Below are 55,669 nucleotides of genomic sequence, written 5' to 3'. Positions count from 1 at the left end.
GCGGTGGCATCATCCTGCACGGCATCGAGAAATACGGCCCACCCGCGATCGGCCACACGGTCCATGCCATAACCGAGGCTGCCGCACATCTCCTTCCATCCGTTGCCGGCATCGTCGAATGGTCGGTCGAGGCAGCCATCTCGGGTGCGCTTGGACTGCTCGTCGGCGCAGTCGCCATTCCGGTCGTCCAATACGGACTCGCGCCGGCCTGGAAGCGGTTGAGGCGATCGCGATCGGCCTGAGCACAGCCATTGCGGATGACGCGCGCAGCCTATTCCAGGAACGTCGTCAGTTGCGCGCCCTCATCCGCCACGAACACCGCGATCAGTTCCGCCGGCTCGGTCATGCTGGCATTGGCCGAGACCAGATGCGTCGAGCCCGGCGGTTCGAAGAAGGACTGGCCGACGCCGAACGTCTCGACCGGGCCGCCGCCGAGCTGCGAGCGGATCTCGCCCTTGGTGATGTAGGCGGTGACGGAGCCGGAGTGACGATGCGGCCGCGAAAACCCGCCCGGACCGTAGGACACGCGCACGATGGTAACGCGTTTGCCGGGCACGTTCGGAAGCGCGTAGGAGCCGATCGGCTCAACCTTGTCGAGCGGAGAGCCTTCCGCCGCCGTCGCGCAGAGCGGCGCGAGGGCGCTGGACACGCTGTCGATCGTCACCGGCAGAGCTTTGCCGATTGCCAGCGCGCAGACTAATCCTGCGATGACGGCGAACGCCGTCGAACGTGACGGCAACGGGTACTGCACGGCCGAAAGGCTCATGGCTGTCATCGTGATTTTCCCCTCTCTCCGTCAGGACGAAGCTGCAACGGCGGCCGCCGGCCGCTGTGCAGGCGTCCAGCGAAACGCCGCGCCAAACCGGTTCCAGACGTTGATCGAGGCGACCGCTGAGGTCAGATACGTCAGTTCAGTCTCGGAGAATTCGCGGGACGCCTCGGCGTAAACCTCCTCGCTGACCCCGTCAGGCAGACAGGTCAGCGCCTCGGCCCAGGCGAGCGCGGCCCGCTCGCGCGGCGAAAAGATCGGCGCCTCGCGCCAGACCGCGAGCAGATGAAGCTTGTCGAGGGGAACGCCGATCCGTTCCGACAGCAGGACGTGGTGTTGCACGCAGAACGCGCAGCCGTTGATCTGCGAGGCGCGCAGCTTGACCAGCTCGAGCAGCTGCTTGTCGAGGCCGGCCTTGGCCGCAAGCTGGCCCAGCGCCAGCACCAGATCAAACGCATCGGGCGCGATCCGCTTGAAATCTTCGTATTCGCTGCGGGCGTGTGACATTGCCATTCACCTCGGCATATTATAAGAGCACGGACATCTTATAAGAGCTCTTATATGTCGCGCAAGACGAATGTCACGAAATCGCAATCGGGACCCAAGGCCGTTGCAGCCGGTGCGGTGCACGTTCCAGCACCGGGCGAAGGCAAGCGCGGCGAGCAAGGCTATCTCGGTTACCTGCTGCGCCAGGCCCACGCCGCGGTTCGCCTGACGATGGAGCGCACGCTCGCCGATCTCGGCGTGACCTCGCCGCAATTCGCGGTGCTGACGATGCTGAACGCCTATCCGGGCTTGTCGGGGGCCGATGTCGCCCGCCTCACCTTCCTGACGCCCCAGACCGTCGGCGTCATCATCCGCAATCTCGAACGCGACGGCGCGATTGCGATGACGCCTCATCCCGTTCACGGCCGCATCCAGCAATGGACGCTGACGCCGCGCGGCGCGACGCTTCTGAAGGCGTGCCGGCAGCGTGTGCTCGAATTGGAGAAGCGCCTCGCTCGCAATTTGGATTCAAAGGCGGAAACCACGATCCGGCGTTGGCTTTCCGGAATCGCGGCTGACCTTCAGGAGGACTAGGCGGCCGGCATTCGCGGCTGTAGTGGGCCCTGGTGCTACCCGCCTTTCAAGGCGTTCTTGACTGCGCCGTCCGGCCAGCTCTCGTCGGCCGCGATCACCCGCACGCGGGTCTGGTCGGCGGGATTGACCAGCACGTGCGAATTCACCCGCTCACCGCTCGGCTCCAGACGCAGATCGGTTTCGGGCTTCCAGCTCAGCGTCGTCGCGAGGTCGCCGGGAAAGATCTTCCATTGCGATCCGTCGTCGAGTTCGACGATATGGCTTTCGGCATGCGTGCGTATCTTCATTCCACCCCGACGATTCGATGAACAGGAAGGCCGGCCGTACCAGGACCGACTCTTCTCCTCCTGGCGTGGGAGGAATGCGGGAGTGCGGCACTTGTTCCGGTGGGAACGACCGACGGGGTCGGGCCGAGTTGCCGCACGCGGCCGTTTCGGAACCGACTCACGCGTGCCATGTTTCCGGCTAGAATGTGCCCATGAAGCACACTGATTCCTCGCCCCGTCACACACGCCGCGCCCTGCTCCAGTCGACGCTCGGTGCAGCCGCTTTGCTCGCGCTTCCCACCCGCGCTCTCGCCGCGCCTCCCGGCTTCGACGAATGGCGCGAGAGCTTTCGTGCGCGCGCGATGGCAAAAGGTATTTCCGCCGCGACATGGCAGCGCGCGATGGGACGGGTCGAACCGGACATGAGCGTGTTCGCGCAGATGCGCAACCAGCCCGAATTCCGCGAGCAGGTCTGGCAGTACATCAACCGCCGCGTCTCGGACTGGCGCATCATCAACGGCAAGATCGCGCTGAAGAACAACGAGGCGCTGTTCGCCCGCATCGAGCGCGATTTCGGGGTCGAGCGCGGCACGCTGCTGGCGCTATGGGGCGTCGAGTCCGCCTATGGCGATCCGTTGGTGCAGCAGAACCACATGAGACCGGTGTTTCCCTCGCTCGCCGCGCTCGCCTGGAACGAGCCGCGCCGCAAGGCCTATTGGGAGACCGAGCTGATCAATGCACTGCGCATCGTCGACAAGGGCTGGTCCACGCCTGAGGACATGCGGGGATCATGGGCCGGCGCGATGGGCCATTCGCAATGGATGCCGGAGGTCTGGCTCAATGTCGGCATCGACTATGATGGCAACGGCAAGGTCTCGCCATTCGGCAAGCCCGACGATGCGCTGGGCTCGACCGCGAAATATCTCGTCAATCGCGGTAAGTGGCATCGCGGCGAGCACTGGGGCTACGAGGTGCGCGCGCCCGCCAACATGAGCGGCAGCCGGACCTATGCGGCCTGGCAGGCGGCCGGCGTGACGCGTGCCGACGGCCAACCATTTCCGCAGCCCAACGCATCCGCGCAGATGTGGACGCCGGTTGCGGGCGGGCCGACCTTCCTGCTCGGGCCGAATTTCTACTCGGTGAAGAGCTACAACCCTTCCATGAACTACGCGCTGGCGATCTGCCATCTCGGGGATCGCTGCCTGGGAGCTCCGCCCTTCATCCAGCCCTTCCCGGGCTCCGAGCGTGCGTTGACGCTCGCCGAAGTGCAGGAGATGCAGACGCGCCTGACCAAGGCCGGCTTCGACACGGGCGGCACCGACGGCCGGGTCGGCAACGACACCATGAAGGCAGTCAAGGAGTTTCAGCAGAAAGTCGGGATCGCGCCAGCCGATGGCTACGGCGGGCTGAAGGTGCTGGCCAAGCTGCGGCAAACCAACTAGCACGGCCGGAAGCGCCGGCGCTGGCGCCTCCCCCGCCGCTGCAGCCGACCCTTAAGCCGCGTTTCGCTGTTCTGTCAGCTTCAGCAGCTCGTCGACGAGGTCATCCACGGTACGCTCGGCCGCGGCAATCGACGCCTGCAACCGTTCGTCGGCGAATTCGTCGTACTCGACTGCGATGCTGTGGAAGGCCGTGATCCCGATGAAGGCAAACACGTCCCGGACGGCTCCTTCGACATGATTGACGGCGGCCATGCGCCCGCCCGGATCGTACCCGTAGTCTCCGCGCGAGCCGAGCAGGACAAGACGCTTGTCCATGCCCGCAAGCAGCGCCGAATATGGATTGTCCGGACATGATCGGTCGAAGCCGAATGTGCGTCCGACCCGAACAACGTTGTCTATGTATGCCTTGAACTGCGCTGGCACACCGAAGTTGTACATTGGCACGCCCGCGACGATCAGATCAGCTGTGAGCAACTCGTCGACCAGCGCATCGCTTTCCGCCAAAGCCTCTCTCATCCATGGCTCGCGCCGATCGGGCTTCGCGAAGGCCGCCTTGACCCAGTCGTCCGTCACCGGACTCGGTGCGAAGCGACCGAGGTCGCGGCAGACGACGCGATCCCCCGGCCGCGACTGTAGCCATCGTTGGACGAAACGCTGAGTCAGACGCCTGGTGTGCGAACCGCGCGGATTTGCATCTGAAGGCTCGAACCGCGCGCTTGAATCGATTTGTAGCAGTTGCATTGCAGCACTCCTCTCATCTGTTTGCCCAATAGATCGGTTCAGGCCCCGTCGTTGACAAACGAAAGTTGCTCAGCTTATGGATGAACTGCATTCATCCTTGAGTTCGCGATGAGAAGGCTTCCTCCGCTGGCGGGATTGCGTGCATTTGAAGCGGCGGCACGTCACCTCAGCTTCAAGCGCGCCGCCGATGAGCTTCACGTCACGCCGACCGCGATCAGCCATCAGGTGCGACAGCTGGAGCAGACGGTCGGGGTCAGGCTGTTCGAGCGCCGGACGCGGCAGGTTCTGCTCACCGCGGAAGGTCAGGTCCTGCTTCCGGTCCTGCGCGACGGCTTTGATGCGTTTGCGCGTGTTCTGGAGGGATTGAGCCGGAAGCGACGCCGGGCGGTGGTCACACTTTCGGCGACGCCGGCTTTCACAGCCAAATGGCTGGTGCCGCGTCTTGCTGGGCTCCGAAAGAGCAGAGGCGACATTGATCTCACATTGCTTGCGAGCTTGGAGGTGGCCGATCTCAATTCGACCGCGGATCTCGCACTTCGCTACGGTTCCGGTCCTTATCCCGATCTGATTGCCGAGCCGCTCACGGTCGATCGTTTCGCACCGGTGGTCAGTCCGCGCTTGGGCATCCGAAGACCGAGCGACCTGCGCTCAGCAACGCTGCTACATTTCGACTGGCACCGTCGTGATGCCCGAAATCCGACCTGGCGGCGCTGGTTCAAGACGGCCGGCATTGACGACGTTGATGCGCGCGCCGGCGTGCGTTTCAGCGATGAAACCCATGCCATCCAGGCAACCGTCGCCGGCGCTGGTGTCGCTTTGCACAGTCTTGTGCTCGTCGCCGACGAACTTTCGCAGGGAACGCTGGTCGCACCATTCGGGCCGGAGCTGGAAGGCTCTTCGCTGCACTTGGTCCGCAGCCGCGACCGGCCGCTCACCGAGCCGGTCGAGGCTGTACGACACTGGCTGAAGTCAGAGTTCGACGCGGCCCGCTGATACGCGCAGCTCTAGCGCGCCCGGAATGACATCGTGGTCAGTGCCGATATTGCGGCTCTTCCGCATCGAGCTGCCGCCGGATCGCGGCGAGATGCAGCCGGGCGGATTCGGAATCGCCCTCGCGCATCTGCCTGTAGGTCTCCGCCGCAACGGCGGGATCGACCGGCAGCACCTTCCGCCCCGTCGACATCGCCAGCACCTGCACCTCGGCGGCGCGCTCGAGATAATAGAGATCGTCCCAGGCTTCCGCGACGGTCGGCGCCAGCACCATCACGCCGTGATGCTGCATGAAGACGATGTCGGCATCGCCGACGGCGGACGCGATGCGGGCACCTTCGCGGCTGTCGAGCGCGAGGCCGTTGTAGTCGCGGTCGACCGCGGTGCGGCCGTAGAATTTCAGCGCGGTCTGGCCGGCCCAGATCAGGGGCTCGCCCTCGATCATCGACAGCGCTGTCGCGTAGGGCATGTGGGTGTGAAAGGCGACCTTGGCGCGCGGCAGCAGCCTGTGCATCTCGGCATGGATGTAGAAGGCGGTCGCCTCGGGCACACCCTCGCCGTCGAGCACGTTGCCGTGGAAGTCGCAGATCAACAGCTTCGACGCGGTCAGCTCGCGGAAAGCGTAGCCGTAGGGATTGACGAGGAACAGGTCGTCATGGCCCGGCACGACCGCCGAGAAGTGGTTGCAGATGCCCTCCTCAAAGCCGTTGCGCGCGGCCATGCGGAAGCAGGCGGCGAGATCCTCGCGCGCGGTGCGGATCGCGTCGGTGGCGAGATCCGGCCGGTTGGAACGGAATGGCGCGGGCGCGGGTGAAGAAGCGTGAAGGCTGTGCGCCATGGCGAAGGACACCTCTCTCGGTCGGGAGCTGCCCAGTGTTGTACAGGGACTGCGCCTGCGCGTCAGCCCCTGCGGCCGCCACCCTGCCCTGCGCAGCTCAAGCGCGCCGCGGCACGCCGCCGCCATTCATGCCGCCGTCGATGACGAGCTCGCTGCCGGTGACGTAGCGCGAGGCATCGGAAGCCAAGTATAGCACGCCCGAGGCGATCTCCGCCGCCTGGCCCGCACGACCGAGCGGCGTCACCACCTTGGCACGCTCCTCCGGATCGATCGGGGCGTTCTGGCCGGCGCCGGCCGCCCCCGTCGGGATCTTGCCCCAGATCGGGGTATCGATGATGCCGGGGTGAACCGAGTTGACCCGGATTCCATCCCCCGCGGCCGCGCATTCCATCGCGATGGATTTGGCGAACAGCCGCACGCCACCCTTGGTCGCCGAATAGGCCGACAATCCGGGCGAGCCGCGCAGGCCGGCGAGCGAGGACATCATGACGATCGAGCCGCCGCCGGTTTTGCGCATCAGGGGCAGGCAATGCTTCACCGAAAGAAACACGCCATCGAGATTGATCGCATTCTGCTTGCGCCAGTCCGCGAGCGTCATGTCGACGATCGACGGCACCGAAATGCCGATACCCGCATTGGAGACGAGCACGTCGAGCCGGCCGAAGCGCTTTGCGATCTCGGCGACGATCTCGATCCAGCACTCTTCGCTGGTGACATCCTGCTCCAGAAAGATCGCCTTGCCGCCCTCCCTGGTGATGCGCCTGACCAGCTCGGGGCCCCTCAGCTCATCGATGTCGGTCGCGATGACCGTAGCGCCTTCGCGTGCGAACAGCTCGACGGTAGCCTCGCCAATGCCGGAGGCGCCGCCCGTCACCAATGCGACCTTGCCCTCAACCTGCCCTGCCATCCCTCACTCCCTTTTTTGTTGTTTGGAACCGTTGTCTCTTGATCGTTGTCGGAAAACCGCTTCGCACTTTTCCGGATCATGCATCATCTAATCACGGATGGCCCCTGATCCGGTAGCGCGACGTCGACGACACGGAATTGCACGCGCTCGGCGCCCTGGTAGCGATCGACCGACAACGAGCCCGCGACATGCATCTGCTGGCCGCGATTGGCGAGCAGCGCATTGCCGAGCTTTTGGCCGACTGAACGGAACGCGATGCCGTTGACGATGGCGCCGTCGCCCGCCTTGAAGCGCAGGCGCAGATGCGACTGGCCGACCTCGTCGGCAAACACGAGCTGGTGCGCCGGCAGCGCCAGCACCGGCTCCGGATTGCCGCTGCCGAAGGGACCGGCGCGATTGAGCGTCGCCGCAAGCTCCGGCGTCACCGCACGGGCGGTGACTGCGCCGTCGATATAGAGCTCGTTGACGTGGCGCGCCTCGGCGACGTCGCGCGCCAGCGCGGTCTCGAGATAGGCGCGGAATTCGGCGAGCTTCTCCTTGCGCAGCGTCACGCCCGCGGCCATCGCGTGGCCGCCGCCCTTGAGCAGGATGCCGTCGGCGACCGCCTGCCGCACCGCCTTGCCGAGATCGACGCCGGCGATCGAGCGGCCCGAGCCGGTGCCGATCCCCCCCGGCTCCAGCGCAATGGCAAAGGCCGGCCGCGAGAACTTCTCCTTCAGGCGGGAGGCAACGAGGCCGACCACGCCGGGATGCCAGCCTTCCGAGGCCGTGACGATGACGGCGAGCTTGTCCTCCAGCCCGATCGAGGCCAGCGCCTCGGCTTCGGCCTGGGCTTCCGCCGCCTGCTCGATGACGCGACGTTCGCTGTTGAGACGGTCGAGCTCGGCCGCGATCCGCGCTGCCTCGACGCTGTCGCCTTCGAGCAGCAGCCGCACGCCGAGATCGGCGCGGCCGATACGGCCACCGGCATTGACACGCGGGCCCAGCATGAAGCCGAGATGCCAGGCCTCCGGCGGGCCATTGAGCCGCGCCACGTCCATCAGCGCGGTGTGGCCGACATGGTCGCGCCGCCGCATCGCGATCAGCCCCTTGGCGACGAAGGCGCGGTTGAGACCGATCAGCGGCGCGACGTCGGCGACGGTGCCGAGCGCGACGTGATGCAGCATGCCCAGGAGATCGGGCTCGGGCATCTCGCTGGTCCAGAAGCCGCGCTGGCGCAGCTCGCGATTGACCGCCACCAGCGTCACCAGCACGAGGCCGACGGCGGCGAGATGACCGAGGCCGGAGAGATCGTCGAGCCGGTTCGGATTGACCAGCGCATCCACCACCGGCAGCTCCGTGCCAGCCTGGTGATGGTCGATCACGACCACGGACATGCCGAGGCGCTTGGCCTCGGCGAGCGGCTCTATGCTGGTGGTGCCGCAATCGACTGTGATCAGCAGCGTGGCGCCCTTGGCCGCGAGCGCGCGCACCGCTTCCGTGTTGGGGCCATAGCCCTCGAAAATCCGGTCGGGAATATGGATCAGCGGATCGAGCCCGCAATGGCGCAGATGCCAGGCCAGCAGCGCCGCCGAGGTCGCGCCGTCGACGTCGTAGTCGCCGAAGATCGCAACCTTCTCGCCCTTGGTCGCGGCATCCGCAATGCGTTTGGCAGCGGCCTCCATCTCCGTCACCGTGAACGGGTCCGGCAGCAGCTTTCGGATGGTCGGATCGAGAAAGTCGGACACCGCGTCGATGTCGACACCGCGGCCCGCCAGTACCCGCGCCAGCAGTTCCGGCAATTGGTGCCGCTGCACGATGGCGAGCGCCTGGGCTGCCCCGCGGGCATCAAGCCGGTCGCGCCACAGCTTGTCGGTGAGCGAGCGCGCCACGCCCAGGAAGGCCTGGGGCGCTTCGATAGGCAAGGCGGTGGCTGGCGGCGTCATGACAGAGGCAGATGTTGGGGAACTCGAAGGGCCAGGCGGTCACGCGAACGCAGAGTCACTGGCTTCAGGGGATTGGTCGGCATCCGGGACGGATTTGCAACGGTCCGGCCGCACAAAGCGGTGGATGGCCGCCCCGACGGGCGCACTGACTATCATTTAGGCATCCCGTCAAACAGCAAATTAAGCAGGCGTTAGGCGGAATCCTCGAAAAAGAATCGTATTCGATCTGTAAGTCGTTGTTCCGGGTTCATTGCAGATCAGACCTCATTGCCAAGGGAAGTCCCCGATGTCTGCTGCGCTGGGTCTGAAAGCCAAGCCGATCGCCACCGAGCCCGCGGACGATGATTCCGACATCTCCGCGCTGATCAACCGTCTCACCGCCGAGGTCAACCAGATCGCGGTCGACAAGACCAAGTCGATCCAGCAGATCACCAACCAGATGAAGATGCTGGCGCTCAACGCGCTGATCGAGAGCTCGCGCGCCGGCGCGCAAGGCGCGGGCTTTGCGGTGGTGGCGCAGGAGGTGCGCGGCGTCGGCCAGCAGGTCGAGACCATCGCCCGCGAGCTCGAGACCCAATTGACCAAACGCACCGGCGATCTCGTCGCCTCGATCGACCGCATGAGCCAGCGCTCCCGCGGCGAGCGCATGGTCGACCTGTCGCTCAACGCGATCGAGCTGATCGACCGCAATCTCTACGAACGCACCTGCGATGTGCGCTGGTGGGCGACCGATTCCGCCGTGGTCGATTGCGCGGCCTCGCCCAGTGCTGCGGCCGTCTCCCATGCCTCGCAGCGCCTCGGCGTGATCCTCGGGGCCTACACCGTCTATCTCGATCTCTGGCTCTGCGACCTCGACGGCAACGTCATCGCCAACGGCCGCGCCGACCGCTTCCGCGTCGTCGGCCAGAACGTCGCCCACACCAGATGGTTTCGCGATGCGAAAGGCCTTCGCTCCGGCGACGATTATGTCGCCGGCGACGTCGAGAACCAGCCGCTGCTCGGCAATGCGCAGGTCGCGACCTATTGCGCCAGCGTCCGCGCCGGCGGCCAGGCTCATGGCGCACCGATCGGGGTGCTCGCCATCCATTTCGACTGGGAGCCGCAGGCCCGCGCCATCGTGCAGGGCGTGCGCGTCGGCGACAGCGACAAGGCGCGCGTGCTGCTGGTCGATTCCAATTTTCGCGTGATCGCGGCCTCCGACGGCCAGGGCATCCTCAGCGAACGCATCTCGCTGTCGCTGAACGGCCAGCGCTCCGGCTTCTATCAGGAACGCACGGGCACACTGGTCGCGTTCCATGCCACCCCAGGCTACGAGACCTATCGCGGGCTCGGCTGGTACGGCGTGATCGTCTGCGGCGCGTGAGGCGAGCGGGCCCGCCTCGATCAAAACTCGCGAAAACAACCCCATGCACAGTAGCCAAGGGGTTGTCTTACCTCGCTGTTTTTGCACGCGCGAAGATTCTTTGACACGTCGGGCAAAACAGAAGGAATCCGGCTCGGCGACACCTCATTGGGCGCGGCGATCTAGCACAGCGACATCGCCGCCTCCCTTCACCTTTCCGACATTTGCGTGTTGACCTTCCGAGCTGCCGCGGCAGCCAGCTTGCGGTACTGATCTTCGTACTGGCGCGCCATTCGGTATGCGGTGAAGCGTTCCTCGAAGCGGGCGCGCACTCTCCTTCGATCCAGCTTGCCCAATTCGCCGACCGCCTTGACCGCCTGCTCCTCGTTCTCGACGATGAAACCGGTTAGGCCGTGCTCGATGACCTCAGGGACAGAGCCGGAGCGATAGGCGATCACGGGCGTTCCGCACGCCATCGCCTCGATCATGACCAGCCCGAAAGGCTCCGGCCAAGCGATCGGAAATAGCAGAGCGGCTGCTCCGCCAAGGAATGATTGCTTCTTCACGTCGTCGACTTCGCCGATAAGCTGGATCATCTCGCCGTCGATCCGGGGCGCAAGGTGTTTCCTGAAGTAGGCAGTCTCGGCGCGTGGAATCTTCGCGGCGATGCGAAGAGGCATCCGGGCTGCGTGCGCGATGCGGATGGCGTCCTCCGGACCCTTATCCTCCGTGAGACGGCCAAGAAACGCCAGATAGGATCCCTCCTCATAGGATGGGTCCAACAGCTCCGACGGCAGCCCGTGCTGGATCGTCCCAATCCATTTCGCATCCGGAAGCGGCAGGCGCTGGTGATCCGAGATCGACACGAAGCATGCTTCTGGGAACTGCCGAACCACGTCAGGCAAGCCAGGCAAGTCAAGGCGGCCGTGCATGGTCGTCAGGAACGGTACGCCAACGCGACTGAGCAACGGCAGCGGAAGCCAGTCGAGATGGGCGTGGATCACGTCGAAGTCGTTGGCTCGTCTCGCGATCGCTTCCAGCAGCATCGCGCAGGCTGCGTTCGGATCGGCGCCCTTCCGGCCGAGACGCAGCGCGCGTGGCCATACCGGGTGGAGTTTGCCTCTCGTTCGGGAGTCACCGCTGGCAAACAGCGTGACGTCGTGACCGAGCTCGACAAGCTCATCCACAAGCCAGGCTACCACCCGCTCGGTGCCGCCGTAGAGCTTCGGAGGGACGCTTTCGGCAAGCGGAGCCAGCTGGGCGATACGCATTGGAGCTCGCTATATCGCTGAACGCACGATCAGCACGATGGCCGCAGACAGAAGGTTCGAAATCGCGAGCAAGGTCCAATCCGGCCTTGCGCTCGCGCTAGCCAGCCGACAGATACCGCCCTCGATGAGCCTCAACATTCGTCATCGGAAAGCCGCTCGAGATAGGCAAGCCCGAATGCTGCGAGTTCCTGGGCATCACCGTTACTCTCGCGCGCTTCCCGCCTCCCTTGCAGATGACGCTCGAGCAGGCAACGACGGCCATCCGCTGCATCGACGCTGCGATGCCGGGCAAGGTACACGCACCAAGCGGTGTCCACCGCTGTTCGTAGCGGGCTGTCGTCGACCATGTTCCAGCTCCGACGTGGAAGATGTTCATGGGGCGCCAACTCCTCGCGACGGCGGAAGTTTCCAGTTTTTCCCTAAAGTCTAAGTCTGCGCGCAAGGCGAGCGCAATCAGCGGTCGCTCCCTTCGCGCGTGCAAGTTCAGCCGAGACGACGCGCCGCCATCTCCGCGGCGAGCAGCAACGCCGCGCGGCTGGCGCCAATCGATGCGATACCTTGACCCGCGATGTCGTAGGCGGTGCCGTGCGCGGGCGTGCAGATCGGGAACGGGAAGCCGCCGAGCAAGGTCACGCCGCGAGCGAAACCCATCAGCTTCATCGCGATCTGGCCCTGGTCGTGATACATCGTCAGCACGGCATCGAAGGCGCCGGCCTTGGCGCGCAGGAACACGGTGTCGGCCGGAAACGGTCCCTCCGCGGCAATGCCCTCGCTCTGGCTTGCTGCGACCACCGGCGCAATCACGTCGATCTCCTCGCGGCCGAAATTGCCGCCGTCGCCGGCATGGGGGTTGAGGCCTGCGACCGCGATGCGTGGCCGCGCAAAGCCGGCGTTGCGCATGCAGGAATCGGTTAGTCTGAGCGCGCGATGGATGCGTTCGCCGGATAGCTTCGCAGCGACGTCCCTGAGCGGGATGTGCGAGGTGACCCGTGCGTTCCAGAGCCGGTCCAGCACGTTGAATTCGCTTGCCGGCGTCTTGAGACCGACGACCTCGGCGGAGAACGCGATCTCGTCGTCGTACTCGGCACGGGCAAGGCGCATCGCCTGCTTGTTAAAGGGGGTGAAGCAGACCGCGTCGACATGGCCGTCGCGGCCGCGCTCGAGCGCATGCCTGTAATTGGCCAGCGCAAATTTTCCGCCGGCAAGGGTCGCTTTCTTCGGCTCGACCTCTCTGGGGTCGAGGTGGCGGAGATCGACGAACAGCGCATCTTCCTGCGCTGCGCGAAGATCGGCGCCCTGCTCTAGCATCTTCAGCTCCGGCTTGACGCCGGCAATGCGCGCGCCCTCGTCGAAAATGCGGCGGTCGCCGATGACGACGAGCCGGCAGCGCGCGCGGATGTCGTCCTGCGCCACGAGCTTGGCCGTCAGCTCCGGGCTGATGCCGGCTGGATCTCCCATGGCCAGCGCAATCAGCGGCTTTGCGGTCATATGATCGCCCTTTCCTGGACTGGCGCATCGGTCGCGGGCGACGCAGGTTTGCGCCAGAGCCGCGGCAGCTGCAACAGAAGCGGAAGCAGCAGCAGCGCGATGCCGCCCACGATCAAGCACGTCACCAGCTTGTTCGCAAAGAAAATGCCGAGAGATCCCTTGGAGATCAGCATCGACTGCCGGAAGGCGTCCTCGGCCTTGTCGCCGATGACGATCGCGAGCACGAGCGGCGCCAGCGGATAGAACAGCTTCTTGAAGAGATAGCCGACGACCCCGAAGCCGAGCATCATGACGACGTCGAGATAGGAGTTCGACACCGAATAGGCGCCGACGACGCAGATGATCACGATCAGCGGCGCGATCACCACGAAGGGAATCCGCATCAGGGCGGCGAACACCGGGACCGTCAGCAGCACCAGGGCGACGGCGACGATGTTGCCGACATACATCGAGGCGATCAGGCCCCAGACAAAATCCTTTTGGTCCACGAACAGCATGGGCCCGGGATTGAGGCCCCAGATCATCAACCCGCCCATCATCACGGCCGCGGTTGCCGAGCCCGGAATGCCGAGCGAGAGCATCGGCAGCAGCGCGCTGGTGCCGGCGGCATGATCGGCCGTCTCCGGCGAGACGATGCCTTCGACCTCGCCCGTGCCGAAATGTCGGCCGCGCCGTGAAAAGCGGCGCGCGATGCCGTAGCTCATGAAGGAGGCCGCGGTCGGGCCGCCCGGCGTGATGCCCATCCAGCAGCCGATCGCGGCGCTGCGCAGCAGGGCGACGCCGTGCCGCGGCAGGCGGCCGACGGCGCGAAACACCTCGCGCCAATCGATCTTGGACGAGACGGCGCGCGCGTGAAATTCCTCCTCGACGGCGACAAGCAGTTCGCCAATGCCGAACAGGCCCATCACCGCCACGACGAAGCTGACGCCCTTGACGAGTTCGTCCACGCCCATGGTGAGGCGCACGCTGCCGGAGACTGTGTCGATGCCGATGGCGGCGATGGCAAAGCCGAGCGCCAGCGCCACGACGGTCTTGATCGGCGCCGCACCGCCCATGCCGACGAAGCTGGCAAAGGCGAGAAAATAGACGGCAAAATACTCGGCCGGCCCGAACGCGAGCGCAGCCTGCGCCACCCAGGAGGCGAGGAAGGTGATCAGGATGACGCCGACCAGCGCGCCGAACGCCGCCGAACCGAAGGCGGTCGCGAGCGCGGTGGTCGGCCTGCCGTCGCGCGCCATCGGATAGCCGTCGAAGGTGGTCGCCACCGACGACGGCTCCCCCGGGATATTGAACAGGATGGAGGTCACCGATCCCCCGAATAGCGCGCCCCAATACATGCTGGAGAGCAGGATGATGGCCGAGACCGGCTGCATGCCGAAGGTGAGCGGCAGGAGCAGCGACACGCCGTTCGGCGCGCCCAGACCCGGCAGCACGCCGACGAGAATGCCGAGCAGCACGCCGACCACCATCAGGACCAGATGCGGCACCGTGACCGCGATGGTGAAGCCGTGCAGGAGCTCCTGGAGATTGTCCATCCCGCTGCTCCCTCAGAACCCGAGCGCGGAAGCCAGTGCGCCGCGCGGCAGACTGACCTGGAACATGCGCTCGAACACGAGGTAGAGCGCGAGCGCCGTAGCTCCTGCCATAGCCAGCGCGCGCGGCACGGATTGGTGTCGGGGAATCGCCAGCACCGCGAAGACATAGAGAGCGGAGGCGACGTACATCCCGGCGAGCGGGATCGCAGCGACGAAGATGGCAGCCGGCACGAACAGGCCGACGAGCCGGCGCAGCTCGATCGACGTGATCGCGATGGGAACGTTTGCGAGCGTCGCGGCCGGCACCACGCCTCGCACCAGATTGTAGAGGCTGCCGAGCACGACGATGATCCCGGTCAGGAACGGGAATGTGCCGGCGTCCACGCCTGCGCTGGACCAGCCGATGCCGTTGTCGAGGCTGGAGACGACGACGGCCACGCCGAAGCTGCCGGTGAGCACGGCGGTCGCAAGTTCAAGCGCGCGACGGGAGATCATGGGCAGCTCCGGCGAAACAGTCCTCGTCCTGAGGAGCGCGCTTTTTCGCGCGTGTCGAAGGACGGCTCCAGGAGACATCGCATCCGCGGCCATCCTTCGAGACGCCCGCCTCCGGCGGGCCCTCAGGATGAGGACCAGGGCTACAGTTGGCGGCGCGATCGAAACCCATCCTCGGCCTCACCTCACCAGCCAGCCCTGCTCGCCCGCGACCTGCTTGATGCGCTCGAGGTCCTCCTTGATGAATTTTTCGAGCTCGGCACCGGTGAGGAACGTGTCGACCTGGGAGGTCTTCTCGATGTAGTCCTTCCACTCCGGCGTCGCCTGCACCTTCTTCATGAGGTCGACATAGAACGCGGCCTGCTCCGGCGAGACCTTGCCGGGCAGCCACACGGTACGCGGCTGCTCATATTGCTTGATGTCGAGGCCCTGCTCGACGCAGGTTGGAACGTCGCCCCAGCCTTCCGTTGCGGTGACCTTCGGCCCCTGCGGCAGCCGCTTCGGGCTGAACACGCAGAGCGGGCGCTGCGTGCTGCCGCGCCATTGCCCGAGGCTTTCGCTGGGGTTGTTGACGTGGGAGTCGAGATGTCCGCCGGCGAGCTGCACAGCGGTCTCAGCGCCGCTCTTGAACGGGATATAGGTCAGCTTGACCTTGCCGACCTTCTCGATCATGCGCGTCAGCACCTCGTCGGTGTCCTTGGACTGCGCGCCGCCCATCTTGAATTCGCCCGATGCGGCCGCCTTCAGATAATCGCTCGCAGTCTTGTACGGCGCGTCCTGCTTGACCCAGAGCAGGAACTCGTCCTGCGCCATCGCCGCGATCGGCGTGAGATCGGTGTAGTTGAAGGCGACCTTGGAGACGAGCGGCTGCTGCCAGGCATTCGAGGTGCCGAAGATCACCTTGTAGGGATCACCGGCGGAGGCCTTGCCGTAGACATAGCCTTCAGCGCCACTGCCGCCCCCCTTGTTGACGACGACGATCGGTTGCTCGATCAGCTTGTGCTTGGTGATGATGTTCTGCACCGCGCGCGCGAGATTGTCGGTGCCGCCGCCGGGGCCGGCGGTGGCCACGAACTCGATCGGCTTTTGCGGTTGCCAGGCGCTGAGCGCCGGCATGGTGCCGGCGAGCACGGCTGCGGCTGCGGAGAGCAGAAATGTTGACGTCCGACCCATGATTTCCTCCAGCTGATCTTTATCTTTTGTTTTTGTCGTATCGACGTCCGGTCAGGCGACGCGTTCCTCGCGTCGTTCCCGGGCCGAGACGATTGCGCCTTCTTTTTCGAGCGCTTCGATTCGTGACTGGTCGAACCCATGCTCGGCCAGAACCTCTTTCGTGTGCTCTCCATAGACCGGTGCGCCTGATCGCACTTTGCCCGGGGTCTCCGAAAACTTGATGGGAAGCCCGATCGTCTTGACGGACCCGAGCGTGGAGTGCTCGACCTCGACGACCATCTCGCGCGCCAGCGTCTGCGGATCGCTCAGCGCCTCCAGCATGTCGTGCACGGGGCCGCACGGCACGCCCTTCTCGTCCAGCGCCGCGAGCCAATGCGCCCGCGATTGCTTGCGGAAGCGTTCGCTGAGGACGGCTTCGAGCTCCTTCAGGTTGGCCATGCGATCGGCACCGGTGACGAAGCGCGGATCGTCGGCGAGCTCGCTCGCGCCGAGCGCTTCCAGCATCAACAGCCAATGCTTCTTGTTGGCGCCGCCGACCACGAGCCAGCCGTCCGAGGCTTCAAACGCCTGGTACGGCGCGTTGAGCGGATGCGCCGAGCCCATCGCGCGCGGCGCGGTGCCCGCGGCGAGCGCGATGGTCGACTGCCAATAGGTCTGCACCAAGGCGGCTTCATAAAGCGAGGTCTCGACCCATTGGCCTTCACCGGTCTTGAGGCGATGGGTGTAGGCGGCCAGGATGCCCATGCTCGCGAGCAGGCCGGCGGTGATGTCCGACAGCGGCGGGCCGCACTTGACGGGCGGACCGTCGGGCCGCTCGCCGGTAAAACTCATGATGCCGCTCATGGCTTGCGCGACGAGATCGAACCCCCTGCGATGCTTGTAGGGGCCGGTGCGGCCGAAGCCCGACAGCGAGCAATAGATCAGCGCCGGGAATTCCGCGTGCAGCGCCTCATAGCCGAAGCCGAGGCGCTCCATCGCGCCCGGCGCAAAGTTCTCGACCAGCACGTCGGCATCGGCGATCAGCCGGCGCAGCACCTCTTTGCCGCCGTCGGTCTTCAGGTCCAGCACGATGCCGCGCTTGTTGCGGTTCATCATCAGGAAGGAGGCCGCCTCGTCCCCGATCTTCGGCGGCACCGAATGACGGGTGTCGTCGCCGTTCGGCCATTTCTCGATCTTGATCACGTCGGCGCCCATGTCGGCGAGCATCAAGGTGCAGGTCGGTCCCGCCATGACGTGAGTGAGATCAATGACCTTGAGGCCGGCCAGCGGTCCCGAACGGCGGGAGGTGGATTGCGATGGATCGCTTTGCATCGGCTCGTCCTATTGGCCGCGCCATTGCGGCGCGCGCTTGTTGAGGAAAGCATCGAGCCCTTCGCGAAAATCCTGGCTCGTGTAGCACATCAGGATGAGGTCTTCGCCCTCGTCCTGCGTCAACCGGCGCTGCAGACGGCTGACAGCCTGCTTGGTCGCATTCAGCGTCAACGGCGCATGGCTCGCGACGAGCCGGGCCACCTCGTCTGCACGTCGTTCAAGGGCGGCAAGATCGTCGACGACCTCGCCGAGCAGCCCGACGCTTGCGGCCTCCCCGGCATCGACGAGGCGTGCGGTGAAGATGAGATCCTTGACGCGCGCGGCGCCGATCAGTGCGGTGAGACGGCTGACATTGGACATCGACAGGCAATTGCCGAGCGTCCTGGCGATGGGGAATCCGATCTTCGCAGCTTTTGTGCCGATGCGGAGGTCGCAGGCCGCGGCAATGCCGGCCCCGCCGCCGGTACAGAACCCGTTGATCGCCGCGATCGTGGCGACCCGGCATTGCTCGAGTGTGGTCAGCACGCGGTCGATGCGGTTCTCGTAGTCGACGGCGTCCTGCGGCGTCCTGAATTCGCGAAACTGATTGATGTCGGTGCCCGAGGCGAAGGCCTTGTCGCCGGCCCCCCGCAGCACCAGCACCTTGATGTCATGGTCGCGATTGGCCTCCTCGCAGATCGCGGCGAGCCGCTCGTACATGGCGAACGTGAAGGCATTGCGGGCCTGCGGACGGTTGAAGGTGATCCGCCCGATGCCGCCGTCGCGCTCGAACACGAGGTCTTCTGCCGCCACTTGCAGGTCCATTTCCTCATACCTTTCTGTTTTTTACATTTTTGAATGCAAAACTCTGAATTTTCAAGCTGGAACTTGGCCATATGGGCGTATAAGTTCATTTTTGCATTCAAAACAGAGCTCAGAGCCATGCTTCACGACGAGGTCGTCAACCGCATCCGCGCCATCCTGCTCGACGGCGAAATCCCGCCGGGCGCGCGGATTCCCGAGCGCGAGCTGTGCGAGCGGCTCGAGATCTCGCGGACGCCGCTGCGCGAGGCGCTCAAGGTGCTGGCGGCGGAAGGGCTCGTGCAGCTGCTGCCGCATCGCGGCTCGCGGGCAGCAAAGCTGACCGACAAGGACATGCGCGACCTGTTCGAGGTCTGCCAGGGCTTGGAGGCTCTCGCGGGCGAACTCGCCTGCGAGCGCATCAGCGACGCCGAGATCGATGCGATCGCCGCCGCACATGCGGACATGGTGCAGCATTATCGCGAGCGCGACCTGATCCAGTACTACCGTGGCAATCGCGCCATTCACGAAGCCATCGTGACCGCAGCGGGAAATCCTGTGCTCGCCGGGCTTTACGCCTCGGTGACCGCGCGCATCCGGCGCGCGCGCTATGTCACGCCGATGACGGCGCAGCGCTGGGCGCTCGCCGTGAAGGAGCACGAGGCAATCCTGAACGCGCTTCAGCGCCGCGACGGTGTCGGGCTCGCCCACATCCTGCGTGCGCATCTGCGTCACAAGCGCGAAGAGGTGCTGCAGGCGGGCTTTGCCGAGACGGAAGGCAATGACGTCACGTTGAGAATTGCGTAACGCGCAATTCCGCGCCTTGGCGCAGCCTGCCTTTGGACGTCGCTTTCGCGCTCCGGCTATCGTTCTCGTTCAGCGTGCCGTACCGGGTAATTCCACTTGCTAGCTTGTCGCAACCGGCGCAGCATGCTTTCCGCCGCCCTCCGGCCACGTGGCCGATCGGGCGGCCGCTTACCGCGCCAACGATTGCGCAAAACAAAAGACGAAAGCGGAGGAAAAGAATGACACTCGATGTCTCGCGTCGGTCCCTACTCGCACTTGGGGCCGGTCTCGGCGCCAGCGCCATGCTCGGCAGCAGCGCGATGGCGCGGGCGCCCAAGCTCGGCACTCAGACGCCCTACTGGCACCGCTTCATTCTCGGCGATGCCGAGGTGACCGTCGTATCCGACGGACCGCTTCCGCTCGGCGATCCCTCCGGGACCTTCACCGGCGTTCCCAAGGAAGAGGTCAAGAAGATGCTGGCCGACAATTTCCTGTCGCCGGACAATGTCGTGCTCGAACAGAACTCTCCGATCGTGAACACCGGTGACAAGCTCATCCTGTTCGACACGGGCATGGGCTCATCGAAGATGTTCGGCGCCAGCACCGGACGGCAGCAGAAGAGCATGACGGAGGCCGGCATCAAGCCGGGCGACATCGATGCCGTCGTATGCTCGCATGCCCATATCGATCATATCGGCGGCATCGTCGACGAGGGCGGCAAGCCGCTGTTCCCCAACGCGCAAGTCTACATTGCCCAGAGCGATTTCGACTTCTGGACCGACGAAGGCAAGCTCGGCAGCGCGGCCAAGGATTTCGTCATCCACGCCCGCAAGAACCTGCTGCCGGTCCGGGATCGGATCAAATTCTTCAAGGATGGCGAGGAATTCCTGCCCGGCGTGCAGGCGATCGCGGCCCCCGGCCACACCGTCGGCCACACCATCTTCATGGTGACGTCGGCCGGCAAGTCGTTCGCCTTCCTCGGCGATCTCTCGCACCATTCGGTGCTGCTGCTGGAGAAGCCACGGATGGAGTTCTCCTACGATTCCGACCCGAAGCAGGCGGCGGAGTCGCGCGTCAAGCTGCTGACGATGCTGGCGGCGAACAAGATCCCGGTGATGTCCTATCACTTCGCCTGGCCAGGCTATGGCCATGTCGCCAAAGCCGGAGATGGTTTCCGCTACTATCCGGAGCCGATGAAGATGACGTTGTAGCCGTCAGTTCAGATCCGGGCGGCGCGAGCCGCCCGGATCTGTGCGGTCCCACGCGGCGAACCTTACAGGCACTCCAGGCGGGCCCGCAGCTGGGCGTCGCTCTCACGGCCCAATGCAAGCAATGCGGAATACGGGTCCCCGGCAATGCCGAGCGCGGCGGCAAACGCGGGCTCGGTCTTCATCCCGCGCGCCCTATGGTCGGCCACGGCTTTGCGCAGACGCCCGTCGTCGAGCGCGAGCAATCTCCGCTCGATTTCGAAGTGCAGCCAGCCTTCCTGCTGATCGACCGGCCTGGGATCGCCGAACAGCTCGAACGGCCAGCCGTCCCACTCGAAGCGGGCGACCACCGGCCGCCGGCTGGAGCACCATTGGTAGAGCGCAAACCCGCCACAGGCGCGGTACCGGCGCCAGATCACTTCGGCGAAAGCCACCGCGTCCAGAACATGGCAGACGACATCGATGTCGCTCAATGGCGTCGCAAGCCCCAAAGGCAGCGTCCCGACCACGCGTGGATCGAACTCCCGCAGCTCGTCGAGCAATCCCGAACTGCCGATCGCACTTTCGTAGTCCATTGATCGCCGCTGCGCCGCGAATGTCAGCAGCCGAGCTGATCGGCGATGCCGCCAAAATCCTTCGCGACGATGTCCCACTTGCCGGTTGCTTCGAAATCGACCTTCTGAAGCGGGCCGTATTCGGTCGGTCGCGCCACGAAGGCGGTCTTCAATCCGTTCTTCTGGGCGGCAGCGAGATCGCCATTGTGGGCCGCGACCATCATCACCTCTTCCGGCTTGAGGCAGAGCAGCTTTGCTGCGCCGAGATAGGTTTCCGGATCGGGCTTGTAGTGCTCGAACAGCTCGGCCGACATGATGAGGTCCCACGGCAGGCCGGCGAACTTCGCCATGTTGGTGAGCAGCGCGACGTTGCCGTTCGAGAGCGGCGAGATCACGAACTTTGATTTCAGCCGCATCAAGCCGGCGACGCTGTCGGGCCAGGGATGCAGGCGGTGCCAGCCTTTGGTGAGGTAGTCGAGATCGGCCTCGGTGAGGCCCCTGATCGCGAATTGATCGACCAACTGCTCCAGCGAGCGGCGATGCAGATCGTCGAGCATGACGTAGCCGCGCTCGGGATGTTGGCGCACGTCGTCCATCGAGGCCATGTACATGCCGCGCCAGCCGTCGACCAGCGCGGTCCAATCGGCGGTGATGCCGCGCTGCTTGCTCCACCACATGAAGTCGGTAATCAGGCTGGTGCGCCAGTCCACGACTGTGCCGAACACGTCGAAGACGAGGGCTTTGACGGCGGAGAGATTGGATGGTGTGGTCATGCTTCGCTCCGCTGATTTTGTTTTGGCCCGGCTAGCCGGCCGAGATCGAGGGCTTTAAAGCATGATCCGTTCCATGCAACAATAGCGCTAGTTCGGCGCATCAAGCACGTGAGGGACGAGTTTGGTCGCCTACCTCAACTCGTCGGGGTGAAGCGCACCGGCCATGACAACCGTCTCTGTCGCATACATATTGCTCGAGGATGCCCGCCTCCCGGACGAGGAGGCTTTGATCCAGTTCTTACGCGTTCGTCATGCCGACATACGCTGGAACCGTAGCACCTTCGCACCGAGCGACGGTGCTGACGGTCCCCTGTTCATCCGCGCAGGAGATCATCTCATGACGATCCTCCTGATGCCTGCGCCGATACCTTTCGATCAGCAATTGTGGGAGCGGGCTTCCTGGCTGTGGCCGGAAGCTTTCCACGCCGCTCGACGCCATCGTGCGCACCTCGTGGTCGCGCCGATGGGCTCTGCCGAAGGCAATACGGAAACGAAAGCGCTGGATTTTGCCGAGAATACGTACCTCACGACCGCCTTTGTGGGTGCCGTGGTTGCGGCACTGCCTAATGTTGTCGCCGTCATCTGGGACGGAAAAATCGGCCGTTCCCCCGAGATGTGGCTGGAGCAGTCAAGCCGCGCGTTCGAGGCGTATCCAGATCAGCCGTTCGGATTGTGGATGGACATCGTCCCCTTCCGTTCCGGCAAGACCCTGGGAGCTTATACGCTCGGATTGTCCGCGTTCGCTGGACGAGAGATCGAGTTTGAGGTGGACGGGCTTGACGAACGCACCGTCACCGGCCGGGTTGCCCAGCTCTCGGCATTTCTCATCGCTGCCGACCCCGACGCGAGCTTCAAGAACGGTGAGGTGTTCAAACCGGACTCCGAGATCGACCATCGCGTTGCTGTGCTCCATCGCAAGTCGCGCTTCAACCTTGGGCCGGTCATCTCCTTCTCATCTCTTGATGATCGATCGGGGAGAATCAGGACCTATCCGATCATTCCTCCTTCCATCGCCGGAAATCATCCTCTGCTGATCATGCTGGCAAAGGTTGGGCATTTCGATCCGGCGCATCCAAGAAACAAAATCGGTCTCAAGCCTGATCACTACGTCTCCGAAGTACGCCTGGAGAGCTTCGATGAAGGCCTCGCGCAGGCGCTGTCCCGTATGATTGCAACTGACACCTATGCCGAGGCCGACATAAACGCGCGCAGCGCGCTCGCGCGCGGAGACATGGCGACCGCGAAGTCCATTCTTCAGCCCTGGGCCGATGAGGTTGGGCAGCTCCAGGGGGCCGTCATGCTGGCTCTGATGTTGCGCGACCTGCACATGTTCGCCCCGGCACCGCATCGCAGCCCATAGCAGACAGACGACGGATCCGTCTGCGACCAAAGCGCCGAGCAATCGCGCGCGGATGACCGCGGCCTCAATCCAGATGGAACTTTGCCAGCTCGCGATGCTCGGCCTTGATGTAGCGCACGGTGCCGGTGACGGAGCGCATCACCACCGTCTCGGTCTCGATCACACCGTCCTTGCGGAACTTGACGCCTGAGAGCAGCGAGCCCGTGGTGACGCCGGTGGCGGCGAACAGGCAGTCGCCGCGTGCCATGTCCTCGATGCCGTAGATCATCTTGGGATCGTTGACGCCCATCTTGGCGGCGCGCTCGCGCTTCTCCTCGGAATCGAGGATGAGGCGGCACTGCATCTGGCCGCCGATGCAGCGCAGCGCCACGGCGGCGAGCACGCCTTCCGGTGCACCGCCGGTGCCGAGATACATGTCGACGCCGGTGTTGTCGGGGTCGGCGCAATGGATGACGCCGGCAACGTCGCCGTCGGTGATCAGGCGTACGGCCGCACCGGTCGAGCGCACGCTCGAAATGATGTCGGCATGGCGCGGACGGTCGAGCACGAGAACGGTGATGCCCTCGGGCTTCACGCCCTTGGCCTTGGCGAGGCGGCGGACATTGTCGGCCGGCGAGGCATCGAGATCGACGACGCCCTTGTCGTAGCCGGGGCCGATCGCGAGCTTCTGCATGTAGACGTCGGGGGCGTGCAGCAGCGTGCCGCCGTCAGCCATCGCCATGGTGGCGATCGAGCCCGGCATGTTCTTGGCGCACAGCGTGGTGCCTTCGAGCGGGTCGACCGCGATATCGACCTCGGGACCTGCCTTGAGGCCGACCTGCTCGCCGATATAGAGCATCGGCGCCTCGTCGCGTTCGCCCTCGCCGATCACGATGGTGCCCTGGATCGGCAGCTTGTTGAGCTCGCGCCTCATGGCGTCGACGGCGGCCTGGTCGGCCGCCTTCTCGTTGCCGTGGCCGCGCAACCGCGCCGACGACACCGCCGCCCGCTCCGTCACCCGCACGATCTCCAGCGTGAGAATGCGCTCGAGCAAGGCGTGCGGGGGGACTTCAATATGGGTCGACATCGGCTTACTCCTTCGAAACGTTTGGGACGGAAATCTCCGCCCGCATCAACTCACAACGCCCGGTGTTCGTTCGAACGAACGACCGCCTTATGGCTTGAGCATGACCTTACCGGAAAACCGCTCACACTTTTCCGAGGTCATGCTCTAGTTCTTCTCGATCCGGATCACCTGCGGCCGTCCGCTGATCACCTTGTCCTTCTGCACGGCGGCGAGCGCACGGCGCACGGCATCCTCGTGAGTGGCATAGGTGATCAGGATGACGGGCACCGGGACAGCCTTGCCGTCAGTGGGCGCAGCGCCGCCATTGGGATGACGCTGCACGATCGACTCGATCGAAATCTTCTGCTCGGCAAGCCGCGTCGCGATCGCGGCCGCAGTGCCGGGGAAATCGCGGGCGAGCAGGCGAATGTAATAGCCGCCCTCGTGGCGCTCCATCGGCGCCTTCTTGGTGTCGCGCAGCTGCCCGATCGGCCGGCCGAACGGATTGGCGCGGATGCCGCGCGCGACGTCGGCGATGTCGGCGACGACGGCGGATGCGGTCGCGGCACCGCCCGCGCCGGGGCCGACCAGCGTGATCGGCGGAATGCCTTCGCCATCGATCGTGACCGCATTGGTGACACCCATCACCTGCGCGATCGAGGAGGATTTCGGCACCATGGTCGGATGCACGCGCTGCTCGATGCCCTTGGCGGTGCGAACGGCGACACCGAGCAGTTTGAGCCGATAACCGAGATCGTCGGCGGCGCGAAGATCTTCCGGCGCGATGGAGGAGATGCCTTCGACATACACCGCACTTTGAGCAACTTTCGTGCCGAAAGCGAGGCTGGCGAGAATGGCGAGCTTCTGCGCGGTGTCGTGGCCGTCGACGTCGAAGGACGGATTGGCCTCGGCATAGCCGAGCCGCTGGGCATCCTTGAGGCATTCGGCGAAGGACAGGCCCTCCTGCTCCATCCGGGTCAGGATGTAATTGCAGGTGCCGTTGAGGATGCCGTAGACGCGGTTGACGCCGGTTCCGGCAAGCCCTTCGCGCAACGTCTTGATGACGGGGATCGCGGCGCCGACCGCTGCCTCGAAATTCAGCGCACCGCCGTGCTTTTCAGCCGCCTTGGCCAGCTTGAGGCCGTGCTTGGCGAGCAGCGCTTTGTTGGCTGTGACGACCGACTTGCCGGCACCGAGCGCAGCGTCCACCGCCGACAGCGCGGGATCGCCGGCGCCGCCCATCAGCTCGACGAAGCAATCGACCTCCGGATGCGTGGCGAGCGCGATCGGGTCCTTCGCCCAATCGAAGCCGCGCAGGTCGATGCCGCGCTTCTTCGCCTTCGAACGCGCGGTGACCGCAACCACGCGGATGCCCCGGCCGCTGCGCCCTGCGAGCACGCGCGCCTGTGTTTCGATCAAACGGATAACCTCGGCACCCACGGTGCCGAGCCCCGCTATGCCCACTTTCAGCGGTGCGACCATGATACTTCAGAAAACCTGCAGAAGAGAATTACCGCCGATTGGCGAGAGGAACCACGTTGTGCAACGTTTCGATGCCGCTTTCAAGGAAGCGGCGGACGCCGCGCGCGGCCTGCCTGATCCGTTGCTCGTTTTCCACCATGGCGATGCGGACATATCCTTCACCATGCTCGCCGAAGCCGACGCCGGGCGAGACCGCGACGCCGGATTTCTCCACCAACAGGGTCGCGAACTGCATGCTGCCGACGCTGCGGAAGGCTTCCGGCAGCGGCACCCAGGCGAACATCGAGGCCTCCGGCGCCGGGATTTCCCACCCAGCCCGGCCGAACGATTCCACCAGCGCGTCGCGGCGCTTGCGGTAAGTGTCGCGCATCTCCTTGATGCAATCGTCGGGGCCGTTCAGCGCGGCGGTCGCCGCGACCTGCACCGGCGTGAACGCGCCATAATCGAGATAGGATTTGACGCGGGCGAGCGCGGCGATCACGCGCTCATTGCCGACTGCAAAGCCCATGCGCCAGCCGGCCATCGAATAAGTCTTCGACATCGAGGTGAACTCGACGGTGCAGTCCATCGCGCCCGGCACCTCCAGCACCGAGGGCGGCGGGTTGCTCTCGTCGAAATAGACCTCGGCATAAGCGAGATCGGACAGGATCAGGATCTCGTGCTTCTTCGCGAAGGCGACGAGGTCCTTGTAGAAGTCGAGGCTCGCGACATAGGCGGTCGGGTTCGAGGGATAGCAGACGACGAGCGCGAGCGGCTTGGGGATCGAATGCACGATCGCTCGCTCCGCCGCCTCGAAGAATTGCGGCGTCGGCTCCGACGGCACCGAGCGGATGACGCCGCCCGCCATCAAGAAACCGAAGGCGTGAATCGGGTAGCTCGGGTTCGGACAGAGGATGACGTCGCCCGGCGCGGTGATCGCCTGCGCCACATTGGCGAAACCTTCCTTCGAACCCAGCGTCGCCACGACCTGGGTGTCGGGGTTCAGCTTCACGCCGAAGCGGCGGGCGTAATAGGCGGCCTGGGCCCGGCGCAGCCCGGGGATGCCGCGCGAGGCCGAGTAGCGGTCGGTGCGCGGCTTGCCGAGCGTCTCCTTCAGCTTGTCCAGCACATGCGCCGGCGCCGGCAGGTCCGGATTGCCCATGCCGAGGTCGATGATGTCGGCGCCGGCATTGCGCGCAGCCGCCTTGGCCCGGTTGACCTGCTCGAACACGTAAGGCGGAAGGCGGCGAATGCGGTAAAATTCTTCCATGGCTCTCTGGGCTCCGGGCAACCGGTCAGGACAGAATCGACAGGCCGCGAGGGCCGGCACGAAAGCACTCAGGCTCCATCGCGAAAATTACTCAGAATCAAAGACTTAGAGCAATCGTCGGCAACGAAGATTGAAGTCGTTCGCCCTGACTCCAGGCTGAACCGAGGTCTTTTAGCACGGCAAAGCGGAGGCGCCAGCGATTACCTTGCCGGTCTCGCGGCCACGGGCCTATTTGGCGTCCTTGGCGGCAGCGGCCTGGCGATCGCGCGCGGCGGCGAGCTCGGCCTCGATCTTGGCGCGCTGCTCCAGCGGGATGATCGCCTGATCGCGATCCGGCGGCAGATCGTGCACGGGCAGATAGCTCCCGGGCTCCCTGGTACGCGGCGGCGCATCCGCGGGCGCCAGATCCGCGAGTTGGCTCGAACACCCGCCCAGGGCGAGCGCCGCGATCAGCACCGCGCCGCAGATCGGCAGCGTCTTTTGCAGGTCCCACAACGCCAACACTTGGGAAATCCCCTACTCGTCCCAATGCACGGCCCCGGGGCAAGCTTACCCAAGACCGTGCCCAAGCTCAAACCATTGCTGCCCAAATGGTGCGAGCGAGAAAACAACCGATGCCCAACAAGCCGAGCCGTGCGGCTCCATTGTGACGGAACCAAGAAGATTTGTCGCAGTGCAACACATCTTCGAGAGTGTTTAACGTCAAACATGCGAGCTTCGCGGTGACGAATACGGAATGAATCGTTACTGTTCTGCTCATGAGTATGGCCACGACCGATACGCCGAAACCCGAGACGAAGTTCGACGCCGAAGCCTTTGCGATGAACGTCGCGCGGGCGATGGAGAGCGGCGGCAAGGCGCTCGCCGCCTATCTCAAGCCGCGCGAGAGCGGCGAGGTGCAGGACCGCCCGCCGGCCGAGCTTGCCGAGGTCGTCAAGACGTTCACGTCGGTCGCCGAATATTGGCTGTCGGACACGTCCCGCTCGTCCGATCTCCAGACCAAGCTTGCCAAGGATTATCTCGACCTGTGGGGCTCGGCGGTGCGTCGCATGGCCGGTCAGGACGCCGAGCCCGCGATCGCGCCCTCGCCGCGCGACAAACGCTTTGCCGATCCGGAATGGAAGTCGAACCAGTTCTTCGACTTCGTCATGCAGCTCTATCTGCTCACGACCAAATGGGCGCAGGAGCTGGTGCGCGACGCCGAAGGGCTCGATCCGCACACGCGCCGCAAGGCCGAGTTCTACGTCCAGCAGGTCACCAACGCGCTCTCGCCGTCGAACTTCGTGCTGACCAACCCCGAAGTGCTGCGCGAGACGGTGGCGTCCAGCGGCGAGAACCTCGCGCGCGGCCTGAAGATGCTGGCCGAGGACATCGCCGCCGGCAAGGGCATGCTGAAGATCCGCCAGTCCAACCCGGACAATCTCGCCGTCGGCGTCAACATGGCGACGACGCCGGGCAAGGTGATCTACCAGAACGAGATGATGCAGCTGATCCAGTATTCGCCGACGACGGAGAAGGTGCTGCGCACCCCGCTCCTGATCGTGCCGCCCTGGATCAACAAGTTCTACATCCTCGATCTGAAGCCGGAGAAATCCTACATCAAGTGGTGCGTCGACCAGGGCATCACCGTCTTCGTGATCTCATGGGTCAATCCCGACAAGCGGCTCGGCAACAAGGGCTGGGAAGACTACATGAAGGAAGGCCCGCTCACGGCGATGGACGTGATCGAGAAGATCACCGGCGAGATGAAGGTGCACACCGCCGGCTATTGCGTCGGCGGCACGATGCTCGCGACCACGCTGGCCTGGCTCGCCGAGAAGCGCCGCCAGCGCGTGTCGTCCGCGACGTTCTTCGCGGCCCAGGTCGACTTCACTCATGCCGGTGATCTGCTCGTGTTCGTCGACGAGGAGCAGATCGCGGCGCTCGAGCAGGACATGAAAACGGTCGGCGTGCTCGAAGGCTCGAAGATGGCCATGGCCTTCAACATGCTGCGGTCCAACGACCTGATCTGGTCCTACGTGGTCAGCAACTATCTGAAGGGCCAGCAGCCGAGCGCGTTCGACCTGTTGCACTGGAACTCCGATGCGACACGGATGACCCAGGCCAACCATTCCTATTACCTGCGCAATTGCTACCTGGAGAACCGGCTCTCCACCGGCACGATGGCGCTCGACAACACCCTGCTCGATCTCTCCAAGGTGAAGGTGCCGGTCTACAATCTCGCCACCCGCGAGGACCACATCGCGCCCGCAGAATCGGTGCTCTACGGCTCGCAGTTCTTCGGCGGCCCCGTGAAATACGTGCTGTCCGGCTCGGGCCACATCGCGGGCGTGGTCAATCCGCCTGCCGCGAACAAGTACCAGTATTGGACCAACGACAACATCAAGAACGTCAGCGTCGCGCAGTGGATGAAGGGCGCCACCGAGCACAAGGGCTCGTGGTGGCCGGACTGGCGGGAGTGGCTGGGCGAGCTCGACCCCGAGGAAGTCCCGGCGCGCGCGGTCGGCAGCGACGCATTCCCGCCGATCGAGGACGCGCCCGGCAGCTATGTCAGAGTTCGCGCGTAGCGGAATGCGGCGCGCTTTCGTATAGACTAATTGTTTGAGCATGATCTTTTCGGAAAACCGCTACTCACTTTTCCGGATCATGCTCTAGCCTCAATCCAGCGACGACACAGGGACCGGCACTATGACACGCGAATTGTTCTGGCTGACACTGACGGTGATCCTGACGGGAGTTCTGTGGGTTCCCTACATCATCAACCGCTGCCAGGTTCGCGGGTTGAGCGGCGCCATGGCCAACCCCTCGCGCGGCGACAAGCCGCAGGCGGAGTGGGCCAACCGGCTGATGTTCGCCCATGACAACGCGGTCGAGAACCTCGTCATCTTCGCCCCGCTGGTGCTGATCCTGAACGCGATCGACTATTCCACGAAATGGACGGTGCTCGCCTGCGCCGTCTATTTCTGGTCGCGCATCGCGCACATCATCGTCTATGCGCTCGGAATTCCGGTGTTCCGCACCCTCGCCTTCACCGTCGGCTTCTTCGCCCAGGCCGTGCTGGTGCTGGCGATCTTCAGGGTGGTTTGAAGCACTTTCCACGTCATTGCGAGGAGCCCTCGCGACGAAGCAATCCAGACTATTTCCGCGGTGGAAGCTCTGGATTGCTTCGCTTCGCTCGCAATGACGGAGGATAGAGGCCTGCCTCACTCCTCCGGCAGGCCGAGCATCAGCCGCATGTTCTGCACGGCTGCGCCGGATGCCCCCTTGCCGAGATTGTCGAGCCGGGCGACCAATAGCGCCTGGTGATATTTGTCGCTGGCGAAGACGTAGAGCTCGAGCATGTTGGTCTCGTTGAGCGCCTCCGGCTCGAGCCGGCCGCCCTTGCTCGCCTCGTTTTGCAGCGGCATCACCTTGACGTATTTCGAGCCGGCATAACGTTTTGCCATCGCCGCCTGCAGGTCGGCGCCGCCGGGCTTGCCCGGCAGCGTGTCGAGCTGGAGCGGCACCGAGACCAGCATGCCCTGCCGGTAGTTGCCGACCGAGGGAATGAAGATCGGCCGCCGCGTCAGGTTCGAATAGAGCTGCATCTCCGGCAGATGCTTGTGCTCGAAGCCGAGGCCGTAGAGCTCGAAGGACGGGGCGCTGCCATCCTCGAAGCTTGCGATCATCGACTTGCCACCGCCGGAATAGCCGCTCACCGCGTTGACGGTGACGGGATAATCAGGCGGCAGCAGGCCGGCATCGACGATCGGCCGCAGCAGCGCGATCGCGCCGGTCGGATAGCAGCCGGGATTGGAGACCTTCTTCGCGGCCTTGATCTTGCCGGCCTGGTCCGGCGTCAGCTCCGCAAAGCCGTAAGCCCAGTCCGGCGCGACCCGGTAGGCGGTCGAGGCATCCAGCACCTTCGGCGCGTGAGCCCCCATGCCGTCGATCAAGGCAACGGTTTCCTTGGCGGCATCGTCGGGAAGGCAGAGGATGACGAGATCCACCTCCTCCATCAGCGCCTTCTTGGCCGCGGGATCCTTGCGCTTGTCGTCGGCAATGGTCTTCACCGCGACGTCGCTTTGGAGCTTCAGCCGCTCATTGATGCCGAGCCCGGTGGTGCCGGAGCCGCCGTCGACGAAGACGGTGGCCGGCTTCTTGGCCGCGCTGGTGGCCGGAGCTTTGGTGGTGTCAGCGAGGCTCATGATGCGCTCCCTTCGAGCATGTTCGTGTCGTCTGCGAAAATCTGCGGCCTTGCCTGCCGCATCAATTGTGAGATCCGCTTGGCATCGGCATCGCCGCCGTCAAGCGCATTCGCGATCGCCGCATAATCGGCATCCGACTTGTGCTGGTTCAGCTTGAAGCTGCCTTCGACCTCCTCAACGGTCATGACCAGCCCACCGATCCCTTTCTTCATCGTCTCCAGCCGACCCGCCGTCATCTTGGCCGACGTCCACGGCTTTTTCGGCAACAGCCAGCCCTCAAACTTGGCGCTGAGCGTCTCGAGCTGCACCGCCAGCTCGTCATCCGACAACAGCCGAACCGGCCCGCTCAGATGCACCGACTGGTAGAGCCAGGTCGGAACCTGATCCGGCGAGACGTACCAGTCCGGCGATACATAGGCGTCCGGGCCGTTGACCGCGAGCAGCCACGACGCCTCGCCGCCCGCCAGCTTTAGCAGCGGATTGTGACGGGCGAGATGAAAGGCGGCCTGCGGCGTGCCATCTGCGGCATAGGTCAAATAGAACGGCAACGGCGAGGCGATCGGCCGCTTGCCATCGAAGGCGCACATCGTGCCGAAGCCGCGCTCCTCGGCGAATTTCAGGCTCGCGGCGCGGTCCTGCTTGAAAAAGGGTGGCGTGTACATCGTGGTCTCCTGCTGGGCCTCCTCGGGGGACCGCCGGATCAGATCGCGCTGACAGGAGAGAGGATGCCGCGGATCGGGTCCAGCGGCAAAGACGATGATCTCAAACGCGATCGACCGCCCAAACCGCTAAGCTGCGGCGGCGGCGACGGGCGAACAGAATGGTCGCGGCGTTGATCATGGCGCGCGGCTATAATGCCCGCTGGTTCCATGGTCAAGAGCAAATCGGTTCAGTGGGACGGCAGGATGCCGCACGCGCGACGGCAGGACGCGCACAGATGTCATCGGCCCGCCGTGGAATTTCCACTAGAAGTAGGGGTTTTCGAGAACGACCGGCGGGACACAACCTCTTCGCCGGCCCCGAGCCGTTCGCACCCAGCCTCAGGACATCACCATGACCGAGATTACTCGTCGCGCAACGCTAGCCGGCGCCGCCGCATCGGCGCTCCTGCCTTTCGTGAAGATTTCGCCCGCGGGCGCCGCCGCGCCGCTGGCCGAGAAGCAGAATGCGAGCTTCTATCGCTACAATGTCGGCACCCACCAGGTCACGGTGGTCTGCGATGGCGTTGCGACCGTCAATCTGACCGACAATTACGCCGCCGGCGCCAGCAAGGATGACATCAACAAAGTGTTCGCCGAGCACCACCTGCCGGCCGACAAGGTCACCCACACCTTCAACCCGGTCGTGGTCAACACCGGACCGAAGCTCGTCGTCATCGATACCGGGCTCGGTCCCGACCAGTTCACGCAGTCGAAGGGCAAGGTCGGCCAATTCCAGAATAATCTCGCCGCCGCCGGCATCGACCGCGCGGCGGTCGATACTGTCATCATCTCCCATTTCCATGGCGACCACATCAACGGCCTGCTGGCGGCCGAGAACAAGCCCGCCTTCCCCAATGCCGAGATCCTGGTTCCGGCGGTGGAATGGAAGTTCTGGATGGATGACGGCGAGATGAGCAAAGGGATGGGCAATCCGATCCTCGAGAACAATTTCAAGAACATCCGCCGCGTGTTCGATGCCCTGGGCCGCAAGGTCACACAATATGAGGCCGGCAAGGAGGTCGCGCCCGGTATCACCTCGGTAGCGAGCCCCGGCCACACGCCAGGCCACAATTCCTTCATCGTCGCCTCCGGCGCCGAGAAGGTGCTGGTGCAGGTGGATATCACCGCGGGCGCAGCGTTCCTGTTCGTGAAGCATCCCGAATGGAACATCGCATCCGACGTCGACAAACCGCTGGCCCAGCAGACGCGCCGCAAGCTCTACGACATGGCGATTGCCGAGAAGATGCCGATCCAGGCCTTCCACGCCGCCTTCCCCGGTCTCGTCCGGGTCGAGAAGGACGGCTCCGGATATCGCTGGATCCCCGCGATCTGGAACGCATCGCTGTAGGCTTGCTTAGAAGGCTTGGCCTGACGCCCTGACCGGGCGGCCCCGTTGCCCGGTCAGATCACCCGCCAGATCCACTCCATGATCTTGGCGAGCACGTCGCCGAACAGCAGGAGCACGGCCGACCAGATCAGGGCCGAGACGAAGTTTGCAGCCTGGAAGGTCCAATAGGGCATCTCGAAGATGCCGGCCGCGAGCGGCACCGAGGCGCGCAGGGGTCCGAAGAAGCGCCCGATGAAGATGCTGGGGACGCCCCAGCTGCGCACGAAAGCCTCGCCTCTGGGGAGCAGTCCCGGATAGCGCGAGAGCGGCCACATCTCGGCGACCTTCTCCTTGTAGCGATAGCCGAACCAGTAGGAGACCCAGTCACCCAGCGCCGCGCCGAGGGCGCCGGCAATCCAGACCGGAAAAAAGTTGATGCCGCTGACCCCGATCAGCGCACCGATTGCCACCAGCGCGCCCCAGGCCGGGACCAGCAGCGAGATGAAGGCGAGCGACTCTCCGAAGGCCAGCACGAACACGATTGGCGCTGCCCAAGCCTGGTGAACGCGCACGAAGTCAGTGAGGGCGTGCGCAAACTGCTCCATCCAAAATAGCCTTCCCGCCCCGTCTCAAGGTGCTGCTCGATGAAAAGGACTGGTAAGCCAAGGACTTGTGTGACATCAAGTCACAAAACCCAGACATCACCAAGCCGGCACGTCAAATTGCCGGGAAATGGCGAGGCTGCGGCGTAAAATCGCCCGGATTCGCTCCCAACCCACAGCGCCCAGTCCGCCCTACGGTAACCTTTCCAAGTCAGAAGTGGCATAGTCGGCTTAACCGATTCGCCGCTTCTGCGGCCCTCAAAACCCATCAAGATATATGTCCAAGCAGTTGAAGCCAAAAGCAAAAGACGATTTCTTCGGCGGTGACGAGCCGAAGCCCCGCACAGCCGTCAAGGCGGCGCCGCGCAGTGGCGGGGAAGCCGATTACACGGCAGCCGACATCGAGGTGCTCGAGGGGCTGGAACCGGTGCGGCGCCGGCCCGGCATGTATATCGGCGGCACCGACGAGAAGGCGCTGCATCATCTGTTCGCCGAAGTCATCGACAACTCGATGGACGAGGCGTTGGCCGGGCATGCGACCTTCATCGGAGTCGAGCTGAGTGCGGACGGTTTCCTGACCGTCACCGACAACGGCCGCGGCATCCCGATCGATCCGCATCCGAAATTCCCGAAGAAGTCGGCGCTCGAAGTCATCATGTGCACGCTGCATTCGGGCGGCAAGTTCGACAGCAAGGTCTATGAGACCTCGGGCGGTCTGCATGGCGTCGGCATCTCCGTGGTGAACGCCCTCTCCTCGCGTCTCGAAGTCGAGGTCGCGCGCAGCCAGAAACTCTACCGCATGACCTTCGAGCGCGGCCATCCCAAGGGCAAGCTCGAGGACCTCGGCAAGGTCAACAACCGCCGCGGCACGCGCGTGCGCTTCAAGCCCGACACCGACATCTTCGGGCAGAAGGCCGCGTTCAAGCCGCAGCGCCTGTTCAAGATGACGCGCTCGAAGGCCTACCTGTTCGGCGGCGTCGAGATCCGCTGGAACTGCGCGCCCGAGCTGCTCAAAGGCGTCGAGGACGTGCCGGCGGAAGCGACGTTCCACTTCCCGGGCGGCCTCAAGGACTATCTCGCTGCCGCGATCCACGCCGACACGCTGGTGCATCCGGACATCTTCTCCGGCAAGTCGGGACGCAACGGCGCGCACGGCGCCTGCGAATGGGCGGTGGCCTGGACCGCGGATGCCGACGGCTTCCTTTCCTCCTACACCAACACCGTGCCGACGCCCGACGGCGGCACCCACGAATCCGGCCTGCGCAGCGCGCTGCTGCGCGGCTTGAAGGATCACGCCGAGCGCGTCGGCCAGGGCAAGCGCGCCGCCTCCGTCACCTCGGAAGACGTGATGGTGGGCGCCGCCGTGATGCTTTCGGTGTTCGTGCGCGAGCCCGAATTCCAGGGCCAGACCAAGGATCGCCTCGCCACCGCCGAAGCGCAACGCATCGTCGAGCAGGCGATGAAGGACCCGTTCGACCATTGGCTGTCGGGCAATCCGAACATGGCCAACCGGCTGCTCGACTTCGTCATCGACCGCGCCGAGGAGCGGCTGCGGCGGCGGCAGGAGAAGGAGACCGCACGCAAGACGGCCGGCAAGAAGCTGCGCCTGCCCGGCAAGCTCGCCGACTGCACCGATGCCGGCACCGAGGGCTCGGAGCTGTTCATCGTCGAGGGCGACTCGGCCGGCGGCAGCGCCAAGCAGGCGCGCGACCGCAAGACCCAGGCCGTGCTGCCGCTGCGCGGCAAGATCCTCAACGTCGCCTCCGCCGGCAAGGACAAGCTGACGGCGAATGCGCAGCTCTCCGACCTCGTGCAGGCGATCGGCTGCGGCACGCTCGCGCAATATCGCGAGGAGGATCTGCGCTATCAGCGCATCATCATCATGACCGACGCCGACGTCGACGGCGCCCACATCGCCTCGCTCCTGATCACCTTCTTCTATCGCCAGATGCCGCGGCTGATCGACGAAGGCCATCTCTTCCTCGCGGTGCCGCCGCTCTACAAGCTGACCCACGGCTCCAAGTCGGTCTACGCCCGCGACGACGCGCACAAGGAGGCGCTGCTCAAGAGCGCGTTCAACGCCAACGCCAAGGTCGAGGTGAACCGCTTCAAAGGGCTCGGCGAGATGATGCCGGCGCAGCTCAAGGAGACCACCATGGACCCGGCCAGGCGGACGCTGCTCAAGGTGGTGCTGCTGGCCGACGACCGCGACACCACGGCGGATTCGGTCGAGCGGCTGATGGGCACCAAGGCCGAGGCGCGCTTTGCCTTCATCTCGGACAAGGCCGAGTTTGCCAGCGACGAGCTGCTGGACGTTTGAGGCGGCAACCAAACCGGCTGCACGCCAACACAGCCCCGGCCCAAAGCCGGGGCTGTGTCTTTGGGGCAGCGGCCGCCGTTTCGGACCAGTTTGCCTTGTGTGCTGCCGGGATCTTCGTTGCTTTCCGGATTCGTCTCGCGGCGACTCGGCCAGCGACTCAGCGGATGCAGCGGCCGGGAGCAGGATTGCCTCCGTCTCGGACAAAACCGAATTTGCTAACGAAACCTTACTAAAAATCGAGTCGCCAAAATTCGCTCAAGACATTGAGATGTAATAGTTTTTATAGATCTAGGCGACGCCGCCGCAAAATGCCCTCGCACCGGCGTTTTCCGGCGACTGTGCCTGTCCGGCAACAGCATTTCGGCAAGAACCGTCTATAGTCCAGTCATCAGATGACACGGACTTCAGTGCGCTCGCGCCGACAAGGTTTGGGGATTTAAAATGAAGAAGACATTGCTCGCTCTGACCGCGGTTGCGGCGATGACCGGCACGGCCTCGGCTGCCGACTTGGGCGCCCGTCCCTACGCGAAGGCCCCGATGCCGGCGCCCGTCGCCAACTGGACCGGCTTCTACGTCTTCGGCGGCGGCGGCGGCGGCCTCTCCAATGCTGACCAGCAGATTGTCGACACCGCCACGGGTACCCCGCTGACCATCACCCAGCGTCAGGGCGGTTCCGGTTGGTTTGGTACGGTCGGCGCTGGTTACGACTGGCAGTTCAGCGGCACCTGGGTCGCCGGTGTGTTTGGCGACGCTCAGTTCGGCAGCATCCGCTCCACCATCCAGGATCCGATCTTCGACATCACTGGTAACCAGAAGCTGGAGACCTCTTGGGCCGCGGGCGTGCGCCTCGGCTGGCTGGTCGCTCCGAACGTTCTCTCCTACGTCAACGGCGGTTACTCCGGCGCTCACTTCGGCCGCACCAACTTCACGACGCTCGGCGGTACCCCGGCCGGTGTTCACCTCAATGGCTACGATCGTCACGGCTGGTTCATCGGCGGCGGCGTCGAGAACAGCCTGAACATCTTCGGCATCACCTCGCCCGGCTGGTTCATGAAGACCGAGTACCGTTCGGCCTTCTACAATGCCAAGACTGAGGCTATCCGCACCGATATCGGCGACCTCCCGACCATCAACAGCGTCCGCGCCAACAGCTGGAACCAGACGATCTCGACCTCGCTGGTCTACCGCTTCAACTGGACCGGTCCGGTCGTCGCGAAGTACTGATCTGATCTCACGATCAAGCGTCAAAGCCCCGGCATCGCCGGGGCTTTTTCGTATTGGGCCTAGCTAGCGTCCTTGCGGCCACGGCCCATTGTGTCCGTACCAGAGCTACGGCTAGTCTGTCGGCAAGTTTTCGTGGCTGCGGCAGTCGTTGATGCCGTGGAGCGCGACAGAAGCGGACCGATGGGAGGAAGGCATGCGCAGATTTCTGCTGGTGGCAGGCCTGTTTGCAACCGCTCTCGGGCTGCTCTGGATTGGACAGGGCACGGGCACGGTTCCGTGGCCGCGATCGAGCTTCATGGTCAACCAGCTGCACTGGGCCGGCTATGGCGCAGCCATGGCCGGGTTCGGGCTGGTGCTGATCTGGCAGAGCAACCAATAGAAGAACTCAGGGAATCCAAGCATGACATCCAGCCGGTTCGATCTCCGCGGCAAGGTCGCGATCGTCACGGGAGGCAATGGCGGCATCGGGCTCGGCATGGCGCGCGGCCTCGCCGATGCCGGCGCCGACATCGCCGTGGTCGGACGCAACGAGAGCAAGTCCGCCGCCGCCGTGGCCGATCTCAGGCAGCGCGGCGTGAAGGCGATCGCCGTCGCCACCGACGTGACCGACAAGGCGGCGGTCGCAGCCATGATCGACCGTGTCGTCAAGGAGCTCGGCCGCATCGACATCCTCGTCAACAATGCCGGCATGAGCATCCGCAAGCCGCCGCACGAGCTCGAGCTTGACGAGTGGAACAAGGTGATCGACACCAACCTCACCAGCGCCTTCATGTGCTCGAAGCTGGCCTATCCGGCGCTGAAGGCGTCCGGCAACGGCAAGGTGATCAACATCGGCTCGATGATGTCGATCTTCGGCGCGAGCTTCGCGACCGCCTATGCGGCCAGCAAGGGCGGCATCGTGCAGTATACGCGCGCCTGCGCCAATGCCTGGGCGCCGAACAACATCCAGGTCAACGCCATCCTGCCGGGCTGGATCGACACCGATCTCACCCGCGGCGCGCGACAGCAGGTCTCGGGGCTGCACGAGCGCGTGCTGGCGCGCACGCCTGCGGGGCGCTGGGGCGACATCGACGACTTCGCCGGCATCGCCGTGTTCCTGGCGTCGCCCGCGTCGAATTTCGTCACGGGTACGGCGATCCCGGTCGACGGCGGATTCTCGGTGATGGCCTGAAGCCGGCCTGCCCGCCATCCAAACGCAAAAAAGAAGCCCCGGACGACGCCGGGGCTTTTGAATTGAGACAGTGCTTTTCTTGATCGTTGGTCGCGTTGCGTCGACGTGCTCAGTAGCGGGCGATGGTGGGTGCGTCGAACTTGTAGCTCGCGCGCACCACGGCCCATTGGATGTCGCGCGGCTTGGCATCGAAGGTGTAGTTTCCGGAGGTGCCGCCGAGCTGATAGGTCTGGCTGGTGAAGGCCGCGTAATTGTATTCGAGGCCGACGATCCAGTTGCGGGTGACGCCGTACTCCCAGCCGGCGCCGACGGTCCAGCCATTGGCCCAATGGGTTTGTCCGCCCGAGCCCGTCGCCACACCGACGGTGTCGGTGACCGAGAGGCGGTTGTTCGCGCCGGCATAGCCGCCCTTGATGTAGAAGAGGTTGTTCTGCACGGCGAATCCGGCGCGCCCGACCACGGTCGCGAGCACGTTGGTACGCCAGGAGAACACGTCATCCGCGGCGCCAAACACGGTGTTCGTGAACGAGCCCTTGTTGTCGAGACCCGAAATCGTGCCTTCCACGCCGAACACGTAATTGTTGGCCTGCCAATTGTAGCCGATCTGCGCGCCGCCCATGACGCCCGCGTTGCGCTGGCGATAGCCCTCTCCCGGCAGCAGATCGCCGAACGCCGCGCCGGTGCCGTTGTTGATGAACTGCTGGTTGGTCCATGCGCCACCGATGTGGCCGCCGACATAGAAGCCGGTCCAGTTGAACAGCGGCTCGACATAGGCGGGCGCCTTCGTGTAGCGCGCACCGAGATCGGCGGCGGAGGCCGCGCCGGTCGAAACCAGAGCCGTCGTGCAGGCAAAGGCGGCAATCAACTTATTACGCATGGTACACCCCGTGTCCTTGATGGACGCACGGTCACAGACGGCTCTTACTAAAATTGAAATCAACACGGTTAACGTGGCGGTTGGGCCCGCATCGCGCCGTGAATCCGATGGCGATGTTGCAAGCGTGCAACGCATCGCGCGCGAATTCACGCCGCGTTATCCCTACCGAAGTCCTCCGCTAGGATTGCGGCGCGGCGCGCAAATGCACGTGCTCGGGCCGCACGCCGAGCGCAAGCAGGCGCGCTGGAATGCCCTGGAGCCATGGCAGCGCGGTGATGAGGCGCACGACCAGCGGCACCTTCAGCGGCCGGTCGCCGCCCTGCAAGGCGCCACTGATGATGTTGTTCTGCACGACCACCTGCATAGCTTGCGTCATCTTCACCGGGAACGCGCGACGGCGCCTGATGGCATCGAGCTCGTGCTCGGACGGGCAGCCATGCTGCAGCTTGTCCGCCAGGAGGTTCGCGGTCGCAACCGCATCCTGCACGGCGAGATTGACGCCGACGCCGCCGATTGGCGACATCGCATGTGCGGCATCGCCGATGCACAACAGGCCCGGCTGCGTCCAGCGTGTCAGACGGTTGATCGCGACGGTGAGCAGCTTGACGTCGTCGAAGCTCTTCACCTCGGCGATGCCGGAGCGGAGGATCGGCGCCATGCGCACGACGTCGTCGAGCAGCGCCGAAAGTCCCCTCGCCTTCACCGCATCGTACTGTCCCTTGGCGATGACATAAGCGCACTGCCAATAATCGCCGCGGTCGAAGGTGATCATCATCTTGCCGGGCTCGACCCGCGCGAACACGTTCTCGGTCTCTTCGGGTGTGCGGCCGGCGCGAAACCACAGCACGTCCATCGGCGCGCCGATCTCCTCGACGCTAAGGCCGGCGCGCTCGCGCACCGTCGAATGCCGGCCGTCGCAGGCGATGGTGAGATCGGCCTCGATGTCGATGATGCCCTCAGGCGTCTTCGCCCGCACGCCGGCGATCGTCTCGCCGCGGCGGATCAGATCGATCGCCTCCGTGCTCATCATCACCTCGAGCGAGGCAAAGCGCCTGCCCGCCTCGCGCAGAAAATTCAAGAAGTCCCATTGCGGCATGAAGGCGATGAAGGGGTATTTGGTATGGAGCCGGCTGAGATCGGCAATGCGCACAGGCGTGCCGCCGAACAGGCCGTCCATCTTTTGCAGGCGCTGGTGCGGCAGCTTCAGGAAGCCGTCGATCAGGCCGAGCTCATCCATCACTTCAAGCGTCGACGGATGCACGGTATCGCCGCGGAAGTCGCGGAAGAAATCCGCATGCTTCTCCAGCACCACGACGTCGATGCCGGCGCGTCCCAGAAGGTAGCCGAGCATCATGCCGGCAGGTCCCCCGCCGACGATGCAGCAGCGGACTTTCATGGTCCTGTCAGATTGTGGGTTGGGTGTCACTGCAGACGCGAACCGCGAGGTGAGTATCGATGAAGAGATGTCCGCCGATACTAGCGCGATTCAGGTCAAAGAGAGTCCTAATTATGCAGGGCGCAGTTGGATCAATGCCGGTTGGGAGCAGCAGACCGGCGCCAAATGAAAGGCCCGCTTCGTGCGGGCCTTCCGTGACGGTCGCGTTCGACTATTTCTGATCCTCGCTGCTGGTCCCGGACCCCGGACTGCCGATCGGCACCCCATTCGGAGCACGCCCGGCACCCATGTTTCGCTCGGCCTGAGCTGCCGTTGGCGACTTGCCGGCGGCAGTCGGCGCTTGAACATTGGGATTGGTCGGGCTGTTATTGGTGTTGATGTTGGCGCCTGTGGTGGTGCCCTGCGTTCCCATGCCGGAGGGAGCCGACGGCCCGGAATTGGCACTGCTGGGTGACGTTCCAATTCCCGCGCCCGATGAGGCCGCAGATCCGCCGCTGGTTCCGCCGGTCCCCGTGCCTGCCGCGGCACCCGCACCTGCGCCACCGCCGCCTGCGCCACCACCACCGCCTCCGCCACCACCGCCTCCTTGAGCAAGGGCGGCCGTCGAAAGCGCAGCACAAGCGATCGTGACGAGGATGGATTTACGGATCATGGATCGTCTCCCTGGTTTGGCAGACAATCCAGCCCGGCAGGAGTTGTTCCTTCCGCGGGGGAAGCGAGCTTCGCGTCTCAGGACTTTGGCGACTTGCGGTCCCACGGCCGCTTGCCATCGGCGTCGCGATCCCATGGTCGCGTGGCCGGAGCCCCCTTCTCATCCTCGGCAGCCTTCGCGCGGTCCGCCTGGACGCGTTCGCGATCGGTGAGAGGTGGGGCTGTGGGAACTGGATTCGTTTGAGCCAGAACCGGAAGCGTCGTCAGGAGCGCGACAATAAGGAATTTTGTCATTCCCGGCTCTAGCACTTTCACCTTGGCTTGTCCGATTTAAGTTCGGCCGCTGCGCAAGATCATCCCGTCACAATCGAACAGCGCGTCAATTATTACTCCGGTTCGCGCTCCTGAAGCTCTTGATCTCCGACACGCTGCCGTCGCGATAGGTCAGCTCCACCGAGATGGATTTCGTGCTTGGCGCGAGCTTCATGTAGAGCGGCATGCCGGCGCTGACCGCGCTGGGGTCGCGCATGTCGCAGGGCGGCATCTTCAGCACCTGGTTGGGCACGGCGCTGTCGACGCCGATGCGCACCTCGCGGATGGCGCAGCGGTAGGAGACGAGATGCGTGTAGTAGACGAGCAGCCCGTTGAACTCGCGGAACGACAGCCAGCTCGTCGAGGTCATGTCGAGGATCTTGCGCTGGTCGCGGATCAGCGCGGCCTCGGGATCGAACCTGATCGGGAACGGGCCCTGCATGTCGCCGGACTGATCGACATAACGGACCTCGATCGTGCCAGCCTGCGCATCCGGCGGCAGCTCGATCGACGGGTTCGGCATCCGCTTGCGGGTGCGCGGATCGAGCGTGTCGATGAACCCGGTCTCGCGGAAATCGCCCGTGCCGGCAATGCGCCAGGAAATGCCGAGCGTCGGATCAGCGAAAGAGAAGGTCACGCTCCAGCCGCCATTGTGACGCGAGAAGCTCGCGATCGGCGCGTTGAGGGTCTCCTCCTTGGGCATCTGCGGCACCGACACCGGCGGTAGCGCCGCGAGCTTCGTGGGCGGCGGATCGTCCGAACGCGCGGCGGTGTCCTTGGCGAGGCCGCTGAGGAAGACATCGTCGACCATCTGGTCGAAATAGACCGGCACCTGCCTGTGCTTCACGCTGTCGGCGAGCTCGCTGACGGCTCGGCGGGTACGCTGCGCCACCTGCACCAGATTCTCGCCGGGCTTGAGCAGCTCCTTGGCGAAGGTGCGCGTAAACACTGAGTTTGGATTGGCGTCGTCATTGGAGAGCCGATCGAGCGCGGTCTGGCGGGGACCCGCGGAGAACACCGAGAACACGCCCTCCGGCAACTGGGTCATCGGCGCGAGCCCGCCGGCGCCGGCAACCGCGCGGGTGCCCTTGCGCTCGAACGGATTGTTGCGGCAGGCGTCGAACACCAGGATCGAGGTCCGCGCCTTCTTGTTCTGCAGCCGCTCGACGATGCGGTCGGCCAGGATCGAGGCGTCGCGCACCAGCTCCTCCTGCCCTTCCGTCGCAGCCGGCACGTCGGTCGGCAGCAGATAGTTCTGGCCCGCGATCTCGAAGCCGTGGCCGGCATAGAAGAAGAAGGCGGTGTCGCCGGGCTCGATGGCCTTGTCGAAGGCGAGCAGCGTCTCGGAGAATTGCTGCCGGCTCTGGTTTTCGGCGACCATCACCGAGAAGCCGAGCTGCTTCAGCGTGTCGCCCATGGTGCGAGCGTCGTTGACCGCCTTGAGCAGCTTCGGCACGTTCTTGTAGTCGTTGTTGCCGACGACGAGCGCGACACGCTTAGCGGCCCAGGCGGGCCCCGCGAAACCGCTCAGGCCCACCGCGAGGCCAAGGGCCGCCAGAATTCTGAAAAGCCGACGCGTCATCGCAAAATTTCCCGTTGCAGAACCGGCCCTGCCACCGATCTTCGAACGGCAGTTCATGGGACCCCCCCTGCCGCTGTGTGATAGTCGGCCCAGACCTGACGACGGTTCAAGGACCCCGGGGGCTCCGATTGTACGATCCGACTATGGCCGATTCCGCTGGAATCTGTTTCCTTTTGGACAATTTCGCCGGAAGCGAGGGGCTGCCGTGTTGCACTGGTGTACGGACGAGGTCGACCCGAAGGATCGCTTCGACTATTGGCGCGAGGTGCGTGCCAAGGGGTTGTTCGGTGTCACCGCCGAGCTCGCGCGCGAGCGGCGCGCGGACTTCTTCGGCGAATTCTCGCTGCGTAAGCTGGGCGGCGCCGGCCTCGTCGAGCTGAAGGCCTCGCCCTACGCGGTCGAGCGCAGCGCGTCGGACATCGCCTATGCCCCGGGTGAGGCGATCTGCGTCTACCAACAGCTCGGCAGCGGCGGCTGGTTCGGCGGCATGCGCGCAAGCGACTTTGCCATTGCCAATGGCAGCTTCGCCACCAGCCATACCGACCTGCCGTACCGCACCGCCCCGCTGGGCACCGGGGGCTTCCACCTGCGGATCCTCAAGATCCCCGTGAGCCACATCCCGGTGCAGGACAAGCGCATGCGCGATCTAGCGCCCCGGACCTTCAACGATCCGGCCCTGGCGCCCCTGCTCGCGGCCTGCTTTGCCGATCTCAACGAAATCGCCGCGGACGATACGGCCTCTGCCGTCCAGTCGTCCTTGGTTCAGGCTTTGGCCCATCTGGCGCTGATCGAGCGCGGCGTCGTGCGGCCCGGCAGCCGGCGGGGGCAGCAGGCACTGCGGACCGCCCGCCTCTCGCAGTCCCAGCGGCTGATCGCGCGCCACCTTCAGGACCCCAATCTTGCGCCGGCCATGGTGGCCGACCTGCTCGGCGTCTCCGTTCGTCACCTGCACATGCTGTTCGAGATGGCAGAGAAGAGCTTTTCCCAGACGGTGACCGACGAGCGCCTGAAACAGAGCCGCCGCCTGCTGCGCGAGGCGCCGGAACGGCTGATCGCCGACATCGCGTCGTCGTGCGGCTTCGAGAGCCTGGCGACCTATTACCGGGTGTTCAACGCCGCCTATGGCATGGCCCCAGGTGATTTCCGGGCCAAGGGCACGGACGGCCGTTAGCTGCTGTCTTGGTTGCGGCCAGACGGAGGGGGGCTCGGGGGAAAACCCCAGCCGCGCCCGTGATTTGGGCAAAAACCTCAGGCTTTTTAGGCTCTTCCCGCGCCCGCTCCATTGACTTTGGCCAATTCCCGCCTATGTTCCGGGTCGACGCGGCTCAGATCGAAGAGCGATTCCTGAGCCTTGCGCTTTGTCCGCGTGAGTCAGCACCCCCAGCTTCTTCGAGAGCGCGCCGTTTCGGGGTGGAACGCGACAGCCTTATTACCCTCGATTCCGAACGGCGGTTTCGACCAGAGGCTCAATGTCCTTTTCAGATCTCGGACTGTCCGAAAAAGTCCTCGCCGCAGTGGCGGCCACCGGTTACACCACCCCCACCCCGATTCAGGAACAGGCGATCCCCCACGTCCTCGCACGCAAGGACGTGCTCGGCATCGCCCAGACCGGCACCGGCAAGACCGCGGCCTTCGTGCTGCCGATGCTCACCATCCTCGAAAAGGGCCGCGCCCGGGCGCGCATGCCGCGCACGCTGATCCTCGAGCCAACCCGCGAGCTCGCGGCCCAGGTGAAGGAAAACTTCGATCGCTACGGCGCCGGCCAGAAGCTCAACGTCGCCCTCCTGATCGGCGGCGTCTCCTTCGGCGACCAGGATGCCAAGCTGATGCGCGGCGTCGACGTGCTGATCGCCACCCCCGGCCGGCTGCTCGACCATACCGAGCGCGGCGGCCTGTTGCTCACCGGCGTCGAACTGCTCGTCATCGACGAAGCCGACCGCATGCTGGACATGGGCTTCATCCCCGACATCGAGCGCATCTGCAAGCTCGTTCCCTTCACGCGGCAGACCCTGTTCTTCACCGCGACCATGCCGCCGGAAATCCGGCGCATCACCGAAGCCTTCCTGCACAATCCGCAGAAGGTCGAGGTCTCCAAGCCCGCCACGACCGCCGTCACCGTTACGCAAGCCCAGGTGCCCGCCGGCCGCGAGGCGCACGAGAAGCGCGAATTGCTCCGCCGTTTGCTACGCGAGGCCAAGGACCTCAAGAACGCGATCATCTTCTGCAATCGCAAGCGCGAGGTCGCGATCGTTCACAAATCGCTGCAGAAGCACGGCTTCAGCGTCGGTGCCCTGCATGGCGACATGGACCAGCCGGCCCGCATGGCCGCGCTCGACCAGTTCCGCAAGGGTGAACTGCCCCTCCTCGTCGCCTCCGACGTCGCCGCCCGCGGCCTCGACATTCCCGAGGTCAGCCACGTCTTCAATTTCGACGTTCCCCACCACGCCGACGATTACGTCCACCGCATCGGCCGCACCGGCCGCGCCGGCCGAACCGGCACCGCGATCTCGATCGTGACACCGCTCGACCAGAAGTCGATGGCGGCGATCGAGAAGCTGATCGGCCAGAGCATTCCGCGCGCCGAAGGCGACTATGACGTCCACGCCGAAGCGGGCGAACAAGGCGAGCGTCCGCGCGAGCAGCGCGGCCGCGAGCGTTCACGCGGCGGACGCGGCAAGCCGCAGCGCGGCGAGCGGCGCGGTCATGACCGCGAGCGCAGCCACGAGCCGCGCGAGGCGCGTGGCGAGGCACGGGCGGCTCCCGAGGCGAGGCCGGCACGCGAGGCACGGCCTCCGCGCGAAGCCAGGCAATCATCCGAGCCGCGCAATGGTGTGCGCCCGCAAGCGAATTCGTCGCATGTGCCCTCGATCGGCCGTCCCGAGCCGCGCCGCCAGCGCGAGATCGACAGCGAGCCGGGCGATCACTCGCATCTGCCGGCGTTTCTTCTGCGGCCGGTGCGCTCCCCCGCCGGCGCCTGAAGCGCGCTGGCGCGCCAGATTTCGGTTGAAGATCCTTGATCTGCAATTTTTTGGATGCCCCCGTGAACGTATATTTACGGGGCGTTCACGATCGTCCGTTAGCCTACGAACATAATTTAAGGATTGCTGCGGTCGATGGCGCGTCGGCCGCCGTGGGGATGTTCAGTGATCAAGGTACTCGACGAACACGAACGCACGCTGGCGTTCGCCGAGGTGGCGCTCGGTCAAATCCGATCGCTTCGACAGACCGCCATCCCCCGCAATTACGAGATCTGGTACGTCTACGCCACCGGCTACAACGCACCGCTCAACAAGATCATCAATGAGACGCTGGCGCGCAGCGGCAAGCTGACCGAGGCCGATCTCGAGCAGATCTACGAAACCTATCTCTCCCACATCAAGACCACCGACCGCATCGATAAGGTCGGCGCGCGCGTCGTCGGCGAGATCGACGACGTGGTGAAGGTGTTGGGCGAGGCGCTCGGCATGACCGGGGCCTACGATACCAGCCTGTCGGATGCGACCGAGAAACTGTCGTCGGCCGAGAGCCGCGACCAGGTCAAGGCGATCGTCGAGGCGCTGCTGCGCTCGACCGGCGAGATGCGCGAGACCAACAAGGCGCTGGAAGACCGGCTGACGCTGTCGAAGAACGAGATCAGCAATCTCCAGCAGAGTCTGGAGGCGATCCGCGCCGAAAGCCTGACCGATCCGCTCACGGGCCTGGGAAATCGCAAATATTTCGACCGCATGATCGGCATGGCGGTGCAGAGCGCGCTGGCCTCGGGCGAGCCGCTGTCGCTGCTGCTGTTCGACATCGATCACTTCAAGTCGTTCAACGATTCCTACGGCCACCTCACCGGCGACCAGGTGCTGCGGCTCGTCGGCCTTTCGCTGAAGCAGACCATCAAGGGCCAGGACATCACGGCGCGCTACGGCGGCGAGGAATTCGCGGTCGTTCTCCCCAACACCGCGCTGCGCCAGGCGCTGACGGTGGCCGATCACATTCGCCGCGCCGTGATGGCGAAGGAATTGAAGAAGAAATCCACCGGCGAGCTCCTCGGCCGCGTCACCATCTCCGTCGGCGTTTCCATGCTCAGGGAGGGCGACGACACCGACGCGCTGATCGAGCGCGCCGACGCCTGCCTCTACGCCGCCAAGCGCAACGGCCGCAACCGGGTGATCTGCGAAGCCGATCCGGAATTCGCGATCGAGAGCCACAGCCGGGTGGCGTGACGTTCATCCTCGCATCTGTAGGGTGGGTTAGCGCAGCGTAACCCACCTCTTGTCTATCAAGATGTATGAAGTGGTGGGTTACGCTGCGCTAACCCACCCTACGCATCGCCTTCCCGGCAACCTTCTTCGCCACACCCTTCTTCGGCGCAACCTTCTTCTTCGCCGCCGTCTTCTTCGCCTTCGGTCGCTTCTTCACCTTGGCGCGCTGGGCGGCAGTGAGCGCCGCCCTCGCCCATTGCGCAAGCTCGGCGGAATCGTCGAACAGGCGCGCCGGCAGCTCCCAGTAGGAATTCACAACCACGGTCTTGGCGCGGGTCGAATACTGGAACGGCTTCGAGCCTTCGGCCTCGAAGTTGGGAATGGTCGTCTCGTCGGCGCGAAAAAACAGGCCGGCGCGCAGCGACAGCGCGAAATTGACGCCGTCGGCGGAGATGCCGTAGCCGGAGAACATTTTCCGGATGGTGACCGGGCCGAAATCGGCGAACAGGTCGATCAGGAATTCGCGATCCATCGGAGGCTTCCCTGCGCAAGCAAGTGAGCCTTCATAGCATTTCCGTCATTGCGAGCGAAGCGAAGCAATCCAGACTTCCGCCGCGGAGGCAGGTTGTATTGTTTTGTCGCCAGCGCAAAATTGCTCGCAATTTTGTCGCGGGCTCCTCGCAGTGACGCTGGAGAGTCTACCCGTCGATCTTTGCCGGCCGCAGCTCGACCGATTCGCCGCAGCCGCAGGCGGAGACCTGGTTGGGATTGTTGAAGACGAACTGGGCCTGCATCTTGTCGGCCTTGTAGTCCATCTCGGTGCCGAGCAGGAACAGCACGGCCTTGGGATCGACCAGGATCTTGACGCCTTTGTCCTCGACGACTTCGTCGGTCGGGCGGATGTCGTGGGCGTATTCGACCGTGTAGGACTGACCGGCGCAGCCGCCGTTCTTCACGCCGACGCGCAAGCCCACGATCTCCGAGTCCGCACGCTGGGTCAGCTCGGTGATGCGCTGGGCGGCGGCATCCGTCAGCCGCATCACCTGCGGGCGCGGGCGCCGCGGCTTCGGAGTGGATGCTGGTGTCGAGCCTGACGAAATCTGGGTCATGTTGTCTATGTGGTCCGTTGCGGAGCGAATTCAATGCGGCCCGAGGGCGTCACCACATGTTCAGCACGAGGCGGGCCTCGTCGCTCATGCGTTCCGGCGACCACGGCGGCTCCCAGACGACCTTGACGTCGACCACGCCGACGCCGGGCACGCTCGCGACCGCGTTCTCGACCATGGTCGGCAGCTCGCCGGCGGCCGGACAGTTCGGCGTCGTCAGCGTCATCTGCACGTCCACGGAACGGTCGTCCTTGATCTCGACCTTGTAGATCAGGCCGAGCTCGTAGATGTCGGCGGGGATTTCCGGGTCGAACACGGTCTTGAGCCCGGCGATGATCTCGCGGGTCAGCCGCTCGGTCTCCTCCGGCGGCAATGCCGAATGGGTCTCCATCGGATTGGCTTTGATTTCGGCCGTGTCACTCATGCAAACAAATCCCGCGCCTTCAGCAGCGCCTGTGCCAGATGATCGACTTCTTCCCGCGTATTATACATGCCGAACGAGGCCCGGCATGTCGCCGTCACGTTGAACCGCTCTAAAAGCGGCATGACGCAATGGGTGCCGGCGCGCACCGCGATGCCCTGGCGGTCGATCACGGTGGCGACATCGTGGGCGTGCGCGCCCTTGAGCTCGAAGGAGATCACGGGGCCCTTGCCCCGCGCCGTGCCGATCAGCCGCAGCGAGTTGATCTCGCGCAGGCGCTCCTGGGCGTAGGCGGTGAGGTCCGCCTCGTAGGCGGCGATGCGTTCCTTGCCGATCGAGTTGACGTAGTCGATGGCGGCGCCAAGGCCGACGGCCTCGACGATCGCCGGCGTGCCCGCCTCGAACTTGTGCGGGGGATCGCCGTAGGTGACGACGTCGCGCGAGACCTCGCGGATCATCTCGCCGCCGCCGTTGAAGGGGCGCATCGCGACGAGGTGGTCGTACTTGGCCCAGAGCACGCCGATGCCGGTCGGACCATAGACCTTGTGACCGGTGAAGACGTAGAAGTCGCAGCCGAGGTCCTGGACGTCGACCGGCAGATGCACGGCGCCCTGGCTGCCGTCGACCATTACCGGAATGCCGCGGGCGTGGGCGATCCTGACGACGTCCTTGACCGGCACGATGGTGCCGAGCGCGTTCGACATCTGCGTGATCGCGACCAGCTTGGTCTTCGGCGTCAGCAGCTTCTCGAACTCGTCGATGAGGAAATTACCCTCGTCGTCGACCGGCGCCCATTTGATCACCGCGCCCTGCCGTTCCCGCAGGAAGTGCCACGGCACGATGTTGGAATGGTGCTCCATGATCGAGATGACGATCTCGTCGCCTTCCCCGATATTGGGGGCGCCCCACGAAGACGCGACCAAGTTGATCGCCTCGGTCGCGTTGCGGGTGAAAATGACTTCCTCGGTGCGCGCCGCGTTGATGAACTGCGCCACCTTGGTGCGGCCGCCCTCATAGGCTTCGGTAGCGGCATTGGCGAGGTAGTGCAGGCCGCGATGCACATTGGCGTATTCGGACCTATAGGCCTGCGTCATGCGGTCGAGCACAGCGCTCGGCTTCTGTGCCGAGGCGGCGTTGTCGAGATAGACCAGCGGCTTGCCGTAGACCTGCATGGCGAGCGCCGGGAAATCCTGGCGCACGCGCGCAACGTCATAGGCGCCGTTCTTGACCGCCGGATGCGTGCTCATGACCGCCGCTCCAGCCAGCGCTCGGCGATGCCGATGACGTGCTCGCGCAAAGTATCATCGGCGATCTGCTCGATCGCCTCGCCGACGAAGGCCTGGATCAGCAGCGCCTGGGCCTGCTTCTCCGGCAGGCCACGGGCCTTCAGGTAGAACAGCAGACTGTCGTCGAGCGCGCCGGCGGTGGCGCCGTGGCCGCAGGAGACGTCGTCGGCAAAAATCTCGAGTTCGGGCTTGTTGTCGGCCTCGGCCTCGTCCGAGAGCAGCAGCGCGCGCGTCATCATCTTGCCGTCGGTCTTCTGCGCGTCGGGACGGACGATGATGCGGCCCTGGAACACCGAATGGGCGCGGTCGTCGATCACCGCACGGAAGATCTCGCGGCTGACGCAGTTCGGCACGGCATGGTCGACCACCAGCGTGGTGTCGCCGTGCTCGGTCTTCTTCAACAGGTTGACGCCGTTGACCGAGAGCTGGCTGCCCTCGCCCGCCAGCGTAATGAAGCCCTGCAAGCGGCTGACCGCAGCGCCGCTGGTCATGTTGAAGACGTTCAGCTTGGTGTTGGCGCCGACGGTAACGAACTGCGAGGTGATGTTCACCGCATCGGCGGCATCGTCCATCAGGCGGATATGCGCGACGTCGGCGTCGTCGCCGACCGAGATCATAACGGCGTCGTTGACCTGGTAGGCCGCAGCGCCGGCGGCGACGAAGCTCTCGATGATGGTGGCGCGGGCGCCCTTCCCGATCGCCACCTGCGAGCGGGTGAAAGCCGAGGCCGATGCGGCGGTCGCAACATGGATGATCTGGATCGGCGCAGAGAGCTGCGTTCCATCCGCGATCGACAGCACCACGCCGTCGGTCGCCAGCGCCGCGTTGACCGCGATCACGGCATCGGTGGACGCGGTCTTGAGGAGACCGGCATCCTTATCCAGCGTCTCGCGCAGAGTCTTGAAGCCGACCTCGGACGCAAGCGCCTTCACGTCTGAAAGCTCAGCCGCGAACACGCCGTCGACCAGCACCAGCTTGCGGGCGCCCGCGATGGCATGCGCCTTGACCGCGTCCGCGGCGCGCTTCAGCGCGGTCGCATCGGGCACGGCCGCCAGCGGCAGCACCTCGCCGACCAGCGCGCGCAGGTCGGTGTATTTCCATTCCTCGATCCGGCGGTGCGGCAGACCGAGACGCTCATAGGTCTCGAACGCCTCGCGGCGCGCCGCCATCACGTCAGGCGAACCCGGCAGGCGGCCTTCGGCGCTGGCGAAGAGATCGCTCACCGCGCGGCCGCTCCCGGTCTTTGCCACAGCAACGTTCATCTTAAAATTCCTTACGCGGCATCCTCGAACTGGGCGTAGCCGGAGGCTTCCAGCTCCAGCGCCAATTCCTTGCCGCCGCTCTTCACGACGCGGCCCCTGGACATCACGTGCACGACGTCGGGCACGATGTAGTTCAGCAGCCGCTGATAATGGGTGATGACGACCATCGCGCGCCCCGGCGAGCGCAGTGCGTTGACGCCGTCGGCCGCGATGCGCAGGGCGTCGATGTCGAGGCCGGAATCCATCTCGTCGAGGATGCACAGGCTGGGCTCGAACAGCGCCATCTGCAGCACCTCGTTGCGCTTCTTCTCGCCGCCGGAGAAGCCGACATTGACGCCGCGCTTGAGCATGTCCTGCGGGATGTTCAGCGACTTCGAGACTTCGCGGACCTTCTTGAGGAAGTCCGGCACCATCAGCTCGCTCTCGCCGCGCGCCTTGCGCTGCGCGTTCAGCGCCGTGCGCAGGAAATTCATGGTGGTGACGCCGGGGATCTCGACCGGATATTGGAACGCCAGGAACACGCCCTTGGCGGCACGCTCGTCGGGATCCATCTCCAGCAGGTCCTCGCCCCTGAACAGGATCTGGCCGTCGGTGACCTCGTAGCCGGGCTTGCCGGCGATGACATGGGAGAGCGTCGACTTGCCGGAGCCGTTCGGCCCCATGATCGCGTGCACCTCGCCCTCGTTCACGGTCAGCGTCAGCCCGTGGAGGATCTCACGCTCCTCGACACGAACCTTGAGGTCTTTCACTTCAAGCAAAGCCATAATGTTTTTCCATCTATCCCCTCATCCCAGGGAGCGCCGCAGGCGCGTCTCGAAGGATTGAGGCCACCAATCTTTCCGGTATCCATCCTTCGAGGCGGCCGCTTGCGCGGCCTCTTCAGGACGAGGTCCGAGCTAGCCGACCGACCCTTCGAGCGAGATCGAGATCAGCTTCTGCGCTTCCACCGCGAACTCCATCGGCAGCTGCTGCAGCACGTCCTTGACGAAGCCGTTGACGACGAGGCCGACCGCTTCTTCCTGGCTGAGCCCGCGCTGGATGCAGTAGAACAGCACGTCCTCGGAGATCTTCGAGGTCGTCGCCTCGTGCTCGAACGTCGCCGACGAGTTCTTGGCTTCGATGTACGGCACGGTGTGCGCGCCGCATTTGTCGCCGATCAGGAGCGAGTCGCAGGCGGTGAAGTTGCGCGCGCCGGTCGCTTTCCGGTGCGCGGTGACGAGGCCGCGATAGGTGTTCTGCGACTTGCCGGCGGCGATGCCCTTGGAGATGATCCGGCTCGACGTGTTCTTGCCGAGATGGATCATCTTGGTGCCGCTATCGACCTGCTGGAAGCCGTTCGAGATCGCGATCGAGTAGAACTCGCCGCGGGAATTGTCACCGCGCAGGATGCAGCTCGGGTATTTCCAGGTGATGGCGGAGCCGGTCTCGACCTGGGTCCAGGAGATCTTCGAGTTGGCGCCGCGGCAGTCGCCACGCTTGGTGACGAAATTGTAGATGCCGCCCTTGCCTTCCGAATTGCCGGGATACCAGTTCTGCACCGTCGAATATTTGATCTCGGCGTCGTCGAGGGCGACGAGCTCGACCACGGCGGCATGCAGCTGGTTCTCGTCGCGCTGCGGCGCGGTGCAGCCTTCGAGATAGGAAACGTAGGAGCCCTTGTCGGCGATGATCAGCGTACGCTCGAACTGGCCGGTGTTGCGCTCATTGATGCGGAAATAGGTCGACAGCTCCATCGGGCAGCGCACGCCCGGCGGCACGTAGACAAACGAGCCGTCGGAGAACACCGCCGAGTTCAGCGTCGCATAGAAATTGTCCGAGGTCGGAACCACCGAGCCCAGATATTTCTGCACCAGCTCGGGGTGCTCGCGGATGGCTTCCGAGATCGGCATGAAGATCACGCCGGCCTTCTTCAGCTCAGCCTTGAACGTGGTCGCAACCGAGACCGAATCGAAGACAGCATCGACCGCGATCTTGCGGCGGGCCGGATCTTCCTCGCCGGGCTTGGGCTCGACGCCTTCGAGCATGGCGACTTCCCGCAAGGGGATGCCGAGCTTCTCGTAGGTCTTCAGGATCTCCGGATCGATCTCATCCAGCGAGGAGACCGTCTTCTTCGGCTTCGGCGCCGCGTAGTAATAGAGGTCCTGGAAGTCGATCTTGGGATAGTCGACGCGGGCCCAGGTCGGCTCCTGCATGGTCAGCCAGCGCCGATAGGCTTCGAGCCGCCACTGGAGCATCCAGTCGGGTTCGTTCTTCTTCTGCGAGATGTATTTGACGATCTCTTCCGACAGCCCCTTGGGGGCCTTCTCGGAGTCGATCAGGGTTTCAAACCCATAACGATACTGGTCGACGTCGATGCGCTTCACGCGCTCGACCGTCTCTTGTACGGCTGGCATTCCATCCTCCGCTCGCGGTTTCAAGGACCGCGGTGGATCAAACTCGGACGAGTATTACGATATTTCTCTGCGGAAAGCACGGGCTTAGAACCGTTCAAGCCGTGTTTCATCGCTCAACCCTTAAGTAGGGTATTACCAAGCTTTCGCCAAGCCTCTAACGCCCTATTGATGTCATCCGGTTCCGTGGACCAGCCCAGACTGAGACGCACCGCTCCCTGGGCCACCGCGGGATCATAGCCCATCGCGGACAGGACGTGAGACGGCTGGACCTTTCCGGAGGAGCAGGCGGAGCCGGAAGACACCGCGACGCCCTCCAGATCGAAGCCGATCACGGCGGTTTCGGCCTTCAAGCCGGGCGCCGTGAAAAGCACGGTATTCGGCAACCGCGCCACGTCTTTCGCAAAAACGGTCGTCCCGGGAACCTCGCGAAGGCCATTTTCCAAGCGATCTCTGAGACTTGCCATACACTTCACATCCTCCGGCAGAGCCTGAAGCGCAGCCTTCACCACCGCCCCGAAGGCGGCGATCCCGGCAATGTTCTCGGTTCCGGCCCGGCGGCTGAACTCCTGTCCGCCGCCCCGCAGCACCGGCTCAAGGCCGCTTATCCCATCGGCCATCGCCAGGGCGCCGACCCCCTTGGGGCCGCCGATCTTGTGCGCAGAAAAGGTCGCAAGGTCGGCGCCTACTGAATTGATATCGAACGGTATTTTGCCAAGCGCCTGGATCGCGTCGACATGCAGCAGGCCGCCGGCCTCGTGGACGATGGTTGCAGCCTCCGTGACGGGCTGAAGAGCGCCGGTCTCGTTGTTGGCGGCCATGATCGAGACCAGGGCTGGCGGGCCGCCCTTCAGCAGCGCCTTCAAATGATCGAGGTCGACCACGCCGGCGCGCGTGACCTGGATTTGGCCGATCTTGTCCGCCGGGAACCGGCCGCCGGCCAGCACCGAGGCGTGCTCGACCGCCGAGACCAGCACCCGCTCTACAGGTGCGCCGGAGGGGCCCCGCAAACCCGGCGAGAGCGCCAGCGCATTGGCCTCGGTTCCAGCGGAGGTGAAGACGACGTTGCGCGGCTGCGCCCCCACCGCGGCGGCGAGTGTCGCGCGGGCTTCTTCGACCAGCCGCCGCGACTCCCGCCCCTCGGCATGGACCGAGGATGGATTGCCGACCAGGTCGAAGGCGGCAACCATCGCCGCCCGCGCCTCGGGGCGCAGCGGCGTGGTCGCATTCCAGTCGAGGTAGACACGGTTCGGCATCTGGCCCTCTTAGCACCTTTTGTCGTCCGGCCAATCGGAGGGCGTGCGCTCGTCAGGCCGGCTGCTGCTCCATCCTCGCAACACTTGGCGGCACCGCGCGCAACCCGAACAGCGGCCGCAGCCAGGCAACGCGCCGGACGATCTCATAGGTCGCCACACATGTGAGCGCAGTCCCGACGATGACAATGGACGCTTCGATGCCGGCCGACAGACCGCTGCCATGCAATTGATGCGCGATCACGATGATCGCGGTCTGATGCACGATGTAGTACGGGAAGATCGCGTCGGTCAGATAGCGCCGCGCCGGGCTGTCGGCTGTGAAGGTGCGCCGCGCAAAGCCCAGCACGACGGCGATCGCGAGCCATTGATAACAGCCATAGGCCGAGGCGGCGAACCACTTCAGCATGGGCGACGGCGCAAACAGGCCGGCGCGTACCAGGATGAAGCCAGCGAAGCAGGCGGCGGCCGCCAGCAGGGCCGCCCAGCGCAGGCGTTCGAGCTCGCGCCAGATCCCCTCCTGCTTGGCCAGCAGGAAACCGATCAGGAAGGCCGTGGCGTGGTCCGCGTGGTTGTACCAGTCCCCGAACAGCGCGTGTGTCGA

General features: G+C 64.7%; 55 protein-coding genes (2 of these 55 only partly in view). 18 read left to right on the top strand and 37 right to left on the bottom strand.

The genetic code is table 11. The annotated features are described in order from the left end of the window. A protein-coding gene (locus I6F31_RS20210; protein ID WP_036033438.1) for a DUF808 domain-containing protein crosses the window boundary here: on the top strand, window positions 1–242 show its final stretch. It extends 745 nt beyond the left edge of the window; 242 of the gene's 987 nt are visible here — the last part of the coding sequence; the start codon falls outside the window, past its left edge; its stop codon occupies window positions 240–242. A 29-nt stretch (window positions 243–271) separates the two neighbouring features. Here the strand turns inward: I6F31_RS20210 and I6F31_RS20205 are convergent, their stop codons facing one another. Together I6F31_RS20205 and I6F31_RS20200 are read right to left on the bottom strand one after the other, a co-directional pair. Beyond that, on the bottom strand, window positions 272–775 hold the full coding sequence (locus tag I6F31_RS20205; protein ID WP_225141852.1) for a cupin domain-containing protein: 504 nt from the start codon (window positions 773–775) through the stop codon (window positions 272–274). A gap of 21 nt (window positions 776–796) precedes the next feature. Beyond that, a complete protein-coding gene (locus tag I6F31_RS20200) occupies window positions 797–1,276 on the bottom strand; it encodes a carboxymuconolactone decarboxylase family protein (RefSeq protein ID WP_225140693.1) in 480 nt (159 codons plus the stop codon). 54 nt (window positions 1,277–1,330) lie between these two features. Between I6F31_RS20200 and I6F31_RS20195 the strand changes: the two genes are divergently transcribed. Next, a complete protein-coding gene (locus I6F31_RS20195; protein WP_225186006.1) occupies window positions 1,331–1,849 on the top strand; it encodes a MarR family transcriptional regulator in 519 nt (172 codons plus the stop codon). A 35-nt stretch (window positions 1,850–1,884) separates the two neighbouring features. On the opposite strand, the gene I6F31_RS20190 is transcribed toward I6F31_RS20195, so the two are convergent. Continuing rightward, on the bottom strand, window positions 1,885–2,136 hold the full coding sequence (locus I6F31_RS20190) for a hypothetical protein (protein WP_035999836.1): 252 nt from the start codon (window positions 2,134–2,136) through the stop codon (window positions 1,885–1,887). Window positions 2,137–2,327: 191 nt separating this feature from the next. Here I6F31_RS20190 and I6F31_RS20185 point away from each other — a divergent pair, with 191 nt between their 5' ends. After that, a complete protein-coding gene (locus I6F31_RS20185; protein WP_035999838.1) occupies window positions 2,328–3,557 on the top strand; it encodes a lytic murein transglycosylase in 1,230 nt (409 codons plus the stop codon). A gap of 51 nt (window positions 3,558–3,608) precedes the next feature. Here I6F31_RS20185 and I6F31_RS20180 read toward each other — a convergent pair whose 3' ends face one another. Further along, the gene (locus I6F31_RS20180) at window positions 3,609–4,298 is read right to left on the bottom strand and encodes an NAD(P)H-dependent oxidoreductase (protein ID WP_225186005.1); all 690 of its coding nucleotides are present in this window, start codon (window positions 4,296–4,298) and stop codon (window positions 3,609–3,611) included. Between the two features lie 108 nt (window positions 4,299–4,406). Between I6F31_RS20180 and I6F31_RS20175 the strand changes: the two genes are divergently transcribed. Next, window positions 4,407–5,291 (top strand): LysR substrate-binding domain-containing protein, encoded by an 885-nt coding sequence (locus I6F31_RS20175; RefSeq protein ID WP_057029105.1) that lies wholly within the window; start codon window positions 4,407–4,409, stop codon window positions 5,289–5,291. A gap of 37 nt (window positions 5,292–5,328) precedes the next feature. Here the strand turns inward: I6F31_RS20175 and I6F31_RS20170 are convergent, their stop codons facing one another. The 3 genes from I6F31_RS20170 to recJ form a co-directional block, all read right to left on the bottom strand. Next, window positions 5,329–6,126: an aldolase gene (locus tag I6F31_RS20170; RefSeq protein WP_225186004.1), complete on the bottom strand. Its 798-nt coding sequence runs from the start codon at window positions 6,124–6,126 to the stop codon at window positions 5,329–5,331. A gap of 97 nt (window positions 6,127–6,223) precedes the next feature. Next, entirely contained in the window at window positions 6,224–7,033 is an 810-nt protein-coding gene (locus I6F31_RS20165) for a glucose 1-dehydrogenase (RefSeq protein ID WP_225186003.1), read from the bottom strand. Between the two features lie 83 nt (window positions 7,034–7,116). After that, window positions 7,117–8,958, bottom strand: a complete 1,842-nt coding sequence (gene recJ / locus I6F31_RS20160; RefSeq protein WP_225146763.1) for a single-stranded-DNA-specific exonuclease RecJ — start codon at window positions 8,956–8,958, stop codon at window positions 7,117–7,119. Window positions 8,959–9,244: 286 nt separating this feature from the next. On the opposite strand from recJ, the gene I6F31_RS20155 reads away from it, so the two are divergent. After that, complete coding sequence (locus I6F31_RS20155; protein WP_225113566.1) at window positions 9,245–10,321, top strand: methyl-accepting chemotaxis protein; 1,077 nt, start codon at window positions 9,245–9,247, stop codon at window positions 10,319–10,321. Between the two features lie 188 nt (window positions 10,322–10,509). Here the strand turns inward: I6F31_RS20155 and I6F31_RS20150 are convergent, their stop codons facing one another. From I6F31_RS20150 to I6F31_RS20115, 8 genes are all read right to left on the bottom strand, one after another. Then, window positions 10,510–11,571 (bottom strand): glycosyltransferase family 4 protein, encoded by a 1,062-nt coding sequence (locus I6F31_RS20150; RefSeq protein ID WP_225136037.1) that lies wholly within the window; start codon window positions 11,569–11,571, stop codon window positions 10,510–10,512. Window positions 11,572–11,702: 131 nt separating this feature from the next. Further along, complete coding sequence (locus tag I6F31_RS20145; RefSeq protein ID WP_074447910.1) at window positions 11,703–11,918, bottom strand: hypothetical protein; 216 nt, start codon at window positions 11,916–11,918, stop codon at window positions 11,703–11,705. Between the two features lie 136 nt (window positions 11,919–12,054). Continuing rightward, window positions 12,055–13,059, bottom strand: coding sequence for a 4-hydroxythreonine-4-phosphate dehydrogenase PdxA (locus I6F31_RS20140; RefSeq protein WP_225186002.1), 1,005 nt, complete (start codon window positions 13,057–13,059; stop codon window positions 12,055–12,057). Continuing rightward, window positions 13,056–14,594 (bottom strand): tripartite tricarboxylate transporter permease, encoded by a 1,539-nt coding sequence (locus I6F31_RS20135; RefSeq protein ID WP_057029102.1) that lies wholly within the window; start codon window positions 14,592–14,594, stop codon window positions 13,056–13,058. Before I6F31_RS20135 ends, I6F31_RS20140 begins: the two co-directional genes overlap by 4 nt. 12 nt (window positions 14,595–14,606) lie before the next feature. Beyond that, the gene (locus I6F31_RS20130) at window positions 14,607–15,089 is read right to left on the bottom strand and encodes a tripartite tricarboxylate transporter TctB family protein (RefSeq protein WP_225125514.1); all 483 of its coding nucleotides are present in this window, start codon (window positions 15,087–15,089) and stop codon (window positions 14,607–14,609) included. A gap of 177 nt (window positions 15,090–15,266) precedes the next feature. Then, window positions 15,267–16,259, bottom strand: a complete 993-nt coding sequence (locus I6F31_RS20125; protein WP_225140681.1) for a tripartite tricarboxylate transporter substrate-binding protein — start codon at window positions 16,257–16,259, stop codon at window positions 15,267–15,269. Window positions 16,260–16,310: 51 nt separating this feature from the next. Continuing rightward, window positions 16,311–17,570, bottom strand: a complete 1,260-nt coding sequence (locus tag I6F31_RS20120; RefSeq protein WP_225140679.1) for a CoA transferase — start codon at window positions 17,568–17,570, stop codon at window positions 16,311–16,313. A gap of 9 nt (window positions 17,571–17,579) precedes the next feature. Beyond that, window positions 17,580–18,374, bottom strand: coding sequence for an enoyl-CoA hydratase/isomerase family protein (locus tag I6F31_RS20115; RefSeq protein ID WP_225186001.1), 795 nt, complete (start codon window positions 18,372–18,374; stop codon window positions 17,580–17,582). Between the two features lie 117 nt (window positions 18,375–18,491). Here I6F31_RS20115 and I6F31_RS20110 point away from each other — a divergent pair, with 117 nt between their 5' ends. Together I6F31_RS20110 and I6F31_RS20105 are read left to right on the top strand one after the other, a co-directional pair. Continuing rightward, window positions 18,492–19,157: a GntR family transcriptional regulator gene (locus tag I6F31_RS20110; RefSeq protein WP_036022947.1), complete on the top strand. Its 666-nt coding sequence runs from the start codon at window positions 18,492–18,494 to the stop codon at window positions 19,155–19,157. Between the two features lie 218 nt (window positions 19,158–19,375). Further along, window positions 19,376–20,347, top strand: a complete 972-nt coding sequence (locus I6F31_RS20105) for an MBL fold metallo-hydrolase (protein WP_036022946.1) — start codon at window positions 19,376–19,378, stop codon at window positions 20,345–20,347. Window positions 20,348–20,409: 62 nt separating this feature from the next. On the opposite strand, the gene I6F31_RS20100 is transcribed toward I6F31_RS20105, so the two are convergent. Beyond that, the gene (locus I6F31_RS20100; RefSeq protein ID WP_109143886.1) at window positions 20,410–20,919 is read right to left on the bottom strand and encodes a DUF4269 domain-containing protein; all 510 of its coding nucleotides are present in this window, start codon (window positions 20,917–20,919) and stop codon (window positions 20,410–20,412) included. 23 nt (window positions 20,920–20,942) lie between these two features. After that, window positions 20,943–21,671, bottom strand: coding sequence for a haloacid dehalogenase type II (locus tag I6F31_RS20095; RefSeq protein ID WP_036022944.1), 729 nt, complete (start codon window positions 21,669–21,671; stop codon window positions 20,943–20,945). Between the two features lie 337 nt (window positions 21,672–22,008). Between I6F31_RS20095 and I6F31_RS20090 the strand changes: the two genes are divergently transcribed. Beyond that, a complete protein-coding gene (locus I6F31_RS20090) occupies window positions 22,009–23,031 on the top strand; it encodes a hypothetical protein (protein WP_225113557.1) in 1,023 nt (340 codons plus the stop codon). Between the two features lie 64 nt (window positions 23,032–23,095). On the opposite strand, the gene glpX is transcribed toward I6F31_RS20090, so the two are convergent. The 4 genes from glpX to I6F31_RS20070 all read right to left on the bottom strand — a co-directional run bounded on the left by glpX (window position 23,096) and on the right by I6F31_RS20070 (window position 27,311). Then, a complete protein-coding gene (gene glpX / locus I6F31_RS20085) occupies window positions 23,096–24,097 on the bottom strand; it encodes a class II fructose-bisphosphatase (RefSeq protein WP_036022942.1) in 1,002 nt (333 codons plus the stop codon). A gap of 144 nt (window positions 24,098–24,241) precedes the next feature. Further along, window positions 24,242–25,558: a homoserine dehydrogenase gene (locus I6F31_RS20080; protein ID WP_036022941.1), complete on the bottom strand. Its 1,317-nt coding sequence runs from the start codon at window positions 25,556–25,558 to the stop codon at window positions 24,242–24,244. Between the two features lie 28 nt (window positions 25,559–25,586). After that, window positions 25,587–26,807 carry an LL-diaminopimelate aminotransferase gene (locus tag I6F31_RS20075; RefSeq protein ID WP_035999902.1) on the bottom strand — a complete coding sequence of 407 codons (1,221 nt, stop codon included), beginning with the start codon at window positions 26,805–26,807 and terminating at the stop codon, window positions 25,587–25,589. Window positions 26,808–27,035: 228 nt separating this feature from the next. Next, window positions 27,036–27,311, bottom strand: a complete 276-nt coding sequence (locus tag I6F31_RS20070) for a hypothetical protein (protein ID WP_035999913.1) — start codon at window positions 27,309–27,311, stop codon at window positions 27,036–27,038. A 254-nt stretch (window positions 27,312–27,565) separates the two neighbouring features. Between I6F31_RS20070 and phaC the strand changes: the two genes are divergently transcribed. Both phaC and I6F31_RS20060 read left to right on the top strand, forming a co-directional pair. Next, window positions 27,566–29,374 carry a class I poly(R)-hydroxyalkanoic acid synthase gene (gene phaC / locus I6F31_RS20065; RefSeq protein WP_225186000.1) on the top strand — a complete coding sequence of 603 codons (1,809 nt, stop codon included), beginning with the start codon at window positions 27,566–27,568 and terminating at the stop codon, window positions 29,372–29,374. A 121-nt stretch (window positions 29,375–29,495) separates the two neighbouring features. Beyond that, window positions 29,496–29,894 carry an MAPEG family protein gene (locus I6F31_RS20060; protein ID WP_035999918.1) on the top strand — a complete coding sequence of 133 codons (399 nt, stop codon included), beginning with the start codon at window positions 29,496–29,498 and terminating at the stop codon, window positions 29,892–29,894. A 116-nt stretch (window positions 29,895–30,010) separates the two neighbouring features. On the opposite strand, the gene argC is transcribed toward I6F31_RS20060, so the two are convergent. Next, entirely contained in the window at window positions 30,011–30,994 is a 984-nt protein-coding gene (gene argC / locus I6F31_RS20055) for an N-acetyl-gamma-glutamyl-phosphate reductase (protein WP_225185999.1), read from the bottom strand. Further along, a complete protein-coding gene (locus tag I6F31_RS20050; protein ID WP_225185998.1) occupies window positions 30,991–31,656 on the bottom strand; it encodes an FMN-binding negative transcriptional regulator in 666 nt (221 codons plus the stop codon). The genes argC and I6F31_RS20050 overlap by 4 nt, the downstream gene beginning before the upstream one ends. A gap of 391 nt (window positions 31,657–32,047) precedes the next feature. On the opposite strand from I6F31_RS20050, the gene I6F31_RS20045 reads away from it, so the two are divergent. Beyond that, complete coding sequence (locus I6F31_RS20045; RefSeq protein WP_225113553.1) at window positions 32,048–33,043, top strand: MBL fold metallo-hydrolase; 996 nt, start codon at window positions 32,048–32,050, stop codon at window positions 33,041–33,043. Window positions 33,044–33,096: 53 nt separating this feature from the next. On the opposite strand, the gene I6F31_RS20040 is transcribed toward I6F31_RS20045, so the two are convergent. Continuing rightward, on the bottom strand, window positions 33,097–33,627 hold the full coding sequence (locus tag I6F31_RS20040; protein ID WP_035999932.1) for a DedA family protein: 531 nt from the start codon (window positions 33,625–33,627) through the stop codon (window positions 33,097–33,099). 274 nt (window positions 33,628–33,901) lie between these two features. On the opposite strand from I6F31_RS20040, the gene parE reads away from it, so the two are divergent. The 4 genes from parE (at window position 33,902) to I6F31_RS20020 (ending at window position 38,339) form a co-directional block, all read left to right on the top strand. Then, on the top strand, window positions 33,902–35,944 hold the full coding sequence (parE, locus tag I6F31_RS20035; protein ID WP_035999934.1) for a DNA topoisomerase IV subunit B: 2,043 nt from the start codon (window positions 33,902–33,904) through the stop codon (window positions 35,942–35,944). A 441-nt stretch (window positions 35,945–36,385) separates the two neighbouring features. Next, window positions 36,386–37,168, top strand: coding sequence for a porin family protein (locus tag I6F31_RS20030; RefSeq protein ID WP_057029089.1), 783 nt, complete (start codon window positions 36,386–36,388; stop codon window positions 37,166–37,168). 193 nt (window positions 37,169–37,361) lie between these two features. Continuing rightward, window positions 37,362–37,547, top strand: coding sequence for a hypothetical protein (locus I6F31_RS20025; protein WP_036000069.1), 186 nt, complete (start codon window positions 37,362–37,364; stop codon window positions 37,545–37,547). Between the two features lie 21 nt (window positions 37,548–37,568). Continuing rightward, window positions 37,569–38,339, top strand: a complete 771-nt coding sequence (locus tag I6F31_RS20020) for a glucose 1-dehydrogenase (protein ID WP_225113551.1) — start codon at window positions 37,569–37,571, stop codon at window positions 38,337–38,339. A gap of 109 nt (window positions 38,340–38,448) precedes the next feature. Here the strand turns inward: I6F31_RS20020 and I6F31_RS20015 are convergent, their stop codons facing one another. The 4 genes from I6F31_RS20015 to I6F31_RS20000 form a co-directional block, all read right to left on the bottom strand. Continuing rightward, window positions 38,449–39,216 carry an outer membrane beta-barrel protein gene (locus I6F31_RS20015; protein ID WP_036022935.1) on the bottom strand — a complete coding sequence of 256 codons (768 nt, stop codon included), beginning with the start codon at window positions 39,214–39,216 and terminating at the stop codon, window positions 38,449–38,451. Between the two features lie 178 nt (window positions 39,217–39,394). Then, window positions 39,395–40,612 carry an FAD-dependent oxidoreductase gene (locus tag I6F31_RS20010; protein WP_081494455.1) on the bottom strand — a complete coding sequence of 406 codons (1,218 nt, stop codon included), beginning with the start codon at window positions 40,610–40,612 and terminating at the stop codon, window positions 39,395–39,397. A gap of 211 nt (window positions 40,613–40,823) precedes the next feature. Continuing rightward, on the bottom strand, window positions 40,824–41,264 hold the full coding sequence (locus I6F31_RS20005) for a hypothetical protein (RefSeq protein WP_157783962.1): 441 nt from the start codon (window positions 41,262–41,264) through the stop codon (window positions 40,824–40,826). 378 nt (window positions 41,265–41,642) lie between these two features. Further along, complete coding sequence (locus I6F31_RS20000; RefSeq protein ID WP_035999953.1) at window positions 41,643–43,157, bottom strand: caspase family protein; 1,515 nt, start codon at window positions 43,155–43,157, stop codon at window positions 41,643–41,645. A 205-nt stretch (window positions 43,158–43,362) separates the two neighbouring features. Here I6F31_RS20000 and I6F31_RS19995 point away from each other — a divergent pair, with 205 nt between their 5' ends. From I6F31_RS19995 to I6F31_RS19985, 3 genes are all read left to right on the top strand, one after another. Beyond that, window positions 43,363–44,328: a helix-turn-helix domain-containing protein gene (locus I6F31_RS19995; protein ID WP_085968757.1), complete on the top strand. Its 966-nt coding sequence runs from the start codon at window positions 43,363–43,365 to the stop codon at window positions 44,326–44,328. A gap of 298 nt (window positions 44,329–44,626) precedes the next feature. After that, window positions 44,627–46,135 (top strand): DEAD/DEAH box helicase, encoded by a 1,509-nt coding sequence (locus I6F31_RS19990; RefSeq protein ID WP_035999958.1) that lies wholly within the window; start codon window positions 44,627–44,629, stop codon window positions 46,133–46,135. Window positions 46,136–46,300: 165 nt separating this feature from the next. Next, entirely contained in the window at window positions 46,301–47,368 is a 1,068-nt protein-coding gene (locus I6F31_RS19985; protein WP_035999961.1) for a GGDEF domain-containing protein, read from the top strand. A gap of 88 nt (window positions 47,369–47,456) precedes the next feature. Here the strand turns inward: I6F31_RS19985 and I6F31_RS19980 are convergent, their stop codons facing one another. From I6F31_RS19980 to I6F31_RS19940, 9 genes are all read right to left on the bottom strand, one after another. Next, window positions 47,457–47,879 (bottom strand): TfoX/Sxy family protein, encoded by a 423-nt coding sequence (locus I6F31_RS19980; RefSeq protein ID WP_035999965.1) that lies wholly within the window; start codon window positions 47,877–47,879, stop codon window positions 47,457–47,459. 166 nt (window positions 47,880–48,045) lie between these two features. Continuing rightward, window positions 48,046–48,456: an iron-sulfur cluster assembly accessory protein gene (locus I6F31_RS19975; RefSeq protein ID WP_074447904.1), complete on the bottom strand. Its 411-nt coding sequence runs from the start codon at window positions 48,454–48,456 to the stop codon at window positions 48,046–48,048. Between the two features lie 49 nt (window positions 48,457–48,505). Next, complete coding sequence (locus I6F31_RS19970) at window positions 48,506–48,877, bottom strand: SUF system Fe-S cluster assembly protein (RefSeq protein ID WP_018641712.1); 372 nt, start codon at window positions 48,875–48,877, stop codon at window positions 48,506–48,508. Beyond that, window positions 48,874–50,121, bottom strand: coding sequence for a cysteine desulfurase (locus I6F31_RS19965; protein WP_035999971.1), 1,248 nt, complete (start codon window positions 50,119–50,121; stop codon window positions 48,874–48,876). Before I6F31_RS19965 ends, I6F31_RS19970 begins: the two co-directional genes overlap by 4 nt. Next, window positions 50,118–51,422, bottom strand: a complete 1,305-nt coding sequence (sufD, locus tag I6F31_RS19960) for a Fe-S cluster assembly protein SufD (protein ID WP_035999974.1) — start codon at window positions 51,420–51,422, stop codon at window positions 50,118–50,120. The genes I6F31_RS19965 and sufD overlap by 4 nt, the downstream gene beginning before the upstream one ends. Window positions 51,423–51,433: 11 nt before the next feature. Continuing rightward, complete coding sequence (gene sufC, locus I6F31_RS19955; protein ID WP_035999976.1) at window positions 51,434–52,186, bottom strand: Fe-S cluster assembly ATPase SufC; 753 nt, start codon at window positions 52,184–52,186, stop codon at window positions 51,434–51,436. A 132-nt stretch (window positions 52,187–52,318) separates the two neighbouring features. Continuing rightward, window positions 52,319–53,815 carry a Fe-S cluster assembly protein SufB gene (sufB, locus tag I6F31_RS19950; RefSeq protein WP_225185997.1) on the bottom strand — a complete coding sequence of 499 codons (1,497 nt, stop codon included), beginning with the start codon at window positions 53,813–53,815 and terminating at the stop codon, window positions 52,319–52,321. 113 nt (window positions 53,816–53,928) lie between these two features. Next, on the bottom strand, window positions 53,929–55,068 hold the full coding sequence (locus tag I6F31_RS19945; protein WP_225185996.1) for a cysteine desulfurase family protein: 1,140 nt from the start codon (window positions 55,066–55,068) through the stop codon (window positions 53,929–53,931). A gap of 52 nt (window positions 55,069–55,120) precedes the next feature. Further along, window positions 55,121–55,669, bottom strand: partial view of an acyltransferase family protein gene (locus I6F31_RS19940; protein ID WP_225185995.1) — the final stretch only. The gene runs 642 nt beyond the window's last position; the window shows 549 of its 1,191 coding nt (coding positions 643–1,191); its start codon lies beyond the right edge, outside the window; it ends in the stop codon at window positions 55,121–55,123.

It is taken from the genome of Bradyrhizobium sp. NBAIM01 (assembly GCF_020194115.1).
In the GTDB taxonomy this organism is placed as follows: domain Bacteria; phylum Pseudomonadota; class Alphaproteobacteria; order Rhizobiales; family Xanthobacteraceae; genus Bradyrhizobium; species Bradyrhizobium yuanmingense.
Note: the sequence above shows the minus strand (reverse complement) of the source record. Positions and strands in the feature narration are given on the sequence as shown.

Coding starts and splice junctions, on each gene's coding strand:
- I6F31_RS19980 (WP_035999965.1), bottom strand. CDS start 47,879: ATGGATCGCGAATTCCTGATCGACCTGTTCGCCGATTTCGGCCCGGTC.
- I6F31_RS20100 (WP_109143886.1), bottom strand. CDS start 20,919: ATGGACTACGAAAGTGCGATCGGCAGTTCGGGATTGCTCGACGAGCTG.
- glpX (WP_036022942.1), bottom strand. CDS start 24,097: ATGTCGACCCATATTGAAGTCCCCCCGCACGCCTTGCTCGAGCGCATT.
- I6F31_RS20005 (WP_157783962.1), bottom strand. CDS start 41,264: ATGATCCGTAAATCCATCCTCGTCACGATCGCTTGTGCTGCGCTTTCG.
- I6F31_RS20095 (WP_036022944.1), bottom strand. CDS start 21,671: ATGACCACACCATCCAATCTCTCCGCCGTCAAAGCCCTCGTCTTCGAC.
- sufD (WP_035999974.1), bottom strand. CDS start 51,422: ATGAACGTTGCTGTGGCAAAGACCGGGAGCGGCCGCGCGGTGAGCGAT.
- sufC (WP_035999976.1), bottom strand. CDS start 52,186: ATGGCTTTGCTTGAAGTGAAAGACCTCAAGGTTCGTGTCGAGGAGCGT.
- I6F31_RS20190 (WP_035999836.1), bottom strand. CDS start 2,136: ATGAAGATACGCACGCATGCCGAAAGCCATATCGTCGAACTCGACGAC.
- I6F31_RS20060 (WP_035999918.1), top strand. CDS start 29,496: ATGACACGCGAATTGTTCTGGCTGACACTGACGGTGATCCTGACGGGA.
- I6F31_RS20075 (WP_035999902.1), bottom strand. CDS start 26,807: ATGGAAGAATTTTACCGCATTCGCCGCCTTCCGCCTTACGTGTTCGAG.
- I6F31_RS19970 (WP_018641712.1), bottom strand. CDS start 48,877: ATGAGTGACACGGCCGAAATCAAAGCCAATCCGATGGAGACCCATTCG.
- I6F31_RS20165 (WP_225186003.1), bottom strand. CDS start 7,033: ATGGCAGGGCAGGTTGAGGGCAAGGTCGCATTGGTGACGGGCGGCGCC.
- I6F31_RS20195 (WP_225186006.1), top strand. CDS start 1,331: ATGTCGCGCAAGACGAATGTCACGAAATCGCAATCGGGACCCAAGGCC.
- I6F31_RS19965 (WP_035999971.1), bottom strand. CDS start 50,121: ATGAGCACGCATCCGGCGGTCAAGAACGGCGCCTATGACGTTGCGCGC.
- I6F31_RS20025 (WP_036000069.1), top strand. CDS start 37,362: ATGCGCAGATTTCTGCTGGTGGCAGGCCTGTTTGCAACCGCTCTCGGG.
- I6F31_RS20150 (WP_225136037.1), bottom strand. CDS start 11,571: ATGCGTATCGCCCAGCTGGCTCCGCTTGCCGAAAGCGTCCCTCCGAAG.
- I6F31_RS20145 (WP_074447910.1), bottom strand. CDS start 11,918: ATGGTCGACGACAGCCCGCTACGAACAGCGGTGGACACCGCTTGGTGC.
- I6F31_RS20175 (WP_057029105.1), top strand. CDS start 4,407: ATGAGAAGGCTTCCTCCGCTGGCGGGATTGCGTGCATTTGAAGCGGCG.
- I6F31_RS20105 (WP_036022946.1), top strand. CDS start 19,376: ATGACACTCGATGTCTCGCGTCGGTCCCTACTCGCACTTGGGGCCGGT.
- I6F31_RS19975 (WP_074447904.1), bottom strand. CDS start 48,456: ATGACCCAGATTTCGTCAGGCTCGACACCAGCATCCACTCCGAAGCCG.
- I6F31_RS20045 (WP_225113553.1), top strand. CDS start 32,048: ATGACCGAGATTACTCGTCGCGCAACGCTAGCCGGCGCCGCCGCATCG.
- parE (WP_035999934.1), top strand. CDS start 33,902: ATGTCCAAGCAGTTGAAGCCAAAAGCAAAAGACGATTTCTTCGGCGGT.
- I6F31_RS20020 (WP_225113551.1), top strand. CDS start 37,569: ATGACATCCAGCCGGTTCGATCTCCGCGGCAAGGTCGCGATCGTCACG.
- I6F31_RS20110 (WP_036022947.1), top strand. CDS start 18,492: ATGCTTCACGACGAGGTCGTCAACCGCATCCGCGCCATCCTGCTCGAC.
- I6F31_RS20185 (WP_035999838.1), top strand. CDS start 2,328: ATGAAGCACACTGATTCCTCGCCCCGTCACACACGCCGCGCCCTGCTC.
- I6F31_RS20135 (WP_057029102.1), bottom strand. CDS start 14,594: ATGGACAATCTCCAGGAGCTCCTGCACGGCTTCACCATCGCGGTCACG.
- I6F31_RS20030 (WP_057029089.1), top strand. CDS start 36,386: ATGAAGAAGACATTGCTCGCTCTGACCGCGGTTGCGGCGATGACCGGC.
- I6F31_RS20015 (WP_036022935.1), bottom strand. CDS start 39,216: ATGCGTAATAAGTTGATTGCCGCCTTTGCCTGCACGACGGCTCTGGTT.
- I6F31_RS20125 (WP_225140681.1), bottom strand. CDS start 16,259: ATGGGTCGGACGTCAACATTTCTGCTCTCCGCAGCCGCAGCCGTGCTC.
- argC (WP_225185999.1), bottom strand. CDS start 30,994: ATGAGCCTCGCTGACACCACCAAAGCTCCGGCCACCAGCGCGGCCAAG.
- recJ (WP_225146763.1), bottom strand. CDS start 8,958: ATGACGCCGCCAGCCACCGCCTTGCCTATCGAAGCGCCCCAGGCCTTC.
- I6F31_RS20130 (WP_225125514.1), bottom strand. CDS start 15,089: ATGATCTCCCGTCGCGCGCTTGAACTTGCGACCGCCGTGCTCACCGGC.
- I6F31_RS20115 (WP_225186001.1), bottom strand. CDS start 18,374: ATGGACCTGCAAGTGGCGGCAGAAGACCTCGTGTTCGAGCGCGACGGC.
- I6F31_RS20080 (WP_036022941.1), bottom strand. CDS start 25,558: ATGGTCGCACCGCTGAAAGTGGGCATAGCGGGGCTCGGCACCGTGGGT.
- I6F31_RS19945 (WP_225185996.1), bottom strand. CDS start 55,068: ATGCCGAACCGTGTCTACCTCGACTGGAATGCGACCACGCCGCTGCGC.
- sufB (WP_225185997.1), bottom strand. CDS start 53,815: ATGCCAGCCGTACAAGAGACGGTCGAGCGCGTGAAGCGCATCGACGTC.
- I6F31_RS20155 (WP_225113566.1), top strand. CDS start 9,245: ATGTCTGCTGCGCTGGGTCTGAAAGCCAAGCCGATCGCCACCGAGCCC.
- I6F31_RS20205 (WP_225141852.1), bottom strand. CDS start 775: ATGACAGCCATGAGCCTTTCGGCCGTGCAGTACCCGTTGCCGTCACGT.
- I6F31_RS20050 (WP_225185998.1), bottom strand. CDS start 31,656: ATGTACACGCCACCCTTTTTCAAGCAGGACCGCGCCGCGAGCCTGAAA.
- I6F31_RS20010 (WP_081494455.1), bottom strand. CDS start 40,612: ATGAAAGTCCGCTGCTGCATCGTCGGCGGGGGACCTGCCGGCATGATG.
- I6F31_RS20200 (WP_225140693.1), bottom strand. CDS start 1,276: ATGTCACACGCCCGCAGCGAATACGAAGATTTCAAGCGGATCGCGCCC.
- I6F31_RS20120 (WP_225140679.1), bottom strand. CDS start 17,570: ATGCAAAGCGATCCATCGCAATCCACCTCCCGCCGTTCGGGACCGCTG.
- I6F31_RS20180 (WP_225186005.1), bottom strand. CDS start 4,298: ATGCAACTGCTACAAATCGATTCAAGCGCGCGGTTCGAGCCTTCAGAT.
- I6F31_RS20090 (WP_225113557.1), top strand. CDS start 22,009: ATGACGATCCTCCTGATGCCTGCGCCGATACCTTTCGATCAGCAATTG.
- I6F31_RS20000 (WP_035999953.1), bottom strand. CDS start 43,157: ATGACGCGTCGGCTTTTCAGAATTCTGGCGGCCCTTGGCCTCGCGGTG.
- I6F31_RS20140 (WP_225186002.1), bottom strand. CDS start 13,059: ATGACCGCAAAGCCGCTGATTGCGCTGGCCATGGGAGATCCAGCCGGC.
- I6F31_RS20170 (WP_225186004.1), bottom strand. CDS start 6,126: ATGGCGCACAGCCTTCACGCTTCTTCACCCGCGCCCGCGCCATTCCGT.
- phaC (WP_225186000.1), top strand. CDS start 27,566: ATGAGTATGGCCACGACCGATACGCCGAAACCCGAGACGAAGTTCGAC.
- I6F31_RS20040 (WP_035999932.1), bottom strand. CDS start 33,627: ATGGAGCAGTTTGCGCACGCCCTCACTGACTTCGTGCGCGTTCACCAG.
- I6F31_RS19990 (WP_035999958.1), top strand. CDS start 44,627: ATGTCCTTTTCAGATCTCGGACTGTCCGAAAAAGTCCTCGCCGCAGTG.